Source organism: Pseudomonas sp. MF08817 (assembly GCF_059862705.1).
Map to the genome: position 1 here is coordinate 57,672 of NZ_JCBCUY010000024.1, position 40,519 is coordinate 98,190.

At 64.5% G+C, this 40,519-nt stretch carries 31 protein-coding genes and 1 pseudogene (1 of these 32 running past the window's edge); 12 read left to right on the forward strand and 20 right to left on the reverse strand.

The genetic code is table 11. The annotated features are described in order from the left end of the window. From AC19YR_RS16075 to AC19YR_RS16105, 7 genes are all read right to left on the reverse strand, one after another. Positions 1 to 1,145, reverse strand: partial view of a DUF3426 domain-containing protein gene (locus AC19YR_RS16075; RefSeq protein ID WP_095109547.1) — the 5' portion only. The gene continues 76 nt to the left of window position 1, outside the view; 1,145 of the gene's 1,221 nt are visible here — the first part of the coding sequence; it begins with the start codon at positions 1,143 to 1,145; its stop codon lies beyond the left edge, outside the window. Positions 1,146 to 1,175: 30 nt separating this feature from the next. Further along, positions 1,176 to 2,054: a 50S ribosomal protein L11 methyltransferase gene (prmA, locus tag AC19YR_RS16080; RefSeq protein WP_500599219.1), complete on the reverse strand. Its 879-nt coding sequence runs from the start codon at positions 2,052 to 2,054 to the stop codon at positions 1,176 to 1,178. Positions 2,055 to 2,324: 270 nt separating this feature from the next. Next, on the reverse strand, positions 2,325 to 3,686 hold the full coding sequence (gene accC / locus AC19YR_RS16085) for an acetyl-CoA carboxylase biotin carboxylase subunit (protein WP_500599220.1): 1,362 nt from the start codon (positions 3,684 to 3,686) through the stop codon (positions 2,325 to 2,327). Positions 3,687 to 3,703: 17 nt separating this feature from the next. Continuing rightward, on the reverse strand, positions 3,704 to 4,162 hold the full coding sequence (gene accB, locus AC19YR_RS16090) for an acetyl-CoA carboxylase biotin carboxyl carrier protein (protein ID WP_095109544.1): 459 nt from the start codon (positions 4,160 to 4,162) through the stop codon (positions 3,704 to 3,706). 24 nt (positions 4,163 to 4,186) lie between these two features. Then, the gene (aroQ, locus tag AC19YR_RS16095) at positions 4,187 to 4,642 is read right to left on the reverse strand and encodes a type II 3-dehydroquinate dehydratase (RefSeq protein WP_095109543.1); all 456 of its coding nucleotides are present in this window, start codon (positions 4,640 to 4,642) and stop codon (positions 4,187 to 4,189) included. Between the two features lie 229 nt (positions 4,643 to 4,871). Then, positions 4,872 to 6,836, reverse strand: coding sequence for a methyl-accepting chemotaxis protein (locus tag AC19YR_RS16100; RefSeq protein WP_095109542.1), 1,965 nt, complete (start codon positions 6,834 to 6,836; stop codon positions 4,872 to 4,874). 51 nt (positions 6,837 to 6,887) lie between these two features. Next, a complete protein-coding gene (locus AC19YR_RS16105; protein ID WP_095109541.1) occupies positions 6,888 to 8,558 on the reverse strand; it encodes a response regulator in 1,671 nt (556 codons plus the stop codon). Between the two features lie 259 nt (positions 8,559 to 8,817). Between AC19YR_RS16105 and AC19YR_RS16110 the strand changes: the two genes are divergently transcribed. The 6 genes from AC19YR_RS16110 to AC19YR_RS16135 all read left to right on the forward strand — a co-directional run bounded on the left by AC19YR_RS16110 (position 8,818) and on the right by AC19YR_RS16135 (position 15,741). After that, complete coding sequence (locus AC19YR_RS16110; RefSeq protein WP_095109540.1) at positions 8,818 to 9,885, forward strand: DUF2333 family protein; 1,068 nt, start codon at positions 8,818 to 8,820, stop codon at positions 9,883 to 9,885. A 3-nt stretch (positions 9,886 to 9,888) separates the two neighbouring features. Further along, positions 9,889 to 10,425: an NUDIX hydrolase gene (locus tag AC19YR_RS16115; RefSeq protein ID WP_095109539.1), complete on the forward strand. Its 537-nt coding sequence runs from the start codon at positions 9,889 to 9,891 to the stop codon at positions 10,423 to 10,425. Positions 10,426 to 10,649: 224 nt separating this feature from the next. Beyond that, on the forward strand, positions 10,650 to 11,021 hold the full coding sequence (locus tag AC19YR_RS16120; RefSeq protein WP_095109538.1) for a translation initiation factor Sui1: 372 nt from the start codon (positions 10,650 to 10,652) through the stop codon (positions 11,019 to 11,021). 223 nt (positions 11,022 to 11,244) lie between these two features. Next, a complete protein-coding gene (gene speA / locus AC19YR_RS16125) occupies positions 11,245 to 13,158 on the forward strand; it encodes an arginine decarboxylase (RefSeq protein ID WP_095109537.1) in 1,914 nt (637 codons plus the stop codon). Between the two features lie 238 nt (positions 13,159 to 13,396). Beyond that, positions 13,397 to 14,956, forward strand: coding sequence for a type VI secretion system Vgr family protein (locus AC19YR_RS16130; protein ID WP_500599225.1), 1,560 nt, complete (start codon positions 13,397 to 13,399; stop codon positions 14,954 to 14,956). Then, entirely contained in the window at positions 14,953 to 15,741 is a 789-nt protein-coding gene (locus AC19YR_RS16135; protein ID WP_095109535.1) for a DUF4123 domain-containing protein, read from the forward strand. Before AC19YR_RS16130 ends, AC19YR_RS16135 begins: the two co-directional genes overlap by 4 nt. Here the strand turns inward: AC19YR_RS16135 and AC19YR_RS16140 are convergent. Continuing rightward, on the reverse strand, positions 15,738 to 17,087 hold the full coding sequence (locus tag AC19YR_RS16140) for an MATE family efflux transporter (RefSeq protein ID WP_095109534.1): 1,350 nt from the start codon (positions 17,085 to 17,087) through the stop codon (positions 15,738 to 15,740). The genes AC19YR_RS16135 and AC19YR_RS16140 overlap by 4 nt on opposite strands. A gap of 272 nt (positions 17,088 to 17,359) precedes the next feature. Between AC19YR_RS16140 and AC19YR_RS16145 the strand changes: the two genes are divergently transcribed. Further along, entirely contained in the window at positions 17,360 to 22,255 is a 4,896-nt protein-coding gene (locus tag AC19YR_RS16145; protein WP_500599227.1) for an alpha-2-macroglobulin family protein, read from the forward strand. 172 nt (positions 22,256 to 22,427) lie between these two features. On the opposite strand, the gene AC19YR_RS16150 is transcribed toward AC19YR_RS16145, so the two are convergent. Further along, positions 22,428 to 22,721: a hypothetical protein gene (locus AC19YR_RS16150; protein WP_095109532.1), complete on the reverse strand. Its 294-nt coding sequence runs from the start codon at positions 22,719 to 22,721 to the stop codon at positions 22,428 to 22,430. A gap of 221 nt (positions 22,722 to 22,942) precedes the next feature. Here AC19YR_RS16150 and pbpC point away from each other — a divergent pair, with 221 nt between their 5' ends. From pbpC to AC19YR_RS16175, 5 genes are all read left to right on the forward strand, one after another. Continuing rightward, positions 22,943 to 25,255: a peptidoglycan glycosyltransferase PbpC gene (gene pbpC / locus AC19YR_RS16155; protein WP_500599240.1), complete on the forward strand. Its 2,313-nt coding sequence runs from the start codon at positions 22,943 to 22,945 to the stop codon at positions 25,253 to 25,255. A 144-nt stretch (positions 25,256 to 25,399) separates the two neighbouring features. Next, positions 25,400 to 25,705: a MazG-like family protein gene (locus AC19YR_RS16160; RefSeq protein WP_095109531.1), complete on the forward strand. Its 306-nt coding sequence runs from the start codon at positions 25,400 to 25,402 to the stop codon at positions 25,703 to 25,705. Next, entirely contained in the window at positions 25,702 to 26,451 is a 750-nt protein-coding gene (locus AC19YR_RS16165; RefSeq protein ID WP_500599229.1) for a methyltransferase domain-containing protein, read from the forward strand. The genes AC19YR_RS16160 and AC19YR_RS16165 overlap by 4 nt, the downstream gene beginning before the upstream one ends. A 22-nt stretch (positions 26,452 to 26,473) precedes the next feature. Beyond that, entirely contained in the window at positions 26,474 to 27,082 is a 609-nt protein-coding gene (locus tag AC19YR_RS16170; RefSeq protein WP_500599230.1) for a DUF4136 domain-containing protein, read from the forward strand. 41 nt (positions 27,083 to 27,123) lie between these two features. Then, positions 27,124 to 27,684: a DUF4136 domain-containing protein gene (locus tag AC19YR_RS16175; RefSeq protein WP_095109528.1), complete on the forward strand. Its 561-nt coding sequence runs from the start codon at positions 27,124 to 27,126 to the stop codon at positions 27,682 to 27,684. 138 nt (positions 27,685 to 27,822) lie between these two features. Here AC19YR_RS16175 and pgi read toward each other — a convergent pair whose 3' ends face one another. The 11 genes and pseudogenes from pgi to AC19YR_RS16230 form a co-directional block, all read right to left on the reverse strand. Continuing rightward, positions 27,823 to 29,487, reverse strand: coding sequence for a glucose-6-phosphate isomerase (gene pgi / locus AC19YR_RS16180; RefSeq protein WP_500599231.1), 1,665 nt, complete (start codon positions 29,485 to 29,487; stop codon positions 27,823 to 27,825). A 237-nt stretch (positions 29,488 to 29,724) separates the two neighbouring features. Next, positions 29,725 to 30,105 (reverse strand): aspartate 1-decarboxylase, encoded by a 381-nt coding sequence (panD, locus tag AC19YR_RS16185; protein WP_003228271.1) that lies wholly within the window; start codon positions 30,103 to 30,105, stop codon positions 29,725 to 29,727. 141 nt (positions 30,106 to 30,246) lie between these two features. Further along, positions 30,247 to 31,101 (reverse strand): pantoate--beta-alanine ligase, encoded by an 855-nt coding sequence (panC, locus tag AC19YR_RS16190; RefSeq protein WP_500599232.1) that lies wholly within the window; start codon positions 31,099 to 31,101, stop codon positions 30,247 to 30,249. Then, positions 31,098 to 31,898 (reverse strand): 3-methyl-2-oxobutanoate hydroxymethyltransferase, encoded by an 801-nt coding sequence (panB, locus tag AC19YR_RS16195; RefSeq protein ID WP_095109525.1) that lies wholly within the window; start codon positions 31,896 to 31,898, stop codon positions 31,098 to 31,100. Before panB ends, panC begins: the two co-directional genes overlap by 4 nt. Positions 31,899 to 32,145: 247 nt before the next feature. Beyond that, positions 32,146 to 32,622, reverse strand: coding sequence for a 2-amino-4-hydroxy-6-hydroxymethyldihydropteridine diphosphokinase (gene folK / locus AC19YR_RS16200; RefSeq protein WP_500599233.1), 477 nt, complete (start codon positions 32,620 to 32,622; stop codon positions 32,146 to 32,148). A 4-nt stretch (positions 32,623 to 32,626) separates the two neighbouring features. Beyond that, positions 32,627 to 34,018 carry a polynucleotide adenylyltransferase PcnB gene (locus AC19YR_RS16205; RefSeq protein ID WP_095109523.1) on the reverse strand — a complete coding sequence of 464 codons (1,392 nt, stop codon included), beginning with the start codon at positions 34,016 to 34,018 and terminating at the stop codon, positions 32,627 to 32,629. Positions 34,019 to 34,738: 720 nt separating this feature from the next. Then, positions 34,739 to 36,172 (reverse strand): sigma-54-dependent transcriptional regulator, encoded by a 1,434-nt coding sequence (locus tag AC19YR_RS16210; RefSeq protein WP_095109522.1) that lies wholly within the window; start codon positions 36,170 to 36,172, stop codon positions 34,739 to 34,741. Between the two features lie 22 nt (positions 36,173 to 36,194). Further along, positions 36,195 to 39,149 (reverse strand): sensor histidine kinase, encoded by a 2,955-nt coding sequence (locus AC19YR_RS16215; RefSeq protein ID WP_176465116.1) that lies wholly within the window; start codon positions 39,147 to 39,149, stop codon positions 36,195 to 36,197. Continuing rightward, positions 39,133 to 39,309 (reverse strand): hypothetical protein, encoded by a 177-nt coding sequence (locus tag AC19YR_RS16220; RefSeq protein WP_003176118.1) that lies wholly within the window; start codon positions 39,307 to 39,309, stop codon positions 39,133 to 39,135. The genes AC19YR_RS16215 and AC19YR_RS16220 overlap by 17 nt, the downstream gene beginning before the upstream one ends. 77 nt (positions 39,310 to 39,386) lie before the next feature. Next, positions 39,387 to 40,283, reverse strand: a complete 897-nt coding sequence (gene gluQRS / locus AC19YR_RS16225) for a tRNA glutamyl-Q(34) synthetase GluQRS (RefSeq protein WP_095109520.1) — start codon at positions 40,281 to 40,283, stop codon at positions 39,387 to 39,389. Between the two features lie 57 nt (positions 40,284 to 40,340). Further along, positions 40,341 to 40,519: pseudogene (locus tag AC19YR_RS16230) on the reverse strand (acetyl-CoA C-acetyltransferase); the annotation flags it as partial.

The following is a 40,519-nucleotide window of genomic DNA, read 5'->3' on the forward strand; positions in this document are numbered from 1 at the left end:
ATGGGCGTTTGCGGCGGCATTTCCGCTACGCCTTCGAGGTCGCCGCCCAGGTATTCCGCCGGCTTGAAGCGCCGGCTGGCGATCAAGTGGCCGTTCAGGTCGGCGAAGCGTAGCTCCAGCAGCGGAAAAGGTTGGGAAAACGGTGCGCGGTTGTAGATGATCGCGTCCACCACCAGAGCACCGCTGAAGTCCGGGTGGCTGCGCACCACCAGGTTGCTGCTCTTGATGCGGGCGATATCGACCTTGGACGGCACGGTGCAGCCGATTTGCGGGCACAGTTGCTGGAACCACGGGCGGTACTGATCCTGGCGCGCCAGTTCTTCAAAGTGGTAGGCGATGTACTGCCCGGCCAGTGCGCCGGCGGCGAGCAGGATCAGCAGGCCCCAGAGTAGACGGCGGCCCCAGGGCGAGCGGCGTTTTTGCGAGTCCAGGTGCAGCGGGTCGTCTTCCAGGTCCTGGAGGATTTCTTCGTGCATGGGCGGTTCGCTGCGTTCGCGTTTTTTGCGCGGTGCGGCAGGTTGCGGCGTGGCTTCGTCGAGGTCGTCGGCCGCGGACAGGCGTTCGTGGCGCGGTGCGGCTTGCTGCTCCAGGCGCAAGGGCGGGGCCGGTGGGGCGTCGTCCAGGTCGAGGGTGGAGAAGGACAGCGAGGGTTCGGTGCGCTCGGCCTTGGCCGGGGCTTCTTCGATGTCGTCGGCCAGGGGTGGCTCTGCGCTGACCGGCGGCTCGTCATTCAGGGCCCGGTCGGCGGCCGATTCGCTGAACAGGCTGTCGGACCACTGTTCTTCTTCGCCGGCCTGGCTGTCGCGGCTGGCGCTCAGGCTGTCTTCGCGGGGTTTGCTGGCGTCGGTGATGGGCTGGATTTCCCGCTGTTCGAGGCGGGCGAGCTCCTTGTCGAGGTCGAGGCTGTCCAAGTCCAGCTCGGTGGCGCTCCATTGCTTTTGGCTGATGGCGCGCGGCACTGGCGGTTGGGCGGCAGCGGGCGGCTGCACTTGCTTGCCCCGTTGCTCCAGCAATTGCTTGGCCGCGTTGAACACTTGCAGGCAGGAGCCGCAGCGCACCACACCACGGGCCACGCTCAATTGGCCGTGGCTGACGCGAAAACGGGTCTGGCAGTGGGGGCACTGGGTGACGAAGCTGTCGCTCATGCGGCTATCCGGTTCGGGCGGGCGGCCATTTTAGCGCCGACGCCCGCTAATGCGCACCCAGCCGTCGCGATTGGCGATGGGGTCGAGGTCGAAGTCCTGGGCGTAGGCGGCGGCCACTTCTTCGCCCTGCTCGGCGAGGATGCCCGACAGCGCGAGGCGCCCGCCCGGCTTGACCAGGCTCGACAGCTGTGGCGCCAGGGCCACCAGCGGGCCGGCGAGGATGTTGGCCACCAGCACGTCGGCCTGGGTTTGCGGCAGGTCCTGGGGCAAGTACAGCGGGAACAGCGCTTCGGCGATGTGGTTGCGCCCGGCGTTGTCGCGGGACGCTTCCAGGGCCTGCACGTCGATGTCGGTGCCCACGGCTTGCTTGGCGCCCAGCAGCAGCGCGGCGATGGCGAGGATGCCGGAGCCGCAGCCGAAGTCCAGCACGTCGCAGCCTTTGAGGTCCTGGCCGTCGAGCCATTCCAGGCACAGCGCAGTGGTGGGGTGGGTGCCGGTGCCGAAGGCCAGGCCCGGGTCGAGCAGCAGGTTCACCGCCTCAGGCTCGGGGGCCGCGTGCCAGCTCGGCACGATCCACAGGCGCTGGCCGAAACGCATGGGTTGGAAGTTGTCCATCCAACTGCGCTCCCAATCCTGGTCGGCGATGATTTCGCTGTGATGCTCGGGCAACGGGCCGCCGGTCAGCAGTTCCATGTGGGCCAGGACGCTGTCGGCGTCGGTGCCGTCCTCGAACAGGGCCAGCAGATGGGTGTGGGACCACAGCGGCGTGGTGTTGAGCTCGGGCTCGAAGATCGGTTGGTCTTCGGCGTCCATGAAGGTCACCGATACGGCGCCCACTTCCAGGAACGCGTCTTCGTAGGTTTCGGCTTGTTCTGGGCTGATGGCCAGACGGACTTGCAGCCAAGGCATGGCGGGCACCTTTGAAAAATGAGGGTGCAGCCGGGTGCGGCTGCGAAAGCGCGCAAGTTTACGCCAGCGGGGGGCAGAAAACGAATCCTGGCATCAAGGTATGAGGTGCGGCAGATCCTGTGTGGGGGCTGGCGGGCTTGCGAGGGCGTAATGGCCGTCGATAAATGCCGGGCTGAACCACCGCCATCGCGGGCAAGCCCGCTGCCACAGAGGAGCAGTGCAGATGCGACAAAGCCGCCCGTAGGCGGCTTTGTCGTAGTGCGGCGGGCCTTAGTGTTGCGCGGCCAGCTTGTGCTCCAGGTAGTGAATGTTGACTCCGCCTTTGCAGAAGCCTTCATCACGAACCAGGTCACGGTGCAGCGGGATGTTGGTCTTGATCCCGTCGACCACGATTTCGTCCAGGGCATTGCGCATGCGTGCCATGGCTTCGTCGCGGCTGGCGCCGTAGGTGATGAGCTTGCCGATCAACGAATCGTAGTTCGGCGGCACTGCATAACCGCTGTACAGGTGCGAGTCGACCCGCACGCCGTTGCCGCCCGGGGCGTGGAAGTGCTTGACCGTGCCTGGGCTTGGCATGAAGGTTTTCGGGTCTTCGGCGTTGATCCGGCATTCCAGCGAGTGACCGCGGATTACCACGTCATCCTGGGTGAACGACAGCTTGTTGCCAGCGGCGATGCTCAGCATCTCCTTGACGATGTCGATGCCGGTGACCATTTCCGATACCGGGTGCTCGACCTGGACGCGGGTGTTCATCTCGATGAAGTAGAAGCGGCCGTTCTCGTAGAGGAACTCGAACGTGCCGGCGCCACGGTAGCCAATGTCGATGCAGGCCTTGACGCAGCGTGCAAAGACTTCCTGGCGCGCCGTCTCGTCGATGCCCGGTGCCGGGGCTTCTTCAAGGACCTTCTGGTGGCGGCGTTGCAGCGAGCAATCGCGGTCGCCCAGATGGATGGCGTGGCCCTGGCCGTCGGAAAGCACCTGGACTTCCACATGGCGTGGGTTGGTCAGGAATTTTTCCAGGTAGACCATCGGGTTGCCGAACGCTGCGCCCGCTTCGGAGCGGGTCAGTTTCGCCGAGGAGATCAGGTCTTCTTCTTTATGCACCACGCGCATGCCACGGCCACCGCCGCCGCCAGCGGCTTTGATGATGACCGGGTAGCCCACTTCACGGCCAATGCGCAGGGCGGTTTCTTCGTCCTCCGGCAGCGGGCCGTCGGAACCCGGAACCGTCGGCACGCCGGCAGCGATCATGGCGTGCTTGGCCGATACCTTGTCGCCCATCAGGCGGATGGTGTCGGCTTTGGGGCCGATGAAGGCGAAACCGGAGTTCTCGACCTGTTCGGCGAAGTCGGCGTTTTCCGCGAGGAAACCGTAGCCGGGGTGAATGGCGGTGGCGCCGGTCACTTCGGCGGCCGCGATGATCGCCGGGATGTGCAGGTAGGACTGGGCCGCTTGTGCCGGGCCAATGCACACCGACTCGTCGGCCAGACCCAGGTGCATCAGCTCCTTGTCGGCCTTGGAGTACACGGCGACTGTCTTGATGCCCATCTCTTTGCAGGCGCGCAGGATCCGCAGGGCGATTTCACCGCGGTTGGCGATCAGGACTTTTTCCAACTTCGCAGGTTTGTGCATCAAAGAATCTCCGCGGCTCAAACGATGGTGAACAGCGGTTGGTCGTACTCAACCGGCTGGCCGTCTTCAACGAGGATGGATTCGATCACACCGCTGGTTTCAGCTTCGATGTGGTTCATCATCTTCATGGCTTCGACGATGCACAGGGTGTCGCCTTTCTTCACGCTCTGCCCGACTTCAACGAAGGACGGCGAAGTAGGCGAGGATTTGCGATAGAAAGTGCCCACCATCGGCGAGCGGGCCACGGTGCCGTTGAGCACGGGGGCGGTAGGCGCGGCAGGCGCAGCGGCGGCTACCGGGGCAGCAGCAGGTGCGGCGGCCGGCGCGGCCATTGGGGCTGGCGCGTAGTATTGCTGTTGCGGGGTCTTGCTGTTACGGCTGATGCGAACGGACTCTTCGCCTTCTTTTATTTCCAACTCGTCGATGCCGGATTCTTCCAGCAGTTCGATCAACTTCTTAACTTTACGAATATCCATGAATCGTCAACTCCCAAGGGTCGGTCAGGGGCGTTTAGCTTGTTGTTCAAGCTGTTCCAGGGCGGCCTCCAGGGCCAGTCGATAACCGCTGGCGCCAAGGCCGCAGATCACTCCGACTGCAACGTCTGAGAAGTAGGAGTGATGGCGGAAAGGTTCGCGTTTGTGCACGTTAGACAAATGCACTTCGATGAATGGGATGCTCACCGCTAGCAGCGCGTCACGTAATGCGACGCTTGTGTGCGTAAAAGCTGCGGGATTAATCACAATGAAGTCCACGCCTTCATCGCGGGCGGCGTGGATGCGGTCGATCAATTCGTACTCGGCGTTGCTTTGCAGGTACAGCAGGTGATGGCCGGCATTGCGGGCGCGCTGCTCCAGATCCTGATTGATCTGCGCCAGGGTGGTTGCCCCGTAGACGCCCGGTTCGCGGGTGCCGAGCAGGTTCAGGTTGGGGCCATGCAGCACCAGTAGGGTCGCCATCTGCTGTTCCTTGTTATCGATGTGCAGTTGTCAGAACCCGGCGACTATGCCGCAAAGCCTTTGTGACTGTCCAGTTCCCTGCAATAGCCAGCACGATGAGCGATGTTCGCGCGAGATATGTGACCCGCAGCGCGCTTGTGGTCAGTGTGGGACGGATCTTGCCGGCCCGCAGGCTGCCCCGCCGAGCAGGCTCGGTTCTACAAAATCCCTGCACAACAGCGGCCGGGCGCTACACCCGAAACGCCTGCACCGCCGTATTGAGCTGCCCGCCCAGGGCCAGGAGGTGGTCGCCTTGCTCGCGGCCTTCGCCGATGCGCAGCAGGTTGTCGCCGCCCAGTAGATGGATGCGCTCGCTGTGGTCGCGGATTTCGCTCACCGCACCGCTTTGTTGTGCGGTGACGTCGGCGATGCGCACGGCGGTGTCGGCGATGGTCTGGATCGCACCGACGATTTCGTCCAGTGCGCCGTCGGCGGCCTGGGCCTGGTTGGCGGTGGCTTCGGCGTGTTCAACCTGGGCGCGCATGCCTTCCACCGACTGGCGCGCGGCCAGTTGCAGGCCGGCGATCAGGGTCTGGATCTCGGCGGTGGCGCCCGCGGTGCGCTGGGCGAGGGTGCGCACCTCTTCGGCGACCACCGCAAACCCGCGGCCCATCTCGCCGGCGCGGGCCGCTTCGATGGCCGCGTTGAGGGCCAGCAGGTTGGTCTGGTCAGCGATCGAGCGGATCACCGTGAGCACGCCGCCAATGGTGGCCGACTCTTCGGCCAGGTGTTCGATCATTTGTGCATTGCCCTGCACTTCGCCCACCAGGGCGTGCAGCCCGGTCAGGCTCTGGCCGATGACTTTCTGCCCGTGTTCCACCGCCAGCCCCGCGTGGCGGCTGGCGTCGGCGGCCTGGCTGGCGTCGCCGGCTACTTGCACGATGGTGGCTTCCAACTCGCCGAGTGCATCGCGGATTTGCGCGGTGTCCCCGGCCTGGCGCTCGGCGCCGCCGTGCAGGCCGCTGCTCAACTCGGCCAGGGCATGGCTGCTGGCCGCCACTTGCTCGGCGTTGAGGCGGATGGTGCCCACCAGGTCCACCAGATAGGCGCGCAGGCGATTGAGGGATGCTTCGATGTCATGCAGTTCGCGGTTGGTGGGGCCCAATTTGATGTCGCGGCTGAAATCGCCCTCGGCCCAGGTGGACAGGGCCGGCGCCAGGTTGGTCAGGACGCGGGCGAGGCGGCGTTGCAAGGTGTCGATCAACAGTGCGATCAGCAGGATCAGGCCGATCATCAGGCCTTGGATCAGCCGCACTTCGCTTTGTATCTGCCCGTGTTGGGCGCGCACGGTGGGTTCGAGGCCGGCGATGGCGAGCTGCACGGTGCTGATTTTTTGCCGCGTGGCGGCGCCCAGGCCAGCCCGTTGTTCGATTTGGCTGCGGGTGCGGGCCAATTCCGCCGGGTAACGGGCGAGCAAGCTATTGAGTTCACGTTTGAGGCCGATCCCTGCATCTTCAGCGACCTTCTGTTCATTGCTTTCCAGCCCCATCAGCGCTGCGAAGTCGTTGCTGTTGGAGTCGCTGCTGGCAGCGACGCCGAGCAAGGGGAGGGCGTCGAGGCGTTCGGCCTGGGCGCGGATGTTGTCCACTTCGCGCTCGACGTCGGCGGCCAGTTCGGCGCGCCCGCTGCTGACCAGTTTTTCCCGGGCCAGGGACAGGGTGGTGAGGTGCTGGGAGGCGTTGAACAGCAGCGGCAAGTAGCCCGACGCGGCAGGGTTGGCGCCGGCGCCGCTGGCGTACTGGTTCAGTTGCTCGACACTGGCCGCCAATTCGCGCTCGGCTTGCAACAGCAAGGCTTGCGGGTCGCCGGCCAGTTTGCCGGCGGCCAACAGGTCGGTTTTGCTGAAGTCGATGAGTTCGCTCAGGCTCGGGCGCACGCGCTCGGCCAGGTCGGCGGGCATAGCCGCCAGCTCCTGCTGCAAGGCATCCATGGCCTGGCTGGCGCTGCTCAAGCGCAGGGCGTCGCCGTTGGCCAGGTAGTCTTCGATGTTGCGCGCCACTTGGTTCTGGAACTGCTGCGACAGGCCCAGGTAGCGCTCCATCAGCAGGTAGGGGCGCTCCAGCGCCCGCTGCGACCACCACAGGGTGGCGGCCAGGGCCAGGCAGACGGCAACCAGCAGGAGGGTGTTGAGATTGGTCAAACGCTTGAGGCGCATCTAAGTCTCTACCAGTGACAGAGGTAAGCGCCTGAATTTATTGCGTTTGTGTTACGGGGTTGTGACGGCTTCGGTGGATTCCGGTGAAAAGATGGCACTTTGCTTTGATTGCTGGGCCGCTTGTACCCGGTTGCGCCCGGCATCTTTGGCGCGGTACAGCGCTTCGTCGGCCTGGCTGGCCATCATCAGGCTGTCAGAGCCTTCGCGCAGTTCCACCACCCCGGCGCTAAAGGTGCACCACAAATCCTGGGGCTGGGCCGGGTAGTGAATTTCGGCAAAGCGCTGGCGGATTTGGTCGAGCACCTTGTAGGCCGATTCAACGTCTGTGTCGGGCATCACAATGGCGAATTCTTCGCCGCCGTAGCGCCCGATGAAGTCGGTCTTGCGCAGCCGCTGCTTCAAAAACAGCGCCAGGCTCTTGATAACGCGGTCGCCCATGGGGTGGCCGTGGCTGTCGTTGACCCGTTTGAAGTGGTCGATGTCGAGCATGGCAAAGCTCAGCGGCTTGTTCTCGCGCCGCGCACGGAAGCTGCAGTCTTCGAGCAATTGCAGGATGTGGGTGTGGTTGTACAGCCCGGTCAGGCTGTCGCGCACCATGCGCGCCTTGAGGTGGCGGGCGCGGGCGGCGCGGTTGCGCACGGTGGTAATCAGGTGGCGCGGCTTGATCGGCTTGGTGAGGAAGTCGTCGCCGCCCTCGCTCATGGCGTCGAGCTGCTTGTCCAGGTCGTCTTCGGCCGACAGGTAGATGATCGGCACGCTGACGTAGCGGTCGTTGTGGCGGATCACCTTGGCCAGTTCCGTGCCGGTGCAGGCCGGCATGTACATGTCGAGGATTATCAGGTCGGGCTGGAAGTCCGCCAGTTCGGCCATGGCCTGGATCGGCTCGATCAGGGTGCGGGTGACGATCCCGGCGCTGTTGAGCAGGCGCTCGGTGTGCAGGGCCTGGGCGCGGGAGTCATCGATAATCAGCACTTTATAAGGCTCGTACTGGGCGACGCAGGTCAGCACCTCGATTTTTTCCAGCAGGCTGGAGGCCTCCAGGGTGCCGGTCAAAAACTCCTGGCCCCCGGCCCGCACCGCCGCCAGGCGTGTGGGGGTGTCGGTTTCGTGCAGGCTGAAAAACAGCAGCGGCAGCTTGTGCTCCAGGCCTTCCTGGGCTTCGGCGGCCAGTACCAGGCCCATGCCCGGGCCGCAGAAATCCACGTCCATGACGATGGCCGCCGGCAGGCGTTCGACCAGAGAGGCGCGGAACGCCTCGATGCTATCCAGGGACTGGGCGCTGAGGCCGAAGAATTCCAGTTGCTTGGCCAGCCGCTCGGCGCGGTCGTGGTCTTGCAGCATCACGTAGATGGGTTTGCGCAGCGGCGGCAGGAAGGTTTGCTCGAACTGGTCGCCGTGACGCAGGCCAGTGCGCGACAGGCGTTGCATCAGGCGATTGAGGTCGGTGATGAGTTCACTGCTTAAGCGCCCGCGGTTGGCGTCCACCGCTTGCAGCGCCTGGCTGATGCTGCGGGCCAGCACCGTGTGCTCGGGTTGCTCGAAGCGTTCGGCAAAACGCAGCAGGCGCAGGTTGGCTTCGCCCAACTCCGACAGGTCGACGTTGGACCACTCACTGCGTTGCAGGCGCTGCCATATCTCAAGTATCTGACGTGCCTGATGAATTACCCGCTGGGCAAAGTGGTGCTTGAGGCGCTCGCGGCTGGGGTCTTCTGGCTCGGTCATATCCTGACTACTAGTTAGGCTGCATGCTGAGGTCGACTGGTGGCTCTATGCTAGCACCTCTTTTCAGTGGGATGAGTGTCGTACGTCAATAATCTGCTGGGTGGCACGATTCAGTTTTTGACCGCTGGGTCAATTTGCCTTCTTCAGCGCGTTGGCGCAGATAGTTGGGGTTTAAACCAATCGCCGGTGCCGGTAAAAGGCACGTTGTTGTAAGGTTGCGGTCGAACCGATGAATCCCCAGATCTGAAAGGACATAGCCATGCTGGACTGGAAGAACCGCGCAGGTAGCGCGCCTGAACATGCCGCGCAACCCAAGTCGGCGACCCGCAGCTATTTTGGTGGGCTGTTGTTCAGCCGCGCGTTGGCGACGTTGGTCGGCCTGTATTTATTGGTGGCCATTGCCTTGGGTTGGTACTGGAGCCAGGAGCCGGCGCTGTTCCCGGTGCAGCAAAACGCCCAGGTGGCGGCCGAGAAAGAAGGCAAGCCGATGGTCATCGGCTACACCACGGTGGAAACCCTCAAGACCGTAGCTGGCACGTTGCTCAGCAAGCAGGGTGGCTACATTTCCAACGACCGTTTCCCGCCGGGCCTGTGGATGGACAACATGCCGAGCTGGGAATACGGCGTGCTGGTGCAGGTGCGCGACTTGAGCCGCGCCCTGCGTAAAGACTTCGCCCGCTCCCAGTCGCAGTCCGCCGAGGACGCCGACCTGGCCAAGGCCGAGCCGCGTTTCAACTTCGACAACAAGAGCTGGGTGCTGCCGTCCAGCGAGTCCGAATACCAGGAAGGCATCAACTCCCTGAGCCGTTACCAGGCGCGGTTGTCCGACCCGAACCAGAAGGGCGCGCTGTTCTACTCCCGTGCCGACAACCTGAACAACTGGCTGGGCGACGTGGGCACGCGCCTGGGTTCGCTGTCGCAGCGCCTGTCGGCCAGCGTCGGCCGGGTCAAGCTCAACACCGCACTGAAAACCGAGGCGCCGGCGCCGGGGCAGATCCTGCAAGTGGACGAAGAAGTGGTGGAAACGCCATGGATGCAGATCGACAACGTGTTCTACGAGGCCCGTGGCCAGGCTTGGGCCTTGTCCCACTTGCTGCGCGCCATCGAAGTCGATTTCGCCGACGTGCTGGCCAAGAAAAACGCCACGGTCAGCGTGCGCCAGATCATCCGTGAACTGGAGGCGTCCCAGGAGCCGGTGTGGAGCCCGATGATTCTCAACGGCAGCGGCTTCGGCGTGCTGGCCAACCACTCGCTGGTGATGGCCAATTACATTTCCCGGGCCAATGCCGCGGTCATCGACTTGCGTCAGCTGCTGTCCCAGGGCTGAACCATGGTCGATGCGTCCAACGAGGCGGCCCACCGGGCGGCCTCCGATGCCGAAACCATCGCCTGGGTCGACGAGCAGGACAACCTGCTCGGCGCCCTGGTGCGACGTGACTTGCGCGAACGCGGCCTGATCGGGCGCGGTACGTACATCCTGCTGTTCAACTCTGCCGGTGAGCTGTGCGTGCATCAGCGCACCGAGAGCAAAGCCATCTACCCCGCTTATTGGGACGTGGCGGCAGGGGGCATGGTGGCGGCGGGCGAAACCTACGCCGAATCGGCGGCCCGGGAACTGGAAGAAGAGCTGGGCGTGGCCGGTGTCGAGTTGACCGCCCACGACCATTTCTACTTCGAGGACACGGGCAATCGCCTGTGGTGCTCGGCGTTTTCCGCGGTCTGGGACGGCCCGTTGCGCTTGCAGCCCGAGGAAGTGCAGCGGGCTCATTTCCTGCCCATGGACGTGGTGCTGCGCGAGATCAAGGAAAAGCCCTACTGCCCAGACTCCCTGGCGGCATTGCAGCGCTACCTGAAACGACCGCTATAGCCAGACACCCGCGGACCCTCTGCTTAGCGAGTCGCAAAAGTCGCATAAATTTGCGCGAATTGGCTCTTAGCAAGTAGGCAATTTGCCGTTACACTGCGCGACTTTTCAAGCTGCACCGGCCTGGCCCGGTTCAGTAGCGCTGCCCCTGCCTGAGTGGGGCTTCGCGGTCGAGGGCCCTTGCCAAAGTGCTTCGACCAGTCTTTGTCCTCACAAGAGGATTGCCGGTGGCCAAAAAAGCCGCATCCTTCGCCGCCCTCGGTGGCTTGGTATTTTCCACCGACGCAGGTCGCCACTGCCCGGACTGTAGCCAGCCCGTGGCGGCCTGTATCTGCAAACAGACCCTGCTCCCGGCCGGCGACGGCATTGCCCGCGTGCGCCGCGAAAGCAAGGGCCGTGGCGGCAAGACCGTGACCACCATCAGCGGCGTGCCGCTGGCCGAAGACGCGCTCAAAGACCTGGCCACCAGCCTGAAAAAGCGCTGCGGCACGGGCGGGGCGTTGAAGGACGGGGTCATCGAGATCCAGGGCGATCACGTCGAACTGCTGCTGGCCGAGTTGCTCAAGCACGGCTTCAAGGCGAAGAAGTCCGGCGGCTAGCAGCCTCTGTGAAAACCACCTCGGCTTGACTCTTTGTCCTGTTTTCCTACAGGGCTTGGCGTCGTCTCCATGGTTTTCACAGAGCCTGTTCTGACTGGTTTCTAAACTCTGTCCTGGCAGCGAGGTCTACCTCCCTTACAGGCAAACCGTCATTTTCATTCTCTAGACTGCGCCAGCCTCTGATTGGGCCGGTGCTCTTTGACTTCATTTATAGGGGACTTCGATGTCCGTACGACGCACACGCAAAGACGATGGCAGCCAATGGACAGTTGCGGACAGCCGCAGTGTTTACGGGATTCGCCATTGGGGGGCCGGATATTTCGCGATCAATGACGCCGGTCGCGTCGAAGTTCGTCCGAACGGCCCGAACAGCTCGCCTATCGATCTGTACGAGCAAGTCGATCAACTGCGCCAAAGCGGTTTGTCGCTGCCGTTGCTGGTGCGCTTCCCCGATATCCTGCAAGACCGCGTACGCCAACTGACCGGCGCCTTCGACGCCAACATCGCGCGCCTGGAATACCAGAGCAAATACACCGCGCTGTACCCGATCAAGGTCAACCAGCAAGAGGCGGTGATCGAGAACATCATCGCCACCCAGGACGTGTCCATCGGCCTGGAAGCCGGCTCCAAGCCGGAGCTGCTGGCGGTGCTGGCCCTGGCGCCCAAGGGCGGCACCATCGTTTGCAACGGCTACAAGGACCGCGAGTTCATTCGCCTGGCCCTGATGGGGCAGAAGCTGGGTCACAACGTGTTCATCGTGATCGAGAAAGAGTCCGAAGTTGAACTGGTGATCGAAGAAGCCAAGGCCCTCAAGGTCAAGCCTCAGGTCGGCCTGCGGGTGCGTCTGTCGTCGTTGGCGTCGAGCAAGTGGGCAGACACCGGCGGTGAGAAATCCAAGTTCGGCTTGTCGGCCGCGCAACTGCTGTCGGTGGTCGAGCGTTTCCGCGACGCGGGCCTGGACCAAGGCATCCGCCTGCTGCACTTTCACATGGGTTCGCAGATCGCCAACCTGGCGGACTACCAGCACGGCTTCAAGGAAGCTATCCGCTACTACGGCGAGTTGCGCAACCTGGGCCTGCCGGTCGATCACATCGACGTCGGTGGTGGTCTGGGCGTGGACTACGACGGCACTCATTCGCGCAACGCCAGTTCGATCAACTACGACATGGACGACTACGCCGGTGTCGTGGTCGGCATGCTCAAGGAGTTCTGCGACGCGCAGAACCTGCCGCACCCCAACATCTTCTCCGAGAGCGGCCGTTCCCTGACCGCGCACCACGCCATGCTGGTGGTGCAGGTCACCGATGTCGAGAAACACAACGACGACGTGCCGGTGATCGAGAACAAGGAAAACCTGCCGGAAACCGTGCAATGGCTGGTGGACCTTTTGGGCCCGACCGACATTGAGATGGTCACCGAAACCTACTGGCGCGCCACCCACTACATGAGCGATGTGGCCGCCCAGTACGCCGATGGCAAGTTGACCCTGGCCGAAAAAGCCTTGGCCGAGCAGTGCTACTTCGCCGTGTGCCGGCGCCTGCACAACTCCCTCAAGGCCCGCCAACGCTCCCACCGCCAGGTGCTGGACGAACTCAACGACAAGTTAGCCGACAAGTACATCTGCAACTTCTCGGTGTTCCAGAGCCTGCCCGACACCTGGGCCATCGGCCAGGTGCTGCCGATCCTGCCGCTGCACCGCCTCGATGAAGAGCCGCTGCGCCGCGCGGTGCTGCAAGACCTGACCTGCGACTCCGACGGCAAGATCAAGCAGTACGTCGATGAGCAGAGCATCGAGACCAGCCTGCCGGTCCATGGCTTGAACGAAGGCGAGGATTATCTGCTGGGCATCTTCCTGGTGGGCGCTTACCAGGAAATCCTCGGCGACATGCACAACCTGTTCGGTGACACCGACTCGGTGAACATCTACCAGAACCCCAACGGCACGGTGTACCACGCCGGCATCGAGACCCACGACACCATCGAGGACATGCTGCGCTATGTGCATTTGTCGCCCGAGGAGTTGATGACCCACTATCGCGACAAAGTGGCCAGCGCCAAGATCACGGCCGCCGAGCGCACCCAATACCTGGATGCGTTGCGCCTGGGTCTGACGCGTTCGTCGTACCTGTCGTCTTGAGGTAGCAGCCTCGTTATGCCTGAAAACGCCCCGCCTATGCGGGGCGTTTTCGATTTGGCGTGTACGGTTTTTCCTCTATATGTAAGGGGTTTTTCAGACGACCCGAGGGTTGCCCTAACGCTCCAGTAGGTTTGTCTGTTTTTTGTGTAGGTCTGTTCCTGATCTGCCCTCTTGCTCTCTACTCGAACCGGTCTCTCGGAGAGAATCCCCAGTCGCCCTTCCTGTTAGAGAGACGCCAATGCCTGATCCAGCCTGCGAGCCTTTATTTCGTCTGGATATAGCGGGCCAGGGCCGCGGCTTCGAGGTGCTGGCGTTCACGGGCACCGAGGCCATTAGCACACCCTTTGTCTTCGACCTGCAGGTGCAGGTGGGCGACTTGGCACCTGACGCCGGGCGCCTGATGTACCGCGATGCCTACTTGCACATGGACGGCCGTTGCGGCATCCACGGGCAAATCCACGGCGTGGTCCAGGCCGACCCCTTGGCCCGGCCCGCCGTATGCCGCTTGCGCCTGGGGCCGAAACTGGCGTGCCTGGGGCAGCGCTTCAATCAGCGGGTGTTCAGTGACCTGGGCGTGCCGCAAATCCTCATGCAAGTGTTGCGCGAGCACGGCATTCACCAGGAGGGCTGGCGTTTCGACCTGGTCGGCGACTACCCGGTGCGCGACTACTGCACGCAGTACAGCGAGACCGACCTGCAATTTCTCCAGCGTCTGTGCGCCCAGGAAAACATCCACTACCACTTCGAGCACCACCGGGCCGGCCATTGCCTGGTGTTTGCCGACACCCACCAGGCTTTCGCCCGGCAACCGCCGCGCCTGCTGGGCACGGAGCGCTTCCACCTGCAATTGCGCGAACCCCTCGGGCTGGGCAGCCCCGGCCCGGTCGAAGGCCACAGTGACCTGGTGGACCTGCGCAGCGGCGTCATCCTGCCGCTGGCCGGGCACAGCCGCAGCGCCTGGAACCGCCTGTGGCTGCTGACGGGCGTGCAGCACCAGGGCGGGCGCTGGGGAGCACCCGATACGGCCGACAGCGGCGGTTATCGCAACCATTTCCGCGCCCACCCCCTGGACATGCCCTACATGCCCGCCCACCCGCCGGCCGAGCCGCTGACAGGCATCGTCCAGCGGGCGTGGGTGGTCGAGCCTCTGGGCGATCAGTCTGTGCATGCTGCCCAGGGGCGGGTGGCGTTGCGTTTTGAATGGCTGTACTCGGGGCGCGGGGCCGCCACGGACTACTGCTGGGTGGCGGTGTCGCCGCTGCTCACTGAGGAAGCGATCAAGGGCTTGCTGCCCGGTGTGGAGGTGCTGGTCAGTTTTGCCGAAGGCAACCCTGACCGCCCGCTGATTATTGGCTACCTGGCGGGGCAGCAGGTACCGGCCGCAGATGCCGGGCAATGGATGATCCCGCCTCAGGAGCCGGACCGCGCCGTGATCGAAGCGACCCTGGACCGCACCCAGTTCATGGAGGCCGGGCGTGGCATTGAAGTGACCGGCGACCTGGAACTGGTGATAAAGGGCGATGGCGAGTTGCAATTCAATGTCGGCCAGAGTCAGGTCAAGACCCAAGGTGACGGGCTTGACCTGTGCGGCGCGCAAGTGGTGCTGGACGCCCGCCCGGCGCAATCGGGGCATAGCGATGAAGGCGAGGGCCAGCAAGGTTTGCTGGAGCTGCTGCAAGGTGGCCACCCGCTGGTGATGCTGTGCATGCTGCCGGCCGGCGGCAGTTACAAACACTGCCGGGAGCGGGTCTGTACCTGTCGGGCGCTGGCCCGGTTCCGCCAGAGTGGTGCGGCATGAACCCGGCACAGATCCCGCAGCAGGCGGCGCAGTGGTTCTTGCTCGATGTACCCGGTTCGCCCCAGGCCCGCCAACAGGCGCACCTGCTGGACGGGCACTGGCACGCGCTGTTCGAGGCCACCGATTTGCGCGCGTTGGCGCAGCAGGGGCCGGTGCTGATCGACCTGGAGCGCCACCCCGCGCTGGCCGTGCTGTGCCGTAGCCAACCTCTGGCCTGGCCAGGGTTATTCCTGGGCAGCAACGCCTCGCTGCCCACCCTGTTGGGCCATTTGCGGCGCATGCTCACCGTGACCATCGGCCTGCACTTCAAGGGGTTGCTCAGCTACTACAACCCGCAAACCGCCAGCTATTTTTTCGACGCCTGCGATGCCACCGAACTGAGCCGCTGGCTGGGGCCGGTCGAGCTGCTGTTCTGGCATGGCGGCACCTGGGCCGACAAAGCGGTCGGCAGCCTCGGCTGGCAGCAACTGACCAACCCCGCGCTGCCCGGGCACCGCTTGCGCATCGAGCAAAGCCTCAACAGCCGCCAGCAAGGCAAGTTGCAAGAATGCCTGCTGGAGCGCCACGCCTACCAATGGAGCCTGGACACCGAGCTTGAATACGAGGTGATCTGGGGCCACTTGCAAGAGGGCCTGCGCCACGGTTTTTGCGAGCATGGGCTGCTCGATGACTGGCTGCGCCTTCGCCTGCGCTACCCCTACGCCAGCGTGCCCGAAGGCCCGGCGGGCAGCGCCAGCGAACGCCTGGCCCGGTTGCGCCAGGTGTGGGAGGGACGTTCGGGTTAGTGGGCGCCGGCGATAAACCATTGGTCGCGGGCCTGCAAGCGCCAGGCGATGACCGCCAGGGTTGCACTGCGCAGCAGCATGAACAGTAGGAACGTCAACCACAGCCCATGGTTGCCCAGCCCTTGTAGCCCCCAAGCGAAGGGCAGCACCAGCAGCATCGTCAACAGCATGCCGTTGCGCATTTCCCGGGCGCGGGTGGCGCCTATGAACAAGCCGTCCAGCAGATAGCTCCACACCGCGATCAACGGCAGCAGTGCCAGGTAAGGCAGGTACTCGAACGCGGTCTGGCGCACGTCGGGCATGTCGGTCTGCATCTGGATAAACAAATGGCCGCCCAGGCCAAACAGCGCGGCAAAGCCCAGGCTGGCCAGTAGCGACCAACCGCAGGCCACCACCAGTGCGCGGCGCAAGGCCGGCCGGTCGCGGGCGCCGATGGCATGCCCACACAGTGCCTCTACCGCGTGGGCCAAGCCGTCCAGCGCATGGGCGGTGAGCAGCAGGCCGTTAAGCAACAAGGCGTTGGCGGCCACCGTGGCGTCCCCCAGCCGCGCGCCTTGCACCGTGATAAGAAAAAACACCGACTGCAACGCGAGGCTGCGGATAAAAATGTCGCGGTTCACCGCCAGCAACGGCCGCCAGCTCTGCCACAACGCCAGCGCGGCCCAGGCAATGTGCCCGGGGTAGGCGCGCAGGGCTTTGCGGGTCATGGCCAGGCCGATCAGGGCGCCGGTCCACTCGGCAATCACCGAGGCCCGCGCCGAACCGACCACGCCCCAGTCCAGCTCCAGCACGAACCACAGGTTCAGCACGATGTTGACCAGGTTGGTGCTCAGCAGAATCGCCAGCGGCGCCCGGGCGTTCTGGGTGCCCAGGAACCAGCCCACCAGGGCATAACTGGCCAGCGCGGCGGGCAAGCCGAAGAGGCGGGTGTGGAAGAAGTCGCGGGTGAGCTGGTCCAGCTCGGCGGACGGCTGCATAAAGTGCAGGGCCACGCCACTCAGCGGAACTCCCAGCGCCCCCAGCAGCACCGACATACCCATGGCCAGCAACAGCCCCTGCAACAGCACCTGGCGCAATGCCGCGCCATCGCCGCGCCCGGCCGCCTGGGCGGCGAACCCAGTGGAACCCATGCGCAGGAACCCCATCGCCCAGGCGAGAAAGGTATAGAGGCTGGCGCCCACCGCGACTGCGCCCAACTGATGGGCGTGGGGCAGATGGCCGATCACCGTGCTGTCCACCAACGCCACCAAGGGCACCGAAATGTTCGACAGAATCATCGGTGCCGCCAACGCCCAGACGCGCCGGTGGGTGGGGCGGTGACGCCAATCGCTAAGCAGGGTAGACATGAAGGGCTCCAGGCAAGAGGCGGCATTGTAGCTGCCCGCCCCCCGGCGCACAGCCCGCGCTCGGCTGCGCGGCGGCCGTAAAAATGCCACGGCATAACGTCGCCATGGGGTTGCTGCGCACCCCCGCGCGGGCAAACCCGTTTGCTACGGGGAAATCAGCCACGCCCGCGAACCAAACCGCCCTCTGTCGGTCAATGTGAGCGGCGCCACAGCCGTGTGGGCGCCGGTGATATATAGTTCAACCCCTCGATGCCCCTGCCGATGAGTGCCCCATGCTTAACAAAGGACTGTTCCTGGCTTGCGCGCTTGCGCTGCTAAGCGCTTGCGATTCTTCGACCCCCGACCCGGCCCCGCCCGCCGCCTCGACGGCCGCGCCTGCCGCTGCCGCCAAGGCTGCGCCGGATGTGAACGCGCTCAAGCAGCGTTACGCCGGGCGCGAGTTAAGCGTGGTGGACGTCTCCGAGGTGCAACTGGATGGCGCCAGCACCCTGTCGGTGAGTTTTTCCATCCCCTTGGACCCGCAGCAGAAGTTCGCCGACCGCGTGCACCTGGTGGACAGCAAGTCCGGCAAGGTCGATGGCGCCTGGGAGCTGTCGGATAACCTGATGGAACTGCGCCTGCGCCACCTGGAGCCGCAGCGCAAACTGGTGCTCACCGTTGACGCCGGGCTGCGTGCGGTGAACGAGGCAACTCTCGCCGCCGAGCACATCAGCCGCCTCGAAACCCGCGACCTGCAAGCCACCGTCGGTTTCGCCAGCCGTGGCACCCTGCTGCCCACGCGCCTGGCCGAAGGCCTGCCGGTGATCGCGCTGAACGTCGACAAGATCGACGTCGAGTTCTTCCGCATCAAGCCCGAGTCCCTGCCCGCATTCCTCGCCCAGTGGGGGCGCAGCACCAGCCTGCAAAGCTACGAGTCGCGTGAGTTACTGCCCATGGCCGAACTGGTCTACGGCGGGCGTTTCGACCTCAACCCGGCGCGCAACACCCGCGAAACCCTGCTGCTGCCCATCGCCGGCCTCAAGCCCCTGCAACAGCCGGGCGTGTACCTGGCGGTGATGCGCGCCTCGGGCACCTACAACTATTCGCAACCGGCCACGCTCTTCACCCTCAGTGACATCGGCGTGTCGGTACACCGTTACCAGAACCGCCTCGATGTGTTCGCCCAGGCGCTGGAGGGCGGCAAGGCCCTGGACGGCGTCAGCCTGGAACTGCTCGACAACGAAGGTCGCGTGGTTGGCCAGGGCAAGACCGAGAAGGGCGGCCACGCCCAGTTGCCGCTGCCGAAAAAAGCCGAAGTGCTGCTCGCCCACCAAGGTGAACAGACCAGCCTGCTGCGCCTCAACAGCGCCGCGCTGGACCTGGCCGAATTCGACATCGGCGGCCCCCAGGCCCATCCGCTGCAATTCTTCGTGTTCGGCCCCCGCGACCTCTACCGCCCCGGCGAAACCGTGCTGCTCAACGCCTTGCTGCGCGATAACGACGGTAACGCCGTCAAACCGCAGCCCATCAGCGTCGAAGTACGGCGCCCGGACGAGCAGGTCAGCCGCAAATTCGTCTGGGACGCCGACGCTTCCGGCCTCTACCAGTATCAACTGCAACTGGCCGGCGAAGCGCCCACCGGGCGCTGGCAACTGGTGTTCGACCTGGGCGACGGCAAGCCCCAGCTCTATGAATTTCTCGTCGAAGACTTCCTTCCCGAACGCCTGGCCCTGGAACTCAAGGGCAGCGACGCGCCGATCACCCCGGCGGCCACCGCCGAAATCAACGTCAACGGCCGCTACCTCTATGGCGCGCCGGCGGCGGGCAACCGCCTCAGTGGCCAGGTCTACGTGCGGCCATTGCGCGAAGCGGTAAAAGCCTTGCCCGGCTATCAGTTCGGCTCGGTCACCGAGGAAGAACTGAGCCAGGACCTGGAGCTGGAAGAAACCGCCCTCGATGCCGACGGCGAAGCGGTCATTGCCCTTGAAAGCAAATGGGCCGAGGCCAAGTCGCCGCTGCAGCTGATCGTCCAGGCCAGCCTGCAAGAGTCGGGCGGGCGGCCCATCACCCGCCGCGTGGTGCAACCGGTGTGGCCGGCCGAGCGTTTGCCGGGTATCCGTGCGCTGTTCGACGGCGAGGAAACCGACGGCGACGGCCCGGTGGAGTTCGAGCTGCTGGTGGCCAACAACCAAGGGCAAAAACTGGCGGCCAACCAGCTCAAGGTGCGCCTGGTGCGCGAGCGCCGCGACTACTACTGGAACTACTCCGACAGTGACGGCTGGAGCTACCACTTCAACGAGAAATTCCTCAACCTCGACGAACAGAGCCTGAACATCAAGGCCGGCGACACCGCCAAGGTCAGCTTCCAAGTGGAGTGGGGCCCGTACCGCGTCGAGGTCGAAGACCCGCAGACCGGGCTGGTCAGCAGCCTGCGCTTCTGGGCCGGCTACCGCGCCCAGGACAACGCCGAAGGCGGTGCCGTGCGCCCCGACCAGGTCAAACTGGCCCTGGACAAACCCGCCTACGGTGATGGCGACACCGCCAACGTCACGGTGACCCCGCCCGCCGCCGGCAAGGGCTACCTGTTGGTGGAATCGGCCGAAGGCCCGCTGTGGTGGGAAGAAATCGACGTACCGGCCGAGGGCAAGAGCTTCGCCATTCAGCTCGACCCGAAATGGGCGCGCCATGACCTCTACGTCAGCGCCTTGGTGATCCGCCCGGGCGAGCGCAAGGCCAATATCACCCCCAAACGCGCCGTCGGCGTGCTGCACCTGCCGCTGGATCGCACGCAACGCAAATTGGGCCTGACCCTCAGCGCGCCGGAAAAAATGCGCCCCAAACAGCCGCTGACCGTGAAAATCCAGGCGAAAAACGCCGATGGCAGCGTGCCCAAACAGGTGCATGTGCTGGTGGCTGCGGTGGATGTGGGCATCCTCAACATCACCGAATACCCCACGCCCGACCCGTACTCCAGCCTGTTCGGGCGCAAGGCCTACGGCGCCGACCAACTTGACGTTTATGGGCAGTTGATCGAAGCCGGCCAGGGCCGCTTGGCCAGCCTGGCCTTTGGTGGCGACGCGGCGCTGGCCAAGGGCGGTAAACGCCCGGACACCAGCGTCACCATCGTCGCCCTGCAAAGCGCGCCGGTGACTCTCAACGCCCAGGGCGAAGGGGAAGTCAGCGTCAACATCCCTGACTTCAACGGCGAACTGCGCCTGATGGCCCAGGCCTGGACCGACGAGCGCTACGGCATGGCACAAGCCAAGACTGTGATTGCCGCGCCGCTGATCGCCGAATTGTCGGCGCCGCGCTTCCTCGCCGGGGGCGACCAGACCAAAGTCGCCCTGGACCTTTCCAACCTGTCGGGCAAGGCGCAGAAGCTCCAGGTGCAACTGAGCGCCGAAGGCCAGTTGAGCTTGCCGGGCGAAGCCACCCATAGCGTGCAACTGGCCCAGGGCCAGCGCACCACCTTGCAGATCCCGGTGCAGGCCCTGGGCGGTTTTGGCCAGGGCAAGGTCAAGGTGTTGGTCAATGGCCTCGACCTGCCGGGCGAGAACCTGCCGCCGTTCACCCGCGAGTGGACCCTGGGCGTGCGCCCGGCCTACCCGGCGATGCTCAAGCACTACCGCGCCGTGCTCAAGGACCAGCCGTGGACCCTGCCCGAAGGCGAGTTGGCGGCGTTTGAACCAGCCGGCCGCGAAGCCCTGCTCAGCCTGTCAAGCCGCCCGCCGCTGAACCTGGGCGAGCAGATCCGTGCGCTCAAGGCCTACCCCTACGGCTGCTCGGAACAAACCACCAGCGGCCTCTACCCCTCGCTCTACGCCGACGCCGCGAGCCTCAAGCGCCTGGGCCTGGAAGGCGAGCCAGAGGCGGAGCGCAAACGCAAGATCGAACTGGGCATCGAACGCCTGCTGGGCATGCAGCGCTACAACGGCAGCTTCGGCCTGTGGGGCGCGGACGGCGAAGAGGAATACTGGCTGACGGCCTACGTCACCGATTTCCTGCTGCGCGCCCGCGAGCAAGGCTTCGCCGTGCCGCCCGAGGCGCTAAAAAAGGCCAACGAACGCCTGCTGCGTTATGTGCAGGAACGCAACCTGATTGAAGTCAATTACAGCGAGAACGCCGAACATACCCGCTTCGCCGTGCAGGCCTACGCCGGCCTGGTTCTGGCCCGCAGCCAGCAGGCACCGCTGGGCGCCCTGCGCAGCCTGTTCGAGCGGCGCACCGACGCCCGCTCTGGCTTGCCGCTGGTGCAACTGTCGGTGGCCCTGCAGAAAATGGGCGATCAGCCGCGCGCCGACCAAGCCCTGATCGCCGGCCTGGCCGCCACCCGCAGCAGCAAGAGCTGGCTTGCGGACTACGGCAGCCCGCTGCGCGATCAAGCGCTGATACTGGCGTTGTTGGAAGAAAACGACCTGGCCAAGGGCAAGCGTGAAGAGCGCCTGTTCGAGCTGGCCGATCAACTGGCGGCCAGTCAGTACCTATCGACCCAGGAACGCAACTCGCTGTTCCTCGCCGGCCGTGGCCTGTTGGGCAAGCCGGAAAGCGCCTGGGCCGCGCAACTGAGCAGCGCCAGCGAAACCCGCGAGCTGAACAACAACCAACCGGGGTTGAAACTCGAAGGCCCGCTGCTGGCCTCGCCGCTGTCGTTGCGCAATGAAGGCAGCGAAGCGGTGTATCAGCAACTGACCATTTCCGGTTATCCGGTGCAGGCGCCGGTGGCAGGGGGCGAGAACCTGAGCATCCGCCGCGAGTACCTGGGCATGAACGGCCAGCCGTTGAACCTCAATGCCCTGGCCAGCGGCGACCTGGTGCTGGTGCACATTGCCGTTGCCGCCAAGCAGCGCGTGCCCGATGCCCTGGTGGTAGACCTGCTGCCCGCCGGCCTGGAGCTGGAAAACCAGAACCTGGCGCAAAGCGCTGCCAGCCTGGAAAACGCCAGCAGCAAGGTCAAGGAATGGCGCGAATCGATGCAGAACGCCGGGCTCAAGCACCAGGAGTTCCGCGATGACCGTTACGTCGCGGCCCTGAACCTGGACGGCTACGGCACCACGCACTTGCTGTACCTGGCGCGTGCCGTCACCCCGGGCACCTACCGCGTACCGCCGCCGCAAGTGGAGTCGATGTACCGGCCCAACTGGCAGGCCGTGGGCGATGCGCCGGCGCAGATGGTTATCAAGGGGCGTTGATCGGATAGGAGTAGGGCAAGCCCCAGTGGGAGTGGGCTTGCCCGCGAGAGTGATCGTGTAGTAAGCGGGCTCGCCCGCGACGCTGTCGTAATCGGCGCTCATTGAGTACCGATTCAGGAGCGCTACACACTCCAGCGCGGGCGAGCCCGCTTGCTACAACTACAGCCATCGCTCAATGAATAACCCAGCTCAACAGCCACAACCCCAGCAGCAGCCAGATGATCCCCATGATGATGGAGGCGCGCATAAAGGCGCGGATCGCCGAATACAGCAGCATCAGGCCCACGATCAGGGCCAGGATGCTGATGATTGAGGTGTCCATGCCCAGCGTCTGCGACAGCCCTTCGACAAAATTGCCGCCCGCGTGAGTCAGTGCATTGAACAACCCGCTCAACCCATCGACGATAAACCGGATCACCGCGCCCAGCGCCTGGCCGAGCCACTCGAAAAAGCTTTCTACCTGCATATGTGCATCCTGATGAAAAAGTGGGCGGCAATGCCGGACCTGAACCTTGGGCCGCGGATACCGGCGCCGAGTTCCGCAAGCACCATGGCCTTGCGCGCATGAGCCTGCAACCCCCTGCTGTGCAGCCAACCCGTTGTGGGAGCGGGCTTGCCCGCGATAGCGGCGCCACAGCCAGTAAAGAGGAGCCGCTGCCTCAGAAAGGGCGGCGTCTATTGGGGTTTTTGCCCTGGGCGGCGGCCACGCTGTTGCTGCTGCTCGCCCTGCTTTGGCTGGCCGACCGCCTCTGGCCCTTGCCGCTGCCCCAGGATGACCTCGCCCGCGTGGTGCTGGCCGAGGATGGCACGCCGTTGTGGCGGTTTGCCGATGCCAACGGCGTGTGGCGCTACCCGGTGGCCACCGACCAAGTGTCGCCGTACTACCTCGATGCCCTGCTGACCTACGAAGACCGCTGGTTCTACCGCCACCCTGGGGTCAACCCGCTGGCGCTGGGCCGTGCCGCGTGGCAGAACCTGGTGGGTGGGCGCGTGGTGTCGGGCGGCAGCACTCTGTCGATGCAGGTGGCGCGCCTGCTCGACCCCCATTCGCGGACCTGGCACGGCAAGTTGCGCCAGTTGTGGCGCACCGCGCAGTTGGAGTGGCACCTGTCCAAGGACCAGATCCTCGCGCTGTACCTCAACCGCGCGCCATTCGGCGGCACCCTGCAAGGCGTGGCGGCCGCCAGTTGGGCGTACTTGGGTAAATCGCCGCTGCACCTGACCCACGCCGAAGCCGCGTTGCTGGCGGTGTTGCCCCAGGCGCCGAGCCGCTTGCGCCCCGATCGCCACCCGGCGCGGGCCCAGGTGGCGCGGGACAAAGTGCTGCGGCGCCTGGCCGAGTTCGGTATTTGGCCGCAACCGGCGGTGGATGAGGCCCTGGAAGAACCGTTGCTGCTGGCCCCGCGCCTGGAGCCGAGCCTGGCGCCTCTGCTGGCGCGGCGCCTGAACCGCGCCGACAGCCCACCGCTGATCCGCACCACCCTCGATGCCACCTTGCAGCGGCGCCTCGAAGACCTGCTGCTGGGCTGGCGCGCGCGGCTGCCGGAGCACACGTCGGCGGCGATTCTGGTGGTCGAGGCGCAGACCATGGCGGTGTGCGCCTACCTGGGCTCCGTGGACATCAACGACGCCCGCCGCTTCGGCCATGTCGACATGATTAGCGCCCTGCGCTCGCCGGGCTCGACCCTCAAGCCGTTCCTTTACGGTATGGCCCTGGACGAGGGCCTGATCCATTCCGAGTCGCTGTTGCAGGACGTGCCCCGGCGTTACGGCGATTACCGCCCCGGCAACTTCTCCATGGGCTTCAGCGGCCCGGTGCCGGCCAGCAGCGCGCTGTCCACCTCCCTCAACCTGCCCGCCGTGCAATTGCTCGAAGCCTACGGGCCCAAGCGCTTTGCCGCGCAGATGCGCATCGGCGGCATGCCCCTGGCACTGCCAGCCCTGGCCGAGCCGAACCTGTCGCTGATCCTCGGCGGCGCGGGCAGTCGCCTGGAAGACCTGGTCAGCGGCTACAGCGCCTTCGCCCGGGGCGGCAAGAGCGCGGCCATTCGCCTGCAACCGGACGATGAGTTGCGCGAGCGGCCGCTGCTGTCGCCGGGGGCGGCGTGGATCGTGCGGCGCATCCTCAGCGGCCAGGCCCGCCCCGACCGCGACCCGCGCGCCGAACTGGTGCAACGCCCGGTGCTGGCCTGGAAAACCGGCACCAGCTACGGCTTTCGCGACGCCTGGGCCCTGGGCGTGGGCCCGCGTTACCTGATCGGTGTGTGGATCGGCCGCCCCGACGGCACGCCGGTGCCCGGGCAATTCGGCCTGGCCTCGGCGGCGCCGTTGATGCTGCAAGTGCACGACGTGCTGATTAACCGCGACAGCCAGCGTGGCATCAGCGCCCCGGTGCAAGCGGTGCCGCTTAATGTCGGCGTAGCGGCGATCTGCTGGCCCCTGGGCCAACCGCTGAGCCGCAGCGACCCCAATTGCCGTCGCCAGCGCTTTGCCTGGACGTTGGACGGCACCACGCCGCCCACCTTGCAGGCGCTGGACCAACCGCTGGGCGTGGGCCTGCTGGAAACCATCTGGGTCAACGACAAGGGCCTGCGGGTGGACGCCAAGTGCCCCGGCGCCGTGGCCCGCGAGGTAGCGCTGTGGCCGGCGCCGCTGGAACCCTGGCTGCCCCGGGCCGAGCGCCGCGAGGCACGCCTGCCGGCCACCGACCCGCAATGCCCCGGGCCGCTGCTGTCGGCGGCGGCACCGCTGTCGATTGTCGGCGTGCGCGAAGGCGACCAACTGCGCCGCCCGGCTGCCAGCCAAGAGCGGCTGCGCCTGAAACTCTCGGCCCTGGGCGGCAACGGCCGGCGCTGGTGGTTCGTCAACGGCGCGCCCCTGGGCGATAGCGCCCACCAGGACAGCATCAACGCCACTTTCGGCGACGTGGGGCGCTATCAACTGAGCGTGCTCGACGAAGGCGGGCAGACGGCACGGGTGGAGTTCAATGTGGTGGACTGAGTGTTAGGCCGCCATCGCGGGCCGGTTATCGGCCTGTGGGAGCGAGCCTGCTCGCGATGAACCCACCGCAAATCGCGCGCCAGCCACCCACCAGTTGCTTCCCAACCCCAACCCCCCGAAGCTATGCGCCTTGAGGAGAACCCGATGAACCTTGTAGAACTCACCCAACGCCTGCACGCCATCCGTGATCGCAACGATTGGCGGCCCTTCCACAGCCCGAAAAACCTGGCCATGGCTGCCAGCGTGGAAATGGCCGAGCTGGTGGAAATCTTCCAGTGGCTCAGCGAAGACCAATCGCGCCAACTGCCCGCCGACAAACTGGCCCACGCCGGCCAGGAAGTGGGCGACATCGTGCTGTATCTATTGCTGCTGTGCAGCGAGCTGGGGTTGGACATGAACGACGTGGTACGCAGCAAACTGGCCGACAGCGAACGGCGGTTCGGCGCATGAGCGACCGGCATTTCGACCAGTTGGCGACCCGCTTCGCCGAGAAAATCTACGGCGGCGCCAAGGGTGCGATTCGCCTGGCGGTGCTCCAGGCGGATTTGCTCCAAACCCTGCCCGAGCGGCCGCTGCGGGTGCTGGATATCGGCGCGGGCCTGGGCCACATGTCGCTGTGGCTGGCCCAGCGCGGCCATGACGTGACCCTGGCCGAGCCGGCCGAACCGATGCTCGCAGGCGCCCGCCAGCGTTTTGCCGAGGCGGGGCAGAGCGCAACCTTTATCCAGGCACCGTGGCAAGACCTGCTCGGCCAACTCACCGAGCCCTATGACCTGGTGCTGTGCCACGCGGTACTGGAATGGCTGGCCGAACCCCACGCGATCCTGCCGGTGCTGCACCAACTGACCCGCGCCGATGGCTGGTTGTCCCTGGCGTTCTACAACCGCGATGCGCTGATCTACCGCAACTTGCTCAAAGGGCATTTTCGCAAGATGCGCAAGAACGACATGGCCGGCGAAAAGCAAAGCCTGACCCCGCAACAGCCCCTTGATCCGCGTGAACTGGCGGCGCAACTTGAAGGCTTGTGGCAGGTCGAAAGCCAAAGCGGGGTGCGGGTGTTCCACGACTACATGCCGGTGGAGTTCCAGGCCCGCGCCGAACTGGCCGATTTGCTCGAAATGGAACTGGCCCACAGGCGCCACCCGGCGTTCGCCGGGTTGGGGCGTTACTTGCACTGGGTCTGCCGTCCCGTCTAGGCAGCCCTCAACGGAGCGCGAGATGAAACGCGGTGCTGGTCTTCTGCTGTTGTGCCTGAGCCTTGGCGCCTGCCAAAGCCAGAACCCTTATGTCGCCGACTCCAAACCCCTGCCGCCCGCGCCGGCGCAAGCGGCCAACACCGTCGACCGCAGCGCCTACCCGGCGCCCGTGCGCGACTACGGGCGCTACCGCAACTGGGCCTGGCGCGACGGGCGCCTGCCCGCCAGCAGTGCCTGGGCCGATTCAGCGCAAGTGGCCGAAGCGGTCAGCGACGCCCTCGACCAACGGGGGCTGCGCCCGGTGCACGACAACCGCCCGGCGGATTTGTCGGTCAGCGCCGACTTGCACCTGGAAAAACGCCTGCGCCAGGTCCGCGACGATTACGCCTATGGCGGCTATGGTGGCTACAACCGCTACGGCAACGGCTATGGCATGTACAACACGGTGCCCATCGTGCGCACCTATGAGGTGGAAGTGGTGGTGGTGCGGGTCCACCTGTTCGATGGCGCCAGCGGCCAACCGGTCTGGAGCGCCAGCGCGGAGGCCAGCAGCCAGGGCAGCCTGAGCGAGCGCGTCGATGCGCTGCGCCAGGCTGTGGAAAACGCCCTGGCGGCGTATCCTCCCAGCTAGCCATCGGGTTTTGCGTTCATGTCTTCCATGGGAGAAACATCATGCTGCGTTACGTCGCTGTACTGGCTTGTGCCGTGTTGCTCAGCGCTTGCCAATCGAACCAGGTCAACCACGACTTCGATGCCAGCCGCGATTTTGCCGGTTATCGCAGTTGGAGCTGGAAAGAACCCGCGTTGCAGTACCGCCCCGACGACCCGCGGATCAAGAGTGACTTGACCGAGCAACGCATCCGCCAGGCAGTGGGCGAACAACTGGACCAGCGCGGCTTGCGCCCGGCAGCGAGCGGGGCGCGGGCGGACCTGAACGTGCAGACCTACCTGATCGTCGAAGACCGCCAGCAGCAAGTCACCACTAACTACGGCGGCAGCGCCTGGGGCGGCCCGTGGAATGGCTACTGGGGCGCGCCGATGTACAACGAAACCCGCAACGTGACCTATAAGGTGGCGACCTTGCAGATCGACCTGCTCGACGGCAAGGACGGCAAACTGGTCTGGCGCGGCAGCGACGAGCAACTGCTCAGCACTTCCCCGAACCCCGCCGACCGTAGCGCCGCCGTGCGCGCGACCGTGAGCCGGATTCTGGCGAACTATCCGCCCAGGTAAGGCGGAGTCAAAAAACACTGTGGGAGCGAGCCTGCTCGCGATGGCGGCCTATCAGCCCTTAATGGTTTGGCTGAAAACCGCTATCGCGAGCAGGTTCGCTCCCACAGATACACACACAGCAAGTGGCAGGGTGACCGCTTACCCGCGATGACGCCCGCGGAAGTAGTCGATCAAACCTTGGGTCGAGGCATCGTCGGCCGGGGTTTCTTCGCTGCCGATCAACCGGTTGTAGACGCCTTTACCCAGCTCCTTGCCCAACTCCACGCCCCATTGGTCGAAGGCGTTGATACCCCAGATCACGCTCTGCACGAAGACCTTGTGTTCGTACAGCGCCACCAGCGCGCCGAGGCGACGGGGGCTGATGCGCTCCACCACCAGGGTGTTGCTGGGGCGGTTGCCGGGGATGACTTTGTGCGGCGCCAGTTTCTGCACTTCGTCTTCGCTCAGGCCTTTGTCGCGCAGTTCGGCTTCGGCTTCGGCGCGGGTCTTGCCCAGCATCAGGGCCTGGCTCTGGGACAGGCAGTTGGCGTACAGCCACTGGTGATGGTCGGCCACCGGGTTGAAGCTGACGATGGGCACGATGAAATCGGCCGGGATCAACTGGGTGCCCTGGTGCAGCAACTGGTGGTAGGCGTGCTGGCCGTTGCAGCCGACGCCGCCCCAGATCACCGGCCCGGTGTCGGTGGACACCGGTGTGCCGTCCTGGCGCACGCTCTTGCCGTTGGACTCCATGTCCAGTTGCTGCAAGTGCTTGGTGATGTTGCGCAGGTAGTGGTCGTACGGCAGGATCGCGTGGCTTTGCGCGCCCCAGAAGTTGCCGTACCACACGCCCAGCAGTGCCAGCAGCACCGGCATGTTCTGCTCGAACGGCGCGTTCTGGAAATGCTGGTCCATGGTGTAGGCACCCGACAGCAGTTCCTTGAAGTTGGACATGCCGATGGCCAGGGCAATCGGTAGGCCAATGGCCGACCACAGCGAGTAGCGCCCACCGACCCAGTCCCACATCGGGAAGATGTTCTCTTCACGGATGCCGAACGCCACGGCCGCGGCGTTGTTGCTCGACACCGCGATGAAGTGTTTGTACAGCTCTGCCTCGGAACCGCCCTGGGCCAGGTACCAGGCGCGCGCGGCCTGGGCGTTTTTCAGGGTTTCGAGGGTGTTGAAGGATTTCGACGAAACGATGAACAGCGTCGTTTCAGCGCGGATTTTCTGCGCCAGTTCATGGAACTCACTGCCGTCGATGTTCGCCAGGTAGTGGCAGCGCACGCCTTTCTGGGCGTAGGACAACAATGCCTCAGACACCAGCTCCGGGCCGAGGAACGAGCCACCGATGCCGATGTTGACGACGTCGGTGATTGGCTTTTCGGTGTAGCCGCGCCACAGGCCATCGTGGATGCGGCCCACCAGTTCGGTGATCTGGTTGAGCACCTTGTGCACGTCGGGCATGACGTTGACGCCATTGACCGACAACTTGTCGCCCACCGGGCGGCGTAGGGCGGTGTGCAGCGCCGGGCGGCCTTCGGAGGAGTTGACGATTTCGCCGTCGAACAGCGCCTTGATGGCGTCCTTGAGCTTGACCTCGTTGGCCAGGGTCACCAGGCGCTCGCGGGTTTGGGTGGTAATCAGGTTTTTCGAATAGTCGAGCAAAAGCCCGCAGCTGCTCAGGGTGAACTGGCTAAAGCGCTGAGGATCGCTGTTGAACGCCTCGCGCATGCTGAAATCCTGCATGGCCTGGCGGTGGTCATTCAACGCCTGCCAGGCAGGCAGAGCGGTCACGTCATGGGGAGTGCGGTAGTACGCCATCGCTGCGGGGTTCCTTAACTTGAACTTGGACTGGCTTTTGGACACTGAACGGCCCGGAACGTCCTGTTCGGTACAAGACAAATCCGGTCAAGCTGCGCCACCAGGGCTTACTGGCGCAAGGCCAATACCATAAACCTTGTGCCTGGAGCTGTCTTGATTTTGTCGGAGGCTATTTTCAACGGCCGGCGCCGGCAGGTTGGCTGCCGGCGGGGCGGGTGCGCAGGGCTGCGCGAAGGTTCAGGCGACCTGGACCGGGATGGCGTTGCTGGTGTGGCTCAGTTCGTTGCCCGGCGCCATGTACAGCATGCGTGGCTTGAAATTGAGCAACTCGGCTTCGCTGTAGTGGGCGTAGGCGCAGATGATGACGCGGTCGCCGACCTTGGCCTTGTGGGCCGCCGCGCCGTTGACCGAAATCATGCGCGAGCCTTCTTCGCCACGGATCGCGTAGGTGGTGAAGCGTTCGCCGTTGTCGACGTTGTAGATCTGGATCTGTTCGTATTCACGGATGCCGGACAGGTCCAGCCACTCGCCATCAATGGCGCAGGAGCCTTCGTAATCCAGCACGGCGTGGGTGACTTCGGCGCGATGCAACTTGGCCTTGAGCATGATGGCGTGCATGAGTGTTTCCTTGGTCAGAACCCCGAATCGGCGCGCAGTTTGCCCGAAGCGGGAAGGGGGAGCAATTGCTGTCTGCGAGGGCATTTTGGCGGCACCAGGCCCTGGTGAGGAGGGCCTGTGTGCTCCCACAGGGGATGCCCCTCAGGCATCCAGATTCACATGCAAGTTGTCGATCAACCGTGTCGCGCCCAGGTACGCGGCGGCCAGGATCACTAGGTCGCGGTCTTCGCCGGTGGCCGGGCGCAGGGTCAGGGCGTGGCGGATTTCCAGGTAATCGGGACGAAAACCCGCGGCTTGCAGTACGCGGCTCTGCTCGGCCAGCAACGCCGGGTAGTCGCGTTCGCCCTGCTCGATGGCCGCGCCGATCTGGCTCAGGCTGCGATACAGCGCTGGGGCGATGGCCCGTTGTTCGGCGCTCAGGTAACCGTTGCGCGAGGACAGCGCCAAGCCGTCTTCGGCGCGCACGGTGGGCTCGCCGATGATCTGGATCGGCAGGTTGAGGTCATGCACCAGAGCGCGGATCACGGCCAGTTGCTGGAAGTCTTTCTGGCCGAAAATCGCCAGGTCCGGCTGGACCATGTTGAACAGCTTGCTGACCACCGTCGCCACCCCCTCGAAATGCCCGGGGCGGCTGGCACCGCACAGGCCTTCGGACAGTTGCGGAACGCTGACGCGGGTCTGCCCGGCCATGCCGTCGGGGTACATTTCCTCGACTGTGGGCGCGAACAGCAGGTGGCACCCGGCCTGCACCAGGGTTTCCTGGTCGGCGGCGAGGGTGCGCGGGTACTTGTCCAGGTCTTCGCCAGCGCCGAATTGCAGTGGGTTGACGAAAATGCTCGCCACTACGAAATCGACGCGTTGGGCGGCCTTGGTGACCAGCGCCGCGTGGCCGCTGTGCAGGTTGCCCATGGTGGGCACCAGGCCAATGCGTTTGCCTTCGCTGCGAGCGCGGGCGACGGCGGCGCGCAGTTCACGCACGGTTCTGACCATGTTCATGCGCTAAACCCGTGTTCGGTGGCGGGGAAGGTCACAGCTTTGACTTCCTTGACGTAGGCGCTCAAGGCATCCTGGATGCTGGCTTGGCCTTGCATGAAGTTCTTCACGAATTTGGGCGAGCGGCCGGTCAGGGCCAGGCCGAGCATGTCGTGGATCACCAGCACTTGGCCGTCGGTGCCGCTGCCGGCGCCAATGCCGATCACCGGCACTTTTACCGCGTGGGAAATTTCTTCGGCCAGTTCGCTCGGCACGCATTCCAGCAAAATCATCGCCGCACCGGCCTGTTCCAGGGCAATGGCATCGGCGCGCATCTGCCGCGCCTGGGCTTCGTTGCGCCCCTGCACTTTATAGCCGCCCAGCACGTTGACCGATTGCGGGGTCAGGCCCAGGTGTGCGCACACCGGCACGCCGCGTTCGGCCAGCAGGCGGATGGGCTCGGCCAGCCAGGCGGCGCCTTCGAGCTTGACCATGTGGGCGCCGGCCTGCATCAGTTGGCCGCTGTTGTGCAGGGCCTGTTCGATGGTGGCATAGGCCATGAAGGGCAGGTCGGCGACGATCATCGCGCCCTGGTTGCCGCGTTTGACGCACGCGACGTGGTAAGCCAACTCCGCGTTGGTGACGGGCAGCGTGCTGTCATGGCCTTGCAACACCATGCCCAGGGAATCGCCGACCAGCAGCACATCCACGCCAGCCTGGCAGCAGGCCTGGGCGAACGTGGCGTCATAGCAGGTCAACATGGCGATTTTCTCGCCCTTTTGCTTGAGGCCTTGCAGGGTGGTCAGGGTGGTGTCTGGCATGAAAAAGTCCTCGTTCAGGCGCCGGGAAACTACTGCGAGTAACGCGCGTGATGCTTCGTTTATACAGGCGCACGGTCTGTTGTCGTGCTTATAAGGCCTGGATTGCGCCCTTCAGCGCCGGGTTGGCGGCAGCGGGACGCCTATAGTCGTGAGGAGAACTCGGTAAGTCAATTGGATGTGTTACCGCGTTGTTACGTCTGCGGTGTTACCCCTGTTACTGATGCGTTTCAGCAATAAAACAGCGAGGCTACAGGCGTTCGAGGCCGACAAACGGGCAATCGGCCAGCAAGTCCTTGAGCATGCGGCCGTCGGCCAGGCGCAAGTCAGCGGGTGCCAATTCCGCCAATGGATAGAGGACAAATGCCCGCAGGTGCACTTGGTAGTGGGGGACTTTGAGACGCGGCTCGTCGATCAGGCGATCGCCGAACAGCAGGATATCCAGGTCCAGGGTGCGCGGGCCCCAGCGTTCCAGGCGTTCGCGGCCCTGGTCGTTTTCGATGGCTTGCAGCGCGTCCAGCAGTTGCAGCGGCTCAAGGCTGCTGTCCAGCGCCGCGACCGCGTTGGTGTAGCGCGGTTGGCCGGGGAGCAGGGAGTCGCTTTGATAGAACGCGGACGTGCCGACGAGGCGGGTCTGGGGCAGGTGCGCCATGGCCTCGAGGGCGTGGCGCAGTTGTTCGGCCGGGGCGGCCAGGTTGCTGCCCAGGCCTATATAGATGCGTTCCATCGGTTTAGTCGTCGGCGCCGGCGGCGCGTTTACGCTTGCTGCCGCTACTGCGCCGACGTTTGCGGGGGGCAGCGCCGGTGCCGTCGTCCTTGCCGCTGAGCTCGCGAATCATCTCGCGGCGCTCGCTGTCGTTGCTGTCCTGGTAGTCGGTCCACCATTCGCCCAGGCCATCGGTCTGCTCGCCGGCGCTTTCGCGCAGCAGGAGAAAGTCGTAGCCAGCGCGGAAACGCGGGTTATCCAGCAGCAGGTCGGCGCGTTTGCCGCTGCGCCGGGGCAGGCGTTCCTGCATGTCCCAGATCTCGCGGATGGGCAGGGTGAAGCGCTTGGGGATGGCGATGCGCTGGCATTGCTCGGCGATCAGCTCGTGGGCGGCTTCCTGCATCGCCGGGATCGGCGGCATGCCGCGGCTTTGCAGGCGCAGCACTCGGGCGGGCAGGGCCGGCCAGAGCAGGGCGGCGAACAGGAAGGCTGGGGTCACCGGTTTGTTCTGCTTGATACGCAGGTCGGTGTTAATCAGCGCTTCGCTTATCAGCGTGTGGGTGTAGGTCGGGTTGTGCTCCAGCGCCTCGGCACTGGCCGGGAATAGCGGGTCGAACAGTTGCAGGTCGACCAGCATCTCGAAGGTGTCGGCGGCGTGGCCGGACAGGAACAGCTTGAGCACTTCTTCGAACAGGCGCGCCGACGGGATTTCGCGCAGCATCGGCGCCAGGTCGCGGATAGGCGCTGCGGTGTGCTTCTCGATGCCGAAATTGAGCTTGGCGGCGAAACGCACGGCCCGCAGCATGCGTACCGGGTCTTCCTGGTAGCGCTGGCGCGGGTCGCCAATCAGGCGCACCAGGTGGTTGCGGATGTCGTGTACGCCATTGGCGTAATCGAGAATGCGCTCGCTGACCGGGTCGTAGTACAGGGCATTGATGGTGAAGTCGCGGCGTTGCGCGTCTTCTTCCAGGGTGCCGTAGACGTTGTCGCGCAGGATGCGCCCGCTTTCATTGCGTGAGGACTGGTTGCTGTCTTCCTCTTCATCGGCTTGCGGGTGGTTGGCGCGAAAGGTCGCTACTTCAATGATTTCGCGGCCAAAGTGGATATGCACCAATTTGAACCGACGGCCAATGATGCGCGCGTTACGAAACTCGGCCTTGACCTGTTCGGGCGTGGCGCTGGTGGCGACGTCGAAGTCTTTGGGGGTGATGTTGAGCAGCATGTCGCGCACGCAACCACCCACCAGGTAGGCCTGGTAACCGGCGTTTTGCAGGCGTTCGACGATGTTCACCGCATAACGGCTGAATTGCGCCTTTTGCAGCGAATGTTGGCTGCTGTTGAGCACTTCAGGGGTGCTACGCAGGTGCTGTGTGCGACGCAGGGGAGAACGGAATGACTGGAACAGCTTCTTCAGCATGGGATGCACTGTTTGAAGGAATGTTCGGCCATAACGAAGAATGACCGCATGATGGGCGGGGATTCTAGCATTTAGTCGGGGGATGGTGTAGGAGACTGGAGCAGCCACGTGTTTTAAGCGGCAAACTGCAAGGGAAATGCGCAATTACGGAAACTACAAGGGGAGCCGAAGCTCCCCAAGAAGTAGTTGCATGCTCTGTTTTTATTATTGGTTTCGGGCTTCTTGTTTTTGTTGAGTGCCCTTGCCACAAGGCTGTTGACCGTTGTGACACTCCCAATCGGGAGTCAAGAGCAAACGGATTGCTTTGATCGCTGTGTTGCAATGATCTCGATTGATCCAACCAGTTCAGGCTCTGTCTTAGGACAGTTTTTATTGTTCTCGGCCTGGTTGTGGGGCAAGCCCCAAATACAACGCCTCTCCAAAAGAATCAGTTAGCTGCGCCTCTCGCCGTCTTGTTTTTATTGTGCGTGAGTCGATTCGTCTTATTTTTATTGTCGTGTGCATTGCTTGTTATTGTTCTTGTACTGAATACATAGCAGGTGCCGTGCCAACTTTTGCAAAGCCCAATGAAACAAGGGGTTGGCTGGGTGTCGATGGTTTTTCATGGCCCAAAAAAACCGGGGCTTCGTTACCGTAAGCCCCGGTTTTTGTTACGTGAAAGTTAACGGGTAACAGTTTTTTCACATCGTTACCTGTAACGCACGCCCCTGGCGACGCCGATCAGCTCTCGCTGGCCACACCCGTCTTGCGCCGCGGAATACCCAGGCGCTGGCGGCGTTCCCACAGGCATTTACGGCTGACCCCCAGTTTGCGCGCCAGCTCTGTCTCGGTCATGTGGTCCTGGTGCTCCAGGACGAAATGCTGGAAGTAGTCTTCCAGGGACAGGTCTTCGGTGGGTTCGTGGCTGGTGGTGTTGGCGCTGCCCTGTTGTGGTGCCAAGCCGATGAAGTCGTCGTCTTCCAGGTCGCTGAGTTCGATGTCGATGCCCAGCAGTTCGGCACTGATTTCCGGGTTTTCGCACAGGATCACCGCGCGTTCCACGGCGTTTTCCAGTTCGCGCACGTTGCCCGGCCAGGAGTAATGGCGGATCGCCTGCTCGGCGTCTGGGGCAAACGTGAGGTCGGTGCGGTTGACCCGCGCGCTCTGGCGCGCCAGGAAGGCGCTGGCGATTTCGTTGACGTCGCTGCCACGCTCGCGCAGGGCGGGCAGTTTCAGGGCAATCACGTGCAGGCGGTAATAGAGGTCTTCGCGGAACTGGCCGACCTTGGCCAGGCTCTTGAGGTCGCGGTGGGTCGCGGCGATCAGGCGCACATCGACCTTTTGCGACTGCACCGAGCCGACGCGGCGGATTTCCCCTTCCTGCAACACGCGTAGCAAGCGGGCCTGGGCTTCGAGGGGCAGTTCGCCGATTTCGTCGAGGAACAGCGTGCCGCCGTCCGCCGCTTCCACCAGGCCCGCGCGCCCGGCGCTGGCGCCGGTGAACGCGCCTTTTTCGTGGCCGAACAGCTCGGACTCGATCAGGCTTTCCGGGATGGCCGCGCAGTTGACCGAAATCATCGGTGCCTTGGCGCGCCGCGACAGGTTGTGCAGGGCACGGGCCACCAGCTCTTTGCCGGTGCCGGACTCGCCCTGGATCAGCACATTGGAGTCGGTGGGCGCGACTTTGCGGATCTTCACGTAGAGGTCCTGCATCGGCGGGCAGGAGCCGATGATGCCGATCTCGCCGTTGCTGTTGTCCGGGCCTGGCTTGTCGCCGCCGGCGGCTGCCTTGCCGGCGGGTTTTTCGCCGCTGGCCTGGGCCGACTGGCGGTCACGCAGGATGCGCGCCACGGCCTGGAGCATTTCGTCATGGTCGAAGGGCTTGGCGATGTAGTCCACCGCGCCCATCTTCATCGAGTCCACCGCCGAGCGCAGGCTGGCATAGCTGGTCATGATGAGCACGGGGGTGCCCTGGCCCAGTTTTATCAGCTCGGTGCCCGGGGCGCCCGGCAGGCGCAGGTCACTGACGATCAGGTCAAAGGTGGGAATGCTGAATCGTTCTTGTGCTTCCTGCACGGAACCCGCCTCGCTGACCTGGTACTGGTTGCGTTCCAGCAGGCGGCGTAGGGCGGAGCGGATAATGGTTTCGTCTTCGACGATCAAAATATGCGGCATTGATTCGATTCTCTCGACGGTCTCAGTTCACAGCGGACGTCGCTTCGACATGACGTGGCAGGGTTACCCGAATACGGGTGCCGCGTTGGCTTTCAAGGTCAGCCGGGCTGTCGATGGTGATTTGTCCATAATGCTCTTCAACGATTGAATAGACCAGAGCAAGGCCCAGACCGGTGCCCTCGCCAGGATCCTTGGTGGTAAAGAAGGGTTCGAACAAACGGTCGACGATGTTCTTGGGAATACCGCTGCCTTCGTCTTCCACGATCAGGTCGACCGTGTGCTCGCTGGCTTCGCTCTTGACCCGCACGGCATTGCCCGGTTGCGAGGCGTCGCGGGCGTTGGACAGCAGGTTGATAAGCACCTGGGCCAGGCGTTGCGGGTCGCCGCAGACCCAATGCTCGGGGTCGCACAGGTTGTAGAACTGCACTTCGAAATTGCGCCGGTTCAGGGCCAGCAGGCCAATGGCGTCTTGGGCCACTTCGGCCAGGCACACCGGTTCGTCGCTGTGCTGGTGGCCACCGGCGTGGGCAAAGCTCATCAGCGACTGCACGATGCGCGAGACGCGCTTGGTCTGTTCGAGGATCTGCCCGCTGATTTCCGTCAGCTCGCTGTCGTCCTCGCGCTCTTCGCGCAGGTTCTGCGCCAGGCAGGCGATGCCGGTGATCGGGTTGCCGATTTCGTGGGCCACCCCCGCCGCGAGCCGGCCGATGCTGGCCAGGCGTTCGGAGTGCACCAGTTTGTCTTCGAGCATCTGCGTGTCGGTGAGGTCTTCGACCAGTAGCACCAGGCCGCTGTTGCCCGGTGCCAGGGGCTCGTCGATGGCGGCTTTGTGCAGGTTCAGCCAACGGGTTTGGCCGTCGAGGGCCAGGTGTTGCTTGTGCAAGTGCTCGTCGGGCAGGTCGATGAAACCTTGCAGCAATTGCCGCCACGGGTCGCTCAGGGTACTCAGGCGCGAACCCACCACGCGCTGGGCGGCGATGCCGGTCAGCTCTTCCATGGCTTTGTTCCACATGAGGATTTCCTGGTCCTTGGCCAGGGAGCAGACGCCCATGGGCAGCTCTTGCAGGGTCTGGCGGTGATAGCGGCGCAGGGCATCGAGTTCGGCGGCCAGGCCGGTGAGGCGCGAGTGGTAGTCCTCTAAACGGCTTTCGATGAAGTGGATGTCTTCAGTGACGTAGTTTTCGCCGCCGGCCTTGTACGGCAGGAAGGTTTCGACCATGTCCTGGGCCACGCTCGGCCCCATCAACCCGGACAGGTTGGCCTCGATGCGGTCGCGCAGGCGCCGCAGTGCATAGGGGCGGCGCTCGTCGAAGGGCAGGTAGAGGTCGCGCAGCGCTTGCTCGACTTCCTTTTGCGCGGCCTTGGCGCCCAACGGCTTGGCCAGTTGGGTGGCGAATTCCTGAGGCGAGGCGGCGTGCAATTCGCGCCGTTGCGGGCGGCGCACGTTGTCCACCGCGCAGGCTTCGGCGGCGCTGGCCTCTTCGGCGCTGGCGTTGGTGAACAGGGAGATCAGGGTGAACATCAGCACGTTGGCCGCCAGGGACGCGATGGCCGCCATATGCCAACTGGTGTCGTCCAGCACGTAGATCATGTTCAGGATGGGTATATAGAAGCCCTGCAAGTTGCCGATCAGCGGCAGCAGCATGGTCACCATCCACACCAGCGTCCCGGCCAGGAGCCCGGCGATGAAACCGCGGCGGTTGGCGGTGGGCCAGTACAGCACCGACAACACCCCCGGCAGGAACTGCAAGGTGGCGACGAAGGCGACGATGCCCAGGTTGGCCAGGTCTTGCTCGGCGCCCAGCATCAGGTAGAAGCCGTAGCCGGCCATGATGATCGCGACGATCAGCGCCCGGCGCGTCCACTTCAGCCAGCGGTAGATATTGCCCTCGGCGGGCGGCTGGTACAGCGGCAGCACCAGGTGGTTGAGGGCCATGCCCGACAGCGCCAGGGTGGTGACGATAATCAGGCCGCTGGCCGCCGACAGCCCGCCGATGTAGGCCAGCAGGGCCAGGGCCTTGCTGTTGGCGGCGATGCCTATCCCTAAGGTGAAGTACTCCGGGTTGGTGGTGGCCCCCAGCTTCAGCCCCGCCCACAGGATCAGCGGCACCGCCAGGCTCATCAGCAGCAAAAACAGCGGCAGGCCCCAGCTTGCGCTCACCAGCGAACGGGGGTTGAGGTTCTCGGTGAAGGTCATGTGGTACATGTGCGGCATCACGATGGCCGAGGCGAAAAACACCAGCAGCAAGGTGCGCCACGGGCCTTCTTGCAACGGCGTGTGCAGGGCGGCGAGGGCGGTCTGGTTTTGCAGCAGCCACAGCTCCAGTTGCTGCGGGCCGTCGAACACGCCGTACAGGGCATAGAGGCCGACGCCGCCGATGGCGATCAACTTGATGACTGACTCAAAGGCAATCGCGAACACCAGGCCTTCGTGTTTTTCCCGGGTGGCGATGTGCCGCGAGCCGAAGAAAATCGTGAACAAAATAATCAGCGCGCAAAAGCTCAGGGCCACGCGGTGTTGCACCGGCTCGCGGGTGAGGATGCCAATGGAGTCGGCCACGGCCTGGATCTGCAAGGCCAACAGCGGCAGCACGCCAATGAGCATGATGAGGGTGGTCAGCGCCCCGGCCCAGGTGCTGCGAAAGCGGAACGCGAACAGGTCGGCCAACGACGACAACTGATAGGTGCGGGTGATTTTCAGGATCGGGTACAGCAGCACCGGCGCCAGCAAAAACGCTCCCGACACCCCCAGGTAACTGGACAGGAAGCCATAGCCGTACTGGTAGGCCAGCCCCACCGTGCCGTAGAACGCCCAGGCACTGGCGTAAACCCCCAGCGACAGGGTGTAGGTCAGCGGGTGGCGGATGATCGAGCGCGGGATCATGCCGCGTTCGCTGATCCAGGCCACACCGAAAAGCACCGCCAGGTACGCGGCGCTAATCAGGATCATCTGGGTCAGGCTAAAGCTCATCGGCATCTTTCTGGCTCTGCAAAATGAAGGTCACGACAATCAGGATCAACCAGAGCAGATAAGGGCGATACCAGGCGCCCGTGGCGTCGATCCACCAATCCATGATGGCCGGGGAGAACAGATAGATCCCCACTACCAGGAGCAGGACCAAACGATAGATGTACATCCTGGCCTCTCTTTCTTATGCGCGTGCCCGAAATCGTGCGGCGATGGTAACGGATGGGCGCCCGGCTGCAAGCACCGTCAACGTAATTGCGCTTCGGGCAGCGCCGGGGTGCGCGGGATCAGTGCGGCGTTCCAGTGCCGTGTGCCCCAGGCCAGTAACTCGCCGGGGCTGGCATCGCCCAGGTCGGTGCCGGGGTTCTGCCCCAGGGCCCGCAGGGCGCGCAGCAGCAAAGGCGTGGCCTGGTCGCGGGTCAGCGGCGGTGAGCGATACGACTTGCCCAGTTTGTGCCCGTCGGGTTGGGTGATGAGTGGCACGTGCAGATAGCGCGGCTGCGCCAGGCCCAGCAGCTCTTGCAGGTATAGCTGGCGCGGGGTGGAGTCCAGCAGGTCGGCGCCGCGCACGATGTCGGTAACCCCTTGCCAGGCGTCGTCCAGCACCACCGCCAGTTGATAGGCGTAGAGCCCGTCGCGGCGGCGGATGATGAAATCCCCGACCTCGCGCCCCAGGTGCTGGCGGAACGGGCCTTGCACGCGGTCCTCAAAGTGGTATTCCAGCTCCGGCACCCGCAGACGGATGGCCGCGCCTTCGCGGGCGTGGCCCAGGTTGCGACACAGGCCAGGGTAGATCCCGGCATAGGGCTCCAATTGCTTGCGCGAACAGGTGCAGGCGTAGGCCAGCCCTTGCTGGAACAGGCGATCGAGCACCTGGGCGTAGGCGTCGTGGCGCTCGCTCTGGCGCACCATCGCGCCGTCCCATTCAAAGCCGTAGCTTTCCAGGGCGTGGAGGATCGCAGCCTGGGCGCCGGGTTCTTCCCGGGGCGGGTCGAGGTCTTCCATGCGCAGCAGCCAGCGCCCGCCCACGCTGCGGGCGTCGAGGTAAGAGGCCAGGGCCGCGACCAGCGAGCCGAAATGGAGGTGGCCGCTGGGCGTGGGGGCGAAACGGCCAATGTACGAGGGGGAATTGATAGCAGTCATGGGCGGCGATATTACGTGGTCTGCCGCCCAAATGGAGCCTGGTGTGCGTGCCGCCGATCAGCGCTCGATCGCCAGCGCCACGCCTTGGCCGCCGCCGATGCACAGGGTGGCCAGGCCCTTTTTGGCGTCGCGCTTGAGCATTTCGTGCAGCAGGCTCACCAGCACGCGGCAGCCCGAAGCGCCAATCGGGTGGCCCAGCGCAATGGCGCCGCCGTTGACGTTGACCTTGGCCGCGT

Bases quoted from the DNA above. Each gene is read 5' to 3' on its own strand.
- prmA (WP_500599219.1), bottom strand. From the start codon at position 2,054: ATGCCTTGGCTGCAAGTCCGTCTGGCCATCAGCCCAGAACAAGCCGAA.
- accC (WP_500599220.1), bottom strand. From the start codon at position 3,686: ATGCACAAACCTGCGAAGTTGGAAAAAGTCCTGATCGCCAACCGCGGT.
- accB (WP_095109544.1), bottom strand. From the start codon at position 4,162: ATGGATATTCGTAAAGTTAAGAAGTTGATCGAACTGCTGGAAGAATCC.
- aroQ (WP_095109543.1), bottom strand. From the start codon at position 4,642: ATGGCGACCCTACTGGTGCTGCATGGCCCCAACCTGAACCTGCTCGGC.
- AC19YR_RS16100 (WP_095109542.1), bottom strand. From the start codon at position 6,836: ATGCGCCTCAAGCGTTTGACCAATCTCAACACCCTCCTGCTGGTTGCC.
- AC19YR_RS16105 (WP_095109541.1), bottom strand. From the start codon at position 8,558: ATGACCGAGCCAGAAGACCCCAGCCGCGAGCGCCTCAAGCACCACTTT.
- AC19YR_RS16110 (WP_095109540.1), top strand. From the start codon at position 8,818: ATGCTGGACTGGAAGAACCGCGCAGGTAGCGCGCCTGAACATGCCGCG.
- AC19YR_RS16115 (WP_095109539.1), top strand. From the start codon at position 9,889: ATGGTCGATGCGTCCAACGAGGCGGCCCACCGGGCGGCCTCCGATGCC.
- speA (WP_095109537.1), top strand. From the start codon at position 11,245: ATGTCCGTACGACGCACACGCAAAGACGATGGCAGCCAATGGACAGTT.
- AC19YR_RS16130 (WP_500599225.1), top strand. From the start codon at position 13,397: ATGCCTGATCCAGCCTGCGAGCCTTTATTTCGTCTGGATATAGCGGGC.
- AC19YR_RS16135 (WP_095109535.1), top strand. From the start codon at position 14,953: ATGAACCCGGCACAGATCCCGCAGCAGGCGGCGCAGTGGTTCTTGCTC.
- AC19YR_RS16140 (WP_095109534.1), bottom strand. From the start codon at position 17,087: ATGTCTACCCTGCTTAGCGATTGGCGTCACCGCCCCACCCACCGGCGC.
- AC19YR_RS16145 (WP_500599227.1), top strand. From the start codon at position 17,360: ATGCTTAACAAAGGACTGTTCCTGGCTTGCGCGCTTGCGCTGCTAAGC.
- AC19YR_RS16150 (WP_095109532.1), bottom strand. From the start codon at position 22,721: ATGCAGGTAGAAAGCTTTTTCGAGTGGCTCGGCCAGGCGCTGGGCGCG.
- AC19YR_RS16160 (WP_095109531.1), top strand. From the start codon at position 25,400: ATGAACCTTGTAGAACTCACCCAACGCCTGCACGCCATCCGTGATCGC.
- AC19YR_RS16165 (WP_500599229.1), top strand. From the start codon at position 25,702: ATGAGCGACCGGCATTTCGACCAGTTGGCGACCCGCTTCGCCGAGAAA.
- AC19YR_RS16170 (WP_500599230.1), top strand. From the start codon at position 26,474: ATGAAACGCGGTGCTGGTCTTCTGCTGTTGTGCCTGAGCCTTGGCGCC.
- AC19YR_RS16175 (WP_095109528.1), top strand. From the start codon at position 27,124: ATGCTGCGTTACGTCGCTGTACTGGCTTGTGCCGTGTTGCTCAGCGCT.
- pgi (WP_500599231.1), bottom strand. From the start codon at position 29,487: ATGGCGTACTACCGCACTCCCCATGACGTGACCGCTCTGCCTGCCTGG.
- panD (WP_003228271.1), bottom strand. From the start codon at position 30,105: ATGCACGCCATCATGCTCAAGGCCAAGTTGCATCGCGCCGAAGTCACC.
- panC (WP_500599232.1), bottom strand. From the start codon at position 31,101: ATGAACATGGTCAGAACCGTGCGTGAACTGCGCGCCGCCGTCGCCCGC.
- panB (WP_095109525.1), bottom strand. From the start codon at position 31,898: ATGCCAGACACCACCCTGACCACCCTGCAAGGCCTCAAGCAAAAGGGC.
- folK (WP_500599233.1), bottom strand. From the start codon at position 32,622: ATGGAACGCATCTATATAGGCCTGGGCAGCAACCTGGCCGCCCCGGCC.
- AC19YR_RS16205 (WP_095109523.1), bottom strand. From the start codon at position 34,018: ATGCTGAAGAAGCTGTTCCAGTCATTCCGTTCTCCCCTGCGTCGCACA.
- AC19YR_RS16210 (WP_095109522.1), bottom strand. From the start codon at position 36,172: ATGCCGCATATTTTGATCGTCGAAGACGAAACCATTATCCGCTCCGCC.
- AC19YR_RS16215 (WP_176465116.1), bottom strand. From the start codon at position 39,149: ATGCCGATGAGCTTTAGCCTGACCCAGATGATCCTGATTAGCGCCGCG.
- AC19YR_RS16220 (WP_003176118.1), bottom strand. From the start codon at position 39,309: ATGTACATCTATCGTTTGGTCCTGCTCCTGGTAGTGGGGATCTATCTG.
- gluQRS (WP_095109520.1), bottom strand. From the start codon at position 40,283: ATGACTGCTATCAATTCCCCCTCGTACATTGGCCGTTTCGCCCCCACG.